The sequence below is a fragment of the Nocardia alni genome (genome assembly GCF_019038435.1).
Classification (GTDB): Bacteria; Actinomycetota; Actinomycetes; order Mycobacteriales; family Mycobacteriaceae; genus Nocardia; species Nocardia alni.
In genome coordinates this window covers 1-42,060 of sequence record NZ_JAGPOX010000081.1, presented here as the reverse complement: position 1 = coordinate 42,060, position 42,060 = coordinate 1, and the positions used below count along the sequence as shown (strand labels likewise).

Here is a 42,060-nt window from a genome sequence, read left to right as displayed (position 1 = left end):
GTGGGTGGGTGGCCGGGTTCGCCGGTACCCGATCAGAGTTACCCGCTTCTTGCGGTGATCGAGGGGTTGCGGTGCGGCTGGGGGGCGGTTGGGTGCCGTTGAGCGTTGCGTTGCCGAGCGGTAATTAGGTGCCATTGGGCGTCACCGAGTAGTTGGTGGGTGCCATTGGGCGTCACCGAGTAGTTGGTGGGTGCCGTTGGGCGTCACCGAGTAGTTGGTGGGTGCCGTTGGGCGTTGCCGAGTGGTTGGTTGTTGGGTGCCGTCGGTCCGTTGGTCCTCTGGGCTGTTCGAAACTTGTGTGCTGGGTCTTCTCGGTGGTGTGACTCGATGCGATTACATGTTTGAATGCGCATAGGTCGATAAAGGTATTCCAAATTGCGACTCTCGGACTGAGAGTCGCTTGCCGATATTCGCCGAATCATGTTTCGGCGCACCGGGGTTGGCTCGGATTGAGGCGGCCGATTTCGAACTCCGGTGTCCAGTCCCGGAACTCACGCCTCGGTAACCCGGCGGGCCCTCCCCCATTGCGGAGCTCGGCTCCCTGCCGCAGCATGCGGACCGAGGTCGCTTGTGCAACATGGGATCTCCGCCTGGCGGGATTCGCCCGGCGTCGGAACGTGCTGTGCGAACGCGATCGGACCCGTAAGCTGCCCGGGTGATCGAAGCAGTTGTTTTCGACGTCGGTGAGACCCTGGTGAACGAGAACCGCAGGTTCGAGCTGTGGGCCGACTGGATCGGTGTGCCGCGCCTGACCTTCGCGGCGACGCTCGGCACGGTGATCGCCGCGAACCGCGACTACACCGAGATCTTCGAGATCTTCCGCCCCGGATTCGACTTCGATCGCGAATGGCCGCTGTTCGAGGCCGAGCACGGGCCGGGCATCCAGGCCGAGGATCTGTACCCCGATGTGCGGCAGTGCTTCACGGGCCTGCGCGCCCTCGGCGTCTGGGTCGGCATCGCCGGCAATCAGCCCGCGCGCACCACCGAATTGCTGCGCGGGTTCGACCTGGACTGCGACTTCATCACCACCTCGGCCGAATGGGGTGTACGCAAGCCCGATCCGGCGTTCTTCGAGAAGGTCGCGGCCACCGCGCCCTGCTCTCCCGACCGGATCCTGTACGTCGGCGACCGTGTCGACAACGACGTCGTCCCGGCCGAGGCCGCCGGTCTGCGCTGCGCCTTCCTCCTGCGCGGCCCGTGGGCCTGGATCCACCGCGACTCCCCCGACGCGGCCCTGGCCGACTGGCGGCTGAACGATCTCATCGAACTCCCCGCCATGGTCGCCGCCGACGCCATCCTCGCATGAGACGGCCGACCCGGCACGACACAACCCCCGCATCAAAATGATCACACCTACGGGTTCCGGAACCGTTTCACACTTACTCTGGATGCATGATGTACCGGCTGCTGGCGGATGCCGCTGCGGGAGTGCATTTCCTGTTCGTCACCTACTTGGTGGTGGGCGGATATCTCGCATGGATGTGGCGATGGACCATCTGGACTCATCTCGCGGCGGTGGGATGGGGGTTCAGCACTGTGCTGTTCACCATCTCCTGCCCGCTCACCCATCTGGAGAACTGGGCGCGATTACGCGGCGGAGAGGCCGAGCTGCCATCGGGCGGATTCATCAACCACTACATCACCGGGGTCCTGTATCCGCGTGGTGACCTGGATCTGGTGCGGGTGCTGGTGGTGATCGTCGTGGCCTTGTCGTGGAGCGCGTACGTGTGGATACCGCGTCACCGCCGCTCGCTGGAGGCGCATCCGACCACGCGGTAGCACCTGACGGGCTCTCGTCGACACCGGGCCGCCCGCGCCAAGGTCGACGCGGATCATGTCGGCCGATCGATGACGTATTCGGCTATCTCGCTAACCTTTTCACCGAGGTGGGAGTGGCCTCGGCGCAGGCGGCCGACTCGAAAACGCCTGTCGGACCGACTCACTTGGTGTACAGCGCTTTTATCGCGAGCTTCACGTCCTCACCCCGCAGCGGGTCGCTGCTCGGGCCCATCAGCGACAGTATCGCGACGCCCTGGAACAGCAGGAAGTAGACTTTCGCCACCGCGTGCGACTCTTCGGTGGACAGGTTCGGGTGCACCGACCGCAGCAGCGCGGACAGTTCCGAGTAGGCCCCTTCGGTCGCGGCGGACAGGTATCCCTGGGACTCGGGCGTATGGGCGATGCGCACCCCGTTCTCCAGGCTGAGCATCAACTCTTCGCGGCGCTCGAAGGCGAGGTTCAGCATCGCGTCCCAGGTCCACTCGACCGACTCCGCCAGCGAGTGCCCCTCCCCGGTATCGCGGATGATCGCATCCATACCGTCGCCGATCTCGCTGCCGATCCCCTCGGTGATCGCCTCGGCGATCAGGCGGTCCTTGGATCCGAAGTGGTAGCCGATGGCCGCCAGGCTCACCCCGGCCGCCCCGGCGATATCTCGCGCGGTCACCTTGGCCAGGCCGCGTTCCAGAACCGCCTTCCTGGCTCCTGCCAGTAGATCTTCCCGATTACCCATATCCCCAGGCTACCGCGTCTTAGACATTTGTACTAGACAGGTGTGCCAATCATGTGAGACATTTGTCTAAGACGTTCGATCCAATCTTTCCAGTCAGACAGGAATTACTCATGAGCGCCACACCCAACTCCCCGCACATTCTGATCTCCGGCGGCGGTATCGCCGGGAATGCTGTTGCGCTGCAACTGCTTTCCGCCGGAATCCGAGTCACCGTCGTCGAGCGCGCGGCGGCCCCCCGGCCGGGCGGGCAGGCCGTCGATCTACGTGGTCCGAGCCGTGAGGTCGCCGAGCGGATGGGGCTCATGCCGGGCATCCGCAAGCACCAGCTGAACGAGCTCGGTATGAGCTATATCGACGCCAAGGGCCGCACGTTCTCGAGCATCTCGATGGAGGCCTTCGAGGGTAAGGGGCCGGTGGCCGATATCGAGATCACCCGCGGCGACCTCAACCAGGTGCTGCTCGACGAGATCGTCGCGGCGGGCGGCACCCCGGACTACCGCTACGGCGAATGGATCACCGCGCTGCGCCAGGACGACACCGGCGTCGAGGTCGACTTCAGCTCCGGATGCACCGAGCGATTCGACCTGGTCGTCGGGGCCGACGGCGTCCATTCGGCGACCCGCCGCCTGGCCTTCGGGCCCGAGGAGAAGTTCGGCACCTACCTCGGCGGCTACATGTCCTTCTTCACGATGCCCACGCCACCGAACGTCCGGCCCGGCTGGTTCGCGATGCAGTTCGTCCCCGGCGCCACCGTGGGCATCCGGCCCGACCACGACCCCGCCACAGCCAAGGCCATCCTCACCGTCCGTCGCGACGATCAAGATCCCACCCTGCGTGGCGATACCGTCGCGCAGCACCGCCTGTTCGACAAGTACCTCACGGAAGCCGGCGACGGGTGGCACGCGCCGGCCATTCGCGAGGCCATGACCACCACGCCCGACTTCTACTTCGACGAACTCGTCCGGATCGACATGCCCACGCTCAACGCCGGGCGTGTGACACTGCTCGGTGACGCCGGATACTGCGGTTCGCCGATGACCGGCATGGGGACCGCTATGGCGATAGTCGGCGCATACGTGCTGGCCGGCGAGATCGCCTCCACTCCCGACGACATCGCGGGCGCGCTGCGGCGCTACGAGGAGAAGGTCACCCCATTCCTGGACGAGGCCAAGCAGATGCCGGGTGGGGGCATCAAGATGATGATCTCGCACTCCCGATTCGGCACCGCCGTGATGCGCACCACCAACCGCATCATGTTCTCTCGCCCGATGCGGCCGCTGATGATGAAGATATTCTTCGGCAAGGGAGAGGACTACACGCTGCCGACGTACTGAGGCCCACGGACTAGGATTCACCCCGTGCCGCAGAAGATCATCATGGATGTCGATACCGGCATCGACGATTCGCTCGGACTGCTGTATCTGCTCGCCAGCCCGCAGGCGCGGATCCTGGGGATCGCCTCGACCGCGGGCAATGTGCCCGCGCCGCAGGTCGCGGCCAATAATCTGGCGCTACTGGACCTGTGCCGGGCGCCCGATATCGAGGTGGCGCTCGGCGCGGCGGAGCCGTTGGCGATCCCGTTGCGGACCACCGAGGATACGCACGGGCCGCAGGGAGTCGGGTACGCGGAGTTCCCGCCCTCGTCACGGCGGCTGTCCGAGCGGTCCGCGGCGCAGATGTGGGTGGATCTGGTGCGGGAGTATCCGGGCGAGATCATCGGGCTGTGCACCGGGCCGCTGACCAATCTCGCGCTCGCGCTGCGGATGGAACCGCAACTGCCGCGGCTGCTTCGGCGGCTGGTGGTGATGGGCGGAGCGTTCAACCATCCGGGTAATACGACGCCCACCAACGAGTGGAATGTGCATGTGGATCCGGAGGCGTGGAAGGAGGTCTTCGACGCCTTCTCCGCGGCACCCGCCGACCGGCGGCCAGTGGTGTGCGCCCTGGACATCACCGAGACCATCGAGATGCGTCCGCATCATCTGATCCGGCTGGCCGAACGCGCGGGCAGCGTTCCGGTGCAAGAGGTTTCGGAGTTCGACACGCCCGGTACCCGGTCCGAGGCCAGCAATCCGATCGTCCGGTTCCTCACCGACGCGGTCCGGTTCTACTTCGAGTTCCACCGACAGTACGACCAGGGCTACCTCGCCCATATGCACGACCCGTTCGCCGCGGCCGTCGCTCTCGATCCGAGTCTCGCGATGACCCGCCCGGCCACGGTGGACGTCGAACTCGCCGGAACCCTCACCCGGGCGACCACCGTCGCGGACTGGGCGGGAATGTGGGGGCGGGAGCCGAATGCGGACATCGTGGTCGGCACCGATCCGAAGATATTCTTCGATCAGCTGATCGACCGTGTCGGCGATTTTGCCCGCACGGTGTACCCGATCGAGTAGGTTGGGAGCGTTCACGGGCGGGCGCATCTGGTCCAGGGGACGCCCTGTCGCTGATTACGCGAGCCCGGGCCGTTGGAAAGTCCAATTCCACTGATTGCTCGACTTCGTTCAGCTCCTGTAGCTCAGTGGGTGAGAGCAGCACTCTTATACTCAGTCGGACTCCGCGCGAAGCCGTCCGCCTGGGCCGCTCTGGTCCAGGTCAGAGGCTCTTTGGTGTCCCGTCGATTCCGTCCTGTCCGGCTCGTACCTGCCCGTCTTGGCACACTCTTGGCACACTCGGAAATTCCCTCTGACCGGCAACAACTTCACCGAATCGTTAGGAGCTTCGATGACAAATCCTGAAGCCGACGCTACGGCAAGCTCAAGCCGGAGTCCTCGTCGGTTCCCTCAGCAGAACCAGGATGTACACCGCGCCTGGTATCGACAACCCACTCCCACACGATGTTCGATGGAGGAGGCTCTTCGACCATCATCAGCCTGTGCAGGCAGCGGTTCAGCTCAGGACCATGCCTCAGCACGCGACACCGCCGAGGTGGGGCATCCTCATGGACAACGCCACAATCGCCTGTCCGACTTGCAGCCGTAACGATTGGGTGCAGAGCATCCCCGCACTCCGCTCCACCGGCATATCGACAGTGTCCGGTTCGGCCGAAAGACAGCAGGCGGTCGCCGAACGCGCTGAGGTCCAGTGGTTTTCGACCGCTGCGTCCCGGGAACAGCAGTGGCGCGCGGTGATCGGCGGCGACGGTGGTAGGGGCGATGACATGCAGCTGCCGAGGTGGAGGGCAGTTGGTACAGTAGGGCGGCCAGCACCGGGGGAAGTATCAGGTCGTGGTCCTCGAGCCGCAGGTAGTTGTCTGTGCCCACTGGTCAGGCGACGGACTGGGGCGGGTGTTGTTCGAAGGCACAGATTTCCTCGCTGATTGCATCGGGATCGCATTCCTGGATGAAATGCCTGGCGCCTACCAGGATTCGGGTGTGGTGTCGGGGAAAGGCGGCTTCGAACCGTGTGCGTTCACTGTCTTTGAATCCGGTGTCGGCGCTGCCCCACAACAGCAGCGCCGGCTTGTCGGCGAGTTTGGTCAATCCTTGCTCGACTGTGGCGAGGTAGTCACGGCTGGCCAGGATTTCGTGCGGGAAGATCGCTGTGGGTTGACGTGACGCTGGGGTGGGGAAGGGGCCGCGGTAGGCGGCTTTCTCGGCGTGAGTCATGGGGTGAGTGACGCCCGCTGGCATCAGCCAGACGACGAACGCGTTGAAGCGCCGGATCAGCCAGCGGCTCAACGGATTGCCGGCGACGCGGGAGAAGATGGCGATGTGCGGGATGTTCTGCGCGGGCCAGGCCCAGGTGTTGCCGATGATCAGGGAGTGGATCAGGTCGGGGCGCCGTCCGGCGACGCCGAGCCCGATCGGGCCGCCCCAGTCGTGCACCATGAGTCGGATGTCGGACAATCCCAGTGCGGTGATGAAGTGCTCCACGACGAGCGAGTGCTGTTCGGGTTTGAAGGTGTATCCCGGTCCGGCGGTGCTCAGACCGAAGCCGGGGTAGTCCAGGGAGATGCAGCGAAACTGCGCCGACAGCGTGGTGATGATGTGCCGGTACAGAAACGACCAGGTGGGGTTGCCGTGCAGCAGCAACAGCACCGGCCCGGAGCCTTCGTCGACGTAGTGCACGGTGTGGCCGTCGAGGTGCAGGTAGTGGTTCTCGAACGGGTAAAGCGTGGTGTCGAGCCAGTCCGGCACCACAGGGGCGGGGTTCACGAGCGTGCCTTCGCGGCGTCGTTGTCGGCGACCTTGTTCATCAGGGTGAAGAGTGTGTTCGGCGCCATCCGCGCCATCGCGTAGAGGAATTTCGCTTGTCCTACGCGTAGTTCGGTCGTCCCGTTGATCAGTGCCGTGACCACGGCTGAGCCGACGGCGTCGGGTTTGATCTTGGAGCCGCCGTAGTCGCCGGTGAGTTCGGTGTCCACGGTGGGGGGCAGCACCTCCAACACGTGCAGGGCCTCGCGCCGGGTCTGGTGGCGCAGCGTTTGACTGAAGGCGTGCACGCCGGCCTTGGCGGTCGCGTAACCGGGTGTGCGGCCGAAGGGTGCGTAGATCAGGCCGGTGCTGACGTTGACCACCGCCGCCTCGGGACGGCTCAGCAGCGTGGGCAGCAACGCCATCGTCAGATGTATCGGAGCCGAGAGGTCCACAGCCAGTTCACCCTCCATCATGAGCATGGCGCGCTGGTCGTGTAGGTCGATGTCGGTCATGGTGCCGGCATTGTTGACCAGAACCTCGAGGGGTCGGCCGCCAGCGAGGTAGCGGGCGAGGCGGTCCCGGTCGCTTTCTTTGGCGAGGTCGGCCACAAAGGTGGTGATGCCGGTGTCGCGGCCCTGCGCTGCGGCCAGCCGCTGCGGGTTTCTTCCCACGATCAAGACGTAGGCGCCGGCGGTGCGTAGCGCCCTGGTGATCGCCAGCCCGATACCGGACCCGCCCCCGGTGACGACGGCGAACTTGCCCTCTAACTTCACTGTATTTTCCCTTCGCCGGCGAACTCCGGTATTCCATTCGTCTGACTGTCGGATAGCTAGATAGTCAAGTTGCTAGATGCTCCGACTATTCAAGTATTGCACAACGTCGGGCAGGCGCAAGTGGCGGTGACGACTGCTTCGGTCGTCGGGCGGCACGGCCGGTCACGTCGACGAAGGATGGTTCGATGCACGCCATCTAGCCTGACCTTCCCTCTGGACGGACGGCGTCATAGATACTTCGTCGTTCGCCTGCGCCGGTCCACCCACTCGACGCGAATCGCTTAATACGCAGGTAGTTGAACTATCCTGCAACGGGAAGATCTAATGACGGTCGCGATAGAATCAGTTGATTCCGCCCGCAAACGACACGGGAGCGCGCATGGCAAGCGAGATCACCAAGTCCGGTTCAACGCCGCCGTCGACTGGAACGGCCCCCGCTGCGCTGCCCGTTCCCCACGTCCTGGGTGAGCACGTGTGCTTTCTCCTCGGGACTGTCAGTGCGCGGGCGATCGAGCTGTTCGGTCAGGAATTGGCAGGGGCGAAGCTGTCGGTCCGCGCAGCAGGAATGTTGCTGCTCCTCGACGCTCAAGGGCCGACCAGTCAACATGTGATCGGACAACAGATGCGGCTCGAACGCAGCACGATGTCGCTGGCCGCCGACGAGCTCGAACGCAACCGGCTCGTCCGACGCAGGCGCGCTCCCGCTGATCGTCGACACAACGAGCTCGAACTCACCGCTCGCGGCCGACGGGCAGTCGAAGAGATCAAGACCGCCACCGACAAGACCACCGACATGCTTCTTCATCGGCTCGCTCCCGACGAGCAACAGCAGCTCATCGCTTTGCTGCACCGGATCCTGTAATCAACTCCTCGCCGTAGATCTACTCGGGAGGCGACTCGCCTGGTGATCTTGCCCTCGATGCTCCAGCAACTTCAGCGGTCCGTCCGCCCTGCTTGGGGGCGTTCGTGCCGCGTAGCCACATTCAGGACATGATCCGAAGTGGTTCACTGGCTGCTCCTGCAACGTCGATTCCGGACCCGCCACCACACCCGCGGCACCGATCTCCGCGATCCAGCTCAGCCCCAGCGCTCGGGCCTTCTTCTTGCTCATCATCACCACCACCGCGGCCGCGCGCGCCCTGAGGACCTACAGGCAGCCGGTGCAGCTCTCTTCGAATAAGCGGGATATACCTCTTCCCGGCCGTTGGCACACTATTGGCACACTGGCCACGCCACTGACGTTCTCAGGACCGTTGAAATCTTCCTTGACCTGGGCGGACCTTGCGGGACGTTATTCGAACCGCGCTGACCTGCAGAATCTTGAAGCCGCACGTGCCTCGATCGAGGCCAGAAGCATTCCAGCGGTCACTGGGCGACGCAAACGGCCCTCACGCGCGAAAAAGAAGATCTATACACCGCAGCGCCTCGAACGCCGCCTCGCCCCGACCGTGATCGATGAGCTGATCCAGGCCTACCTCGACGGCACCCCCACCGCCACACTCGCCCGCCAATACCACGTCTCCAAGACCGCCATCCTCGGCCTGCTCACCCGGCGGCACATCCCGCGCCGATACCAGTCGATGACCGACACCGACATCGACCACGCCGAACGGCTCTACCTGTCCGGCCACTCCCTCACCACCTGCGCCCAACTCACCGGCTTCCCCGCCAGCAGCATCAACCGCGCCCTCAACAAACGCGGCATCCCCATGCGCCCAGCAGGCCGACCCCGCGCCGACACCCAGTAGCCCCTCCCGGCGCATCGACACGCCAGAACTCTAAAAGAATCTTCTACCTATAGCTACCTATCAGCAATCAATGGTCGACGTCGGTCGTCCACACCCCACCACCACCTCATCGAGGACAACCATGCAACCGACCACACCCACGTGCACACCCTCCTTCGCCGATAACCACCGCCCAGGTCCCGGCCGCGCCCGCGCCACCGAATCGGCGTGCGCACATCTTCTACTGGTCCGTACTCGTCGTCGCGGTCACCGTCAGCATCAACTTTTGTGCACGCGTGTTCGACCGTTCAGGGAGGGCATCGAGGGAAAACAGTCAACTTCCGTAAGTCGAGCGGGATACATCTTCCCAGACCCAGGGCATCCGGTCCCAGAGTCCGCTACGAATCTCCTCTCGTGGCTGAGATTCACATCCAGCTGCTTGCGCTTCGTAAGGAGCTGGTTGCAATGACCGCCGTCGTTGACCGAATGATCGACGACGCGAGGAGGGTGCAGACGGTAGGGTCGACAGAGAGGAGACACGAAGAGCCTCATCAGATCAACACGATTGTCGAGACAGCGACACGGTTGCGGGTAAGCCGGACAACTGTTTACGAGTTGATCAGATCCGGCGACCTCAAGAGCATCCGCATAGGCGGGCGGCGTATGATTACTGATTCTCAGATCAACAAGTATATCGAGCAACTCACAACCCCGAGCTGAAGCTGCTTCGAAGGCTGCGGTTGATTGAGACTGCGTTCCGCCTCGTCGATTGTTCTGCCCGGCGCACAATCGCCCGACACACGACACCTGCGGCAAGTGTGCACGCTAATGGTCTCCGCCGCAGGTACAAGCGCTAATAATCGGCTACACATTCTCTGATCGAAGGAGGCTGTGATGCCGAAAACCGGGCAGCAGTCACCGCCGCGGTCCGGGCGCGCATGACCGACCGGGAGATGACTCAGACCGACCTCGTCCACGGTTCACGGTTCACACCGTGCGCCCATGACCATCCGTAACAACCTCATACACAACAGCCCGCGCCACAAGCCAGCCGGACCACTCTGGCAGTCGTCCGTGGCACTGGGCTGGCCTCACGACAGTCTCGACCGCATATCCGACGGCGATTACGTGCCGATCATCGGTCACTGCACTGACCGACCGACCCGCGCACACCCGCAGTGACGGCGGATGTGGTCCGGTGAGGGGCACAATCACTGGTCTCGCTCCGCAGATCGAATCCATCTACGAGTGGCTCGACCGGGTCGAACGGTATCTAGCTAACTTCCACACCGACTGTGAACAGGAGTAGCTGGCAGAACCGCCCGAGCTGAGACGGCCCACAGGCAGCGGCGGAACAACATTCTGGTGAACGACACACCGGATCTGGCAAGATCAATCGAGCATTCGGTATCGCATGGACGATGGCTGAGGGGAAGATCGTGCCGATCACTGTGGCGCAACTGCGGGGCTACATTCTCGAAGAACTACTTGCCCGGCTTCTGCAGGACAACGGGTACCGACTGCTCGTCACCGCGGACCAGGACCGGGAGGCCCTGAAAGAAGACGGCAAAGGTCTGCACGTCCGCGGGCGCGGCACCCTGCATCAGGTCGACGTGCTCGGCGAACTGGATCTACCGCTGCCGTTTTCCCTGCCACTTCGCCTGTTCGTCGAGGCCAAGCACCGCAAGAAATCACTCGGCGTCGAGTACGTGCGAAACGCGTACGGAACCATCCGCGACGTCAACGAGCACTACACCACACTGACGCCCGGGAGATCTCACATCCCGATGCGACGCTACCAATACCAATACGCCCTGTTCTCCGCTTCAGGCTTCACCCCGCCAGCGCAAGAATACGCTCTGGCACAACAGATCTCGCTGATAGACCTGTCGAACCCCGGTTTCGAGCCGCTGCTCGCCACGGCCGACGATATCGCCGTCCGTATCGTCGGCCTGGCCACCCAAACAAACGTGACATCAGTGCCGACGCAACAGGTCCGGCACGCACTGCGCCACGCCCTGGGCACCTGGCCGACCAACGTCGAAGACCAAGATTTCTATGACCTCGCCGAACGAATCAACCAGCTACGCGAATCCACCGTTTCCTCCCCCACCTTCGGGCTCGCCGTCTTCCGGGACAGAGAGGCAGCCGGGCTGCCCGTGACCAAGTCCGCGGACGAACAGGACGACGAGTACGAGCACCTCTACCAGTCTCGCCAAACTCTGGCACCGGCACAGGAGCTGCCGACACACCAGCTGGCAACCATCGTCGCCACGCTCGGAAACGTAATGATGGACAACGTCGCTCTCGGGTTCCCACCGGCACCGTTCATCCTGATCCTGCTCATCGACAACCCCGCCGCGTTCACCGAGTTCATCGCCAATCCACGCAACTCGGACATACGGGTAACTCTCGACTATCCCCGCGACCACAACGACAACCGACCGCTCAGCAGTGACTGGGAAATCCTGCCGCTGGACGAGAACGCCGGTTTCCGGCTCACCTTCACCCTCCCCGACATACTCGGCGCCTGGATGAAGGGCGGACAAGTACCCATCTGGAGCATGCGCGAAGCCAAGACCACGCTGCTGTCCTCGATCGCGCTCGTGCGCGGCAACCGCGTCGTCCGACTGCTGTATACGCCGCATAGCAAGTGAGTCTCCGGCAGCCGCATTACCCCGCCCTCATCACCAGTCGCGGCGTCACGACCGATATGTAGGTGGTATTCGCTCCTTTTCAGCTCGCGGAGATCACCGTGCCCGTCCATGTCTGGCACGATGACGCGGACTAGAACGTTCCCCTCGACAGCGCGCACCGACTGGCGCACCAGCTTCTGAACTCTCACACAACGACCGTTCCCGGCGCCGGGCATCTCCTGGTCGTCGACCACTCCGCCGACATCATGCGCTGGCTGCAATCGACTTCCGGGACAAGGTAATCCACTGACTAACCGCGGTCAGGCCAGGTTCTCGACGTCGATGCTCACTGGACCTCCCCCACGGGGTGGGCGTCTATTTCCCTGCTCTGTCTTGGCATAGTCGGCAGGTACGCACAGCCTTCGGCGGAACCTCGGACAGTGGCGTGACGTCGATGACCGCCTGAGGCTGGTCCCCGTCGGTGATGCGGGTCCAGCGGGCGTGAACACGGATCCAGCCGTCATCGGCGTCGAAGCGCAAGTTGGCCGTGGTTTCGGCCTGGTCGGGGGTGAATAGCAAGGACGCGAAGCGGCGGCTGCGGATCGCGGTGGGGTGTCGTTCGCGGCATTGCCGACGTAGCCTTTTTCCGGCCTCGATCGCGGTAGGGGAGATTCGGGCCAGTTCAGTCGGCCGCCAGCCGCTGTCGCAGGGCGCGGGCCTGTTGGTGCAGGCCCATTGCTGCCGTCTGCGCGCGGTAGGTTGATAAGAGGGCGTTGACGGCGGCCCGCGCCGCCTCAAGTTCTCGGTGGGCCCGTACGCGCGCCTCGGCGAAGTGCAGCAGCGTCATGGCAACGTCGGATGTGTTGCGCGGGTCGTGAGCCGCGAGACGCTCGGCCACTGCGCGCGCTTCCGCGGTGGCCTCAAGCAGATCGCCGTGCTGTGCCAAGTCTTGGTTTAGGAGCACGACCACTAGGTTGTTGAGCGAGCGCAGTAGCGGGGGGCCGTGGGTTTCGAATTCTGTGTCGGCGAGGCCGCGGCGGATCGAGACCGCCTCGGTGAGGCTGGACCGGGCTGTGTCGAGGTCTCGCATGCGCAGACTCAGGAACCCGAGGTTGTTGAGTGCGGCCGCAAGCCCAGGCAGATGCGTTCGCGCGTCGGCCGTCGCGAGGTCCCTCCGGATCGCGATGGCCTTAGCGACGGTCGCCCGGCCTGCGGCGTGGTCGTCCTCGAAACGTAGGGCACCCAGGTTGTTCAATGTTATTGCCAGGTCCGGCAGTTCGGCGGCGTCGTGCTGGGCCAGCGATTGCAGCACGTCGGCGCGCTCCGCGAGGTAGGACACCGCCTCGGTCCGGTTCCCTTCCTGTACGGCGATCTGACTGACCGCGTGAAGAACGATCGACCGCGCGTGCCCGCAGGTGAAAGCCAACTCAGTGTCGTCTATGGCGAGTGCGGCCGCTTTACGAAGTTGGTGCAGCGCTTCCTGGAAGCGGCTCATCTTGAGTGATATCTGGCTGCGTTGGTAGAGGCAGCCAGCGATCATGTTGTTTCTGTCCGGCCCGGTGAGCTGGTGACTGTGGTGGAGCGCCTCGTCGAGGTGGGACACCGCTATGTCGAAGTCGTTGTCCTGTTCCAGGCGGAGGGCTAGTTCCATGAGTGATAGGACGAGCGCCGGGCGGAACTGCTGCGGACGCACATCCGTGAGCATCCGAAACAGATCAGTTTGCTCGTGCGGCTCGTCTACCAGGTTGGTGATCAGCGAAGGGAGATTCTCCATCTCGAACTCGACGGCGAAGGGCGGCCCGTCACCGTTCCCAGCGGCCAGTAGTGGTGGCTGATCTTGTGCGGCCACCGGCGCGGCTTCGGCGGGTAACAGGTCCCGCTCGTGGCGCACCAGGTAATCCCGGGCCTCCACGTTGTCGGCGGCGATGCTGCGCCAGATCTCGTCGAGATTCATGTGTCCTCGAAGAGGATTCCTGGAGTCCGGTGCTGGACAGTAGCGCCGATCCGGCTGGTCGCGGCGTAACGCAGGACCTCGATGTCCTGGCCTAGCCTGTTAGCCAAGGCGTCTCGTGTGGTGGAGGGGGTGTCGAGAATGCCGAGCAGTAGGAGTGGGCCGTTGACTGCGGGCGCGTTGTGTGCCCACGCATGAATCTGTGCCTGCCGCATTTCTGCCCGTTCCACCCATTCGAACGGGCAGAATGCGGCGACGGGGGTGTCCTGAAAGCGGCGCAACGAATGGGCGATACTGAGCGCCAGCCCTGACTGCACCGCTTCGAAGCAGTCCGTCACCGAGTTGTCGTGCAGGTGCAGTATCGCGAGCAGCACGTCGGGGGTGAACAGTGCGCGGTTGCGGTCTTGGCATGCCCGGTACGCGGCCTGCAACGCCGCCCCTACCTGGCCGTCCGGTCCGATCGTGCGGGCCATTGTGCGCATGCTACGGCGTAGATCCACAAGGTGTTCGGCGGCGACCGCGGGAAACAGCCTATTGCCGTCGCCGTCCACGGCCGTATGCAGCGCCTCGTCGGCGATGCATCGCAGCAGCTGGTCAACAAGCTTCTCGAACGGAAGTGGGAAGGTCTCGGTGTCGAGTCCCTGCTCCTCGGCGATCTCCCGCCACCGACGCATCATCGTCTCGTCGTCGGTTTTCTCGGACTCCAGTAGTGGCAGGTCCTCCTCGGCGGCGGCACTCACCATCGTTTCCAACAGCCCCACTGCGTGCACCAAGTCCAGGTCCGTGATCTCCTCGTCGGCCGAGACCTTCTCCACGGTGCGCTCGATGGCGCGCCGGTAGACGCCATCGAGCGCACGCCGTCGGGGGGATCCCATGGCCGCGCGTACGGCGTACCTCGACAGAGCGGAGCCGGCGGCGCTAACCGCTGCACGCATCACGACGTCCATTGCGCGTTACCTCCACCGAGTCCGAAGGCTTGGGTTGCTGCCGAGGCGGCCGCGCCGGCGTCGCCGAGGTCAGCATGGCACTGGGCGAGCAGCGCGAACGCGTGGGGTTGGACCGGGTCGACGGACAAGGACCGCTGGATCGCATCGATGCCACCGGCAGGATCGCCCGTGGCCCGCCGTACCTCAGCCCATACCAGCCACGACTCGGCGTCCTCGGGCCATCGCTCGATGCACACCCGGGCAGCCTCGTGGGCGTCGTCCATCAGTCCGTGGCGCAGGCAGTGCCAGGCCAATAACTTCCGCAGAGTCTGATCGTGAGGATCCGATGCCACCCGAGCGCGTAGGTCGGCGAGAAGATCGTCATGGCGGCCCGCGAACTCCATCTCAAGAAAGCTCTCGCCGCGCGGATCGTAGCAGGTGGACACGGACCAGGTCGGGCCGATCGTCGCGCGCACCAGGAACTCCAATTCCTCAAGGTCCGGAGTCTGGCCGTGATCGTATGTCAGGACGCCGGGACCAGCCAACTTGCGGAACGCCACGACGGTCCGCTCTCCGAGGTTCGGCATCTGCATCGACCGGGCCATCATCAGCAGTTCCCGCGGCGCCGAGGCGCTCAGCTCTACCGGTTCGAACCCGAGCCAGCTGGCTAGGACCGCCATCGGCTTCGCGGCGGGACTAGTCGGTACCTCGGCCAGCATCAACTGCTCTGCCCCGGATACGTCGATGATCTCGTGGCCGAGCCGGTTGGCGGCTCTCCGGGCGAGGTCATCGAACTCGGGTGCGTGCAGCGGGTTCGTCGGTGCGCTTTCGGCACAGCTGCGGCAGCGCAGCATCACCCCCGGGGTGCGGTCCGTCAGGACAAGCACGCGGCAGGCCGGGCACCGGTGGTAGTAGGGCGGGATTTCACGCCGTCGGCAGGTCGGCATCATGGTCTCGATCAGGCTGCGCGCCGTGGCCAACGACTCGACGAGGCGGTCGAGGTAGCCGGATTGTTCCGGCGAGCCGAAGAAGTCGAAACAGTGGAACCCACCCATCATATAGACACGCACACCAAGAAACATCTCGCCGTCGCGGGCGACGGAATAGGCTGCAGCACCCTCAGGGTTGCTCAACGGATTGGGCTTCCATCCGGGCTCCCCACGCTCCCGGAGGTGGGTCATCTCCCAACCGGGTGGAAGGCTGGCCTGGATGTCGGCGAAGCTGTTCCTGGGATCCCGGGAGACGACCGGTGCCATCGACGGCGCGGTCAGTGGCACCTTCGGTGCCGCTATGCCCGCCGCGAGCCGGTGGGCCTCGCCGGCGATGGCCGAGGCGCCTTCCGGCCATCGCTCGCATACCCGAACCGCAAACTTGTCCACTTCTTCCGCGGAGTGGCCACCGACCAGCAGGCAGGCCCAGACACGAGCCGCCCAGGCAGGCGTCGTGTGTCCCTGTCGGCTCAACTGCTCCAAAACGGCCCAGGCGACCTCCGTCCGGTCGAGATGATCCATGCAGACTGCGGCCAGACGCAGAGCCGGAAGCGCCTCATGTGGCGCCAGCTGGACCGCCCGCTGGTAGGCGGTCTCCGCCTTGTGATAGTCGCTGATTCCCTCGTACGCGTGGCCGAGATTGCCCCAGACCTGCCAGGTGTCCGGCGCAAGTTTGCATGCCCACAGGAGCAGCGGTAGCGCTTTGCCGTGATCGCCGCGCTCCAGGTACACAGTGGCCAGGTTGATCAGCGCTGGCCCCCTTTGATCGTCTGGCATGTCGGCCACCGTGCGCCGCAGCAACTCGATCGCGTCGTCATAGCGACCCAGACGCTTCAGCGACAGGCCCTTCGCGATCTGGCAAGACAGGGTGATTCCGCGGTCGGGATTGCAGCCGAGTGCACGGTCGAAGTCCCCGATTGCTTCTTTGTCCCGCCCGGCAAGCGACAGCGCCTGCCCTCGGAGTGTGAGCACCTCGGGTGTCACCAGAAACTCCGGCAGCGCGTCAGCCTCCTCGATCGCCAGGTCGTACTCCTCGAGATTGAGCAAGCTTTCCAGACGCGACTTGGCCAAAAGCGGTGCCAACGCCTCCAGTACGAGCCGAGGCCGTGCGGTGGCGTCCATGATCTGTGTGGTGAGGCCGGGCATATGACGTCCGGCCGTGCGCAAAATGGCGCAGTAGATTTCCGCGAACGAGGGGCGCTGCGAGGGGTTGGCGGCCAGACAGGTACAGGCGAGGGCGGCGAGGGCGGAATCCGGCTCCGCCCGCAGATCCCCGTCCTGCGGGCGGTCGCCGGTCAACAGCTCCCAAAACAGAACACCGAACGCGTAGACGTCCGATGACACGTTGGCTGTAGACGGATCGGCCTGCAGTTCCGGCGACTGATAGGCCGCAGTACCCGCCAGCGTGTGGGACTCGCCCGCAGCGCGGGCCAGCCCGAAGTCGGAGATGTGGACGATATTGCCGACAAGCAGCACGTTCTCGGGCTTGAGATCGCCGTGGACCAGCCCGGCAACCCGTTCACCCGCCAAGTGCATGCCAAGCGCTATCTGTGCGGCCAGCAAGGTGGCGAACCATGGATCCAGCGTCGGCCCGCTTGTTACGTCGCGCAGCGAGCGCACGTTACCGAGTATGGCCGGCATGATGACGAAGGGGCGACCCTCCACGTTTTCGAAGCCCAGCACCGGCATGATATGTGGAACACCTGTAAGCCGGGACCACAGGCGCACCTCGCGCAGGAAGGCGGCCCGGATATGCGGCCTGAAGAAGAGCCGACGCTGGAAGGTCTTGTACGCGACAGCCCCACCAGCCGACCCAAGCGCCTCACCCGAATTGCGGGGTCGGCAGATCAGGACCTCGCCCATTCCGCCACGCCTGATCTCTAGGATATCGAGGTCATCGCCAAGTTGCCCGAGCGGACCAGAAGCGCTGAGCACCGAGCTAGAACTGACAAACAGGTCCGCGAGCGCGTCGCCCGGAGTCTGCATACATCTACCGTACGCGGGCCCATGCAGGCGAGGACACGGCCGACGGCGAGACCTTGTAACGATTTCAGCCGGGTCAGCCAGGCACTTCATCGATATCGAGCTAGGACAGGTCACGCGCTCACATCCCTACTCGCCCAATCGATTACCGAGCAAACCGTACTGACAGCGACACAGCGATAAGCAAGATTCACTGACGAAGAGGAAGGTCGACTGTCGCAGGACAATAGAGGTCGAGAACCAGACGCAGCTGTTGACAAGTTGGCTTCGGGGGCTGCAGCGGCGTAGAACTCGCCTGGTGGGGTGACCGGAGGCACTCTGGTCACCCCGCATAGGCGCTCAAGCGGCGAAAATCGACTCGTCGAATTCGCCCTTGTTCACGCCAACGATGAAGGCATGCCACTCATTTGGCGTGAACTCCAGGACCGTGCCGTCGAGCGCGACCAGCTGTGCGCTGCCGTCTGCACGTGCGTTGATGATTGGTACCCCGGCGAGGGTGGCATGCGGGCGGCGAGCAGCGATGCGGAGGAAGGTCTCCCATTCCGTGGCGGGGATTCAGACCGCCGCGGTACCCGCGTCGGCGAATCTCGCGAGCACCGTCTGTTGGTGGAGAACGACCGACGTGATCCCCCCGGCCTCCGCCTGTTGAGCCGAGCTGTAATCGCGCTGGCAAGACAATCGACGAACCCGGATCCCCATGAAAGCTCCCCTCATCCTGGAACTCGCAGTCGCCTATCTACGCGTTTCGGACAAGAAGCAGCTGAACACTGTCATCGACCTCGATCCGGACGGCCACTCGATCGACACGCAGCGCAAGGTAGTCGACGGACGCGCCGATTCCTTGCCCGCCCGCATCGTCAAGTAGTTCGTCGAGCCCGGTATCTCCGCCAAGACCATCGAGAAACGCCCAGCCTTCCACGCGATGATGGCCTATCTGCGGGACAACCCGCAGATCAAGTACGTCATCGTCTATGCCCGATCGCCCGCCTTCCGAAATTACGTCGATGCCGCGATCACGACCCGCTAGCTCGAGCTGATGGGCGTGAAGCTGATCTCGGCCCGAGAAGACTTCGGCGAAAGGCATCTACGCCGACATGATGGCCGCGATCACCGGACGCGCCAAACTCGGATACATCAACGCCCGCATCAACATCGAGGGCGTACAGGTGAACACCGTCCAGGTAGATGAGGACCGCGCTCCCCTGGTCGTCCTCGCGTGGGAGCTGTACGCAACCGGCAAATACAGCATGGAAAACTCGAAACGACCATGGCAGACCTCGGCCTCACCTGCACCCCTACCCCACGATGGCGCGGTGGGCGTCCGGTCTCTGCTACAACTCTGCACTGAATGCTCAAGAACCCGTACTACATCGATTAGTACAGCCCGATGAAGGAGTTCCTTCCGCAGCTACTGATCGCGCTGGACAGTCTCGATAGCAGTGCCGCTCGGGGGCAGTTGCTGTCCGAGGATCTGCTCGGCCCAACGGCGATGAGCCTGAACCTGTTCAGGCGACAACGGCACCCTTACCGGGTGCAACACATCGTCAGTCAGCGCACTCACTACTGGCCCTCCCTCACGATCGCACGAATATGCCACATCGTACGCGCCGCGTCGAAGGTCACGCCGACTACGAAATAGCTCCGCGCGTCGACGACGAGCACCTCACGCTCCAACCGGAACTCGGCCAGTTCACCCAGACGAAGCGCAGGCGTGCCCTTGGGAACCACCAGTTCGAGAATCACCGGATTCGTATGCCGAGTCGAATGCGGCGGGCTGGCCGAACCGCTGGTCGAAAGAAATCCAGCTTCCTGGAACTCCGCGTCGATCAGCGCTCTCGCCGATGCCTCATCGACGATGCCGTAGATCGCCGCGTCGGTCTCGCGAGTGACTCGTACCATCGCAGGCAGCGGGTACTTACGCAGGCCCGACCGTATCCGAGCGATCCGGCGCTCGAGCTCCGCTGTCATCGCAATCTGCCCACGCATGGCCTGATTAACTCGTTCATACCCACCGAGCGCATATGCCTCGACCGCGTCACGCTCGGCCACGGTCAACAGATCATACGATTGACCTACAAGAACCACTTCTGCCAGTGGAACTGCGCCGAAACTGTCATTCGTCACAACACTCCCCCAGTACCCACCCCATAGCAGACAGCCTCGACAGGGCTGACAAGAGTGGGCGCACGCGGGATCGAACCGCGGACCGCTGGTCTTATACAGTGACGGTCGCAGGTTCAAGCCCTGCCGGGAGTACCGGTGCGCGCCTGTCCACGGCGGCGGACATCCACCGGGATGTACCGGGTACCGTCTGGACAATGTGCGGTACAACCGGTGACGGCGGAGATCACCCCAGTGGCAGCGTGAGCGTCGACAGTGTCGACGATCTCACCTACATCCGTCAGTTCAGGGAACGTCTCGGGCTCGAGGGCATCATCGACGTGCACACACATTTCATGCCCGAGCGGGTGATGCGCAAGGTATGGGCGTATTTCGACTCGGCCGGTCCGCTGACCGGGCGGCCCTGGCCGATCGCCTACCGCGAGGACGAACAGGTTCGTCTGAAGACGTTGCGCGACTTCGGTGTTCGCGCTTTCACCTCCCTGGTCTATCCGCACAAGCCGGAGATGGCGGCCTGGCTCAACGACTGGGCGGCCGACTTCGCCGCGCGCACCCCCGACTGCCTGCACACCGCGACCTTCTACCCCGAGCCCAGCGCCGGGAACTACGTGCGGAAAGCCATCGACGCCGGGGCGCGAATCTTCAAGGTGCACATTCAGGTCGGCGCCTTCCACCCCGCCGACCCACTCCTCGACCCGGTGTGGGCCGCCATCTCCGACGCCGAGATTCCGGTCCTCATCCACTGCGGATCCGGCCCCGCCCCAGGACAATTCACCGGTCCCGGCCCGACAGCCGAACTGCTCCACCGCTTCCCCCGCCTGCGCCTGATCGTCGCTCATATGGGCGGCCCCGACTACACCGAGTTCCTCGACCTCGCCGAGCGGTACCCCCGCACCTACCTCGACACCACCATGAGCTTCACCGACTTCTCCGAGGCCGAAGTCCCTTTCCCCATCGCCGACCTCCCTCGCCTGCGCACCCTGGGCAACCGCATCCTGTTCGGCAGCGATTTCCCCAACATTCCGTACTCCTACGCCCACGCCCTCTACGCCTTGGACCGCCTGGACCTGGGCGACGACTGGCTCCGCGCCGCCTGTCACGACAACGCCGCCGACCTATTCGGGATGTAGGGCACGTGGCTCATGAATAGCGGTTTGCGCACTGTTTCGACTTCTGGCTAAGCTGTGCGAACGTCAGGCATCTAGGCGGGCAACAGATTACCGATCGTCTGTTGTCAGCGAGACGGGGGATCGGTCTAATTTTTGATGTGCTCGAGTAGCGAGCTGTCATGTGTGACAACGTCATCCATGGCAAGAAGGTGCCGGATGTCAGCACAAATCACGCGACATCGGGAGAGTTACAGTGGTCATGAACATTGGTAAGGGATGGAAACTCCCAGGGGCCAACGACGGTCTTCTGGATGCTCTCGCGGGCTTGGCCGGCGATTACGGTGACGAATTCGCCGAGATCCTCGAAGAGATCGTGGAGCAGCGTAAACACAGCTTCTCGCGCGAAAACGTTTTATTCGGGGAAGACGAACGAAGTACCTCATGGACACCAAAAGGACTTTCGCGATTGCGGCGTGACATTGATCAATCCATTCGAACCCGCCCGATAAGGCGCTGAGCATTCAGGGTGTCACCTCGGCCGATTCTGTCGGTCGAGGCGCACGGAGGGTTCAGGACACGACCGCATCAGCCGTTGTACACATGCGAAAACCTTGGTTGACAGTCGTATCAGGCGTCGAAGGCGCGCAGGATTTCCTGGGCGGCGAGGGCCGGGGTGAGGGAGCCGTCGCGAACTTGGGATTCCACCTCGGCGCGGATGGATTTGACGCTCGGGCTTTCGGTCAGGCGGCGCAGGAGTTGGTCGTGGACCATGGTCCAGGTCCAGTCGACCTGTTGGCGGCGGCGCTTTTCGGCGAATTCGCCTGCGTCGGTGAGGACTTGGCGGTGTTTCAGGACTACGTCCCAGAAGGTGTCCAGGCCGGTGCCGTTCAGGCCGCTCATGGTGAGGACCGGTGGGCGCCAGAGGGAGTCGCGGGGGTGGATCAGGCGCATGGCGCCCTGGAGTTCGCGGGCGGCGGCCTTGGCTTCTATTTCGTGGCGGCCGTCGGCCTTGTTGACCGCGACCAGGTCGGCCAGTTCGAGTACGCCCTTCTTGATACCCTGCAACTGGTCTCCGGTGCGGGCCAGGGTCAGGAAGCAGAACACGTCGACCATATTGGCGACGGTGACCTCGGATTGGCCTACGCCGACGGTCTCGACCAGCACCACGTCGTATCCGGCGGCCTCGAGCAGCACGATCGTCTCGCGGGTGGCCCGGGCCACGCCGCCGAGCGTGCCCGCGGTCGGCGAGGGACGGATGAACGCGTCGCGCTCCACCGACAGCCGTGCCATGCGGGTCTTGTCGCCCAGGATCGACCCGCCCGTGCGCGTGGACGACGGATCCACCGCCAGCACCGCGACCCGATGCCCCTGACCGATCAGATACATCCCCAGCGCATCGATGAACGTCGACTTCCCCACACCCGGAACCCCGGTGATACCAACACGATTCGACCCCTCGGCCCCCTCGCCCCCGACCTCCAGCAACAACCGCTGCGCCAGCTCCCGATGATCGGCCCGCGTCGATTCCACCAGCGTGATCGCGCGCGCCAGCCCGGCCCGCTGCCCCTTACGCACCGCCTCGGCAAGCTCGTCCACGTCGATCGTCCGGCGTTGCCCCGGCACCGCGTTCCGCGGCCGGTTGCCGGCTGCGGACGCGACTCCCGCCACCGAGCTCAACCGTGAATGCTCGGCAGCGGAGGGGGGCGAATGGTGGTGACCCGCAGTCGATGCGACGGACTTCGGGTCACCACCATTCGGTTCGGGGGTGGTCATTCGGCCGTGCCAGGGCCGATCTCGTGGCCAAGGTCGGCGGCCAGTTTCTGCAACAGGTCGACGGCGGCGTCGGCGATGACCGTGCCTGGGGCGAAGATGGCGGCCGCGCCCGCTTCGTACAGCTCGTCGAAGTCGCCGGGCGGGATGACGCCGCCGACCACGACCATGATGTCGGGGCGGCCGGCATCGGCCAGCGCCTGGCGCAGGGCGGGCACCAGCGTGAGGTGGCCGGCGGCCAGCGAGGACACACCGACGATGTGCACGTCGTTGTCGGCCGCCTGCTGCGCGACCTCCTCGGGGGTCTGGAACAGCGGGCCCACGTCGACGTCCATGCCGAGGTCGGCGAAGGCCGTGGCGATCACCTTCTGGCCGCGGTCGTGGCCGTCCTGACCCATCTTGCAAATCAGGATGCGGGGGCGACGACCCTCGGCGGCGGCGAATTCCTCGACCAACTCCATGGCCCGGCTGATATTCGTCACCTTCCCGGCCTCCTCGCGGTAGACGCCCGAGAGCGTGCGGATCTCGGCCTGATGCCGGCCGTACACCTTCTCCAGCGCGTCGGAGATCTCACCGACGGTGGCCTTGGCGCGCGCGGCGTCGATGGCCAGCGCGAGCAGGTTGTTGTCCATGCCGCCCCCGGACGAAGCTGCGGCCCTGGTCAATTCGGCGAGCGCGCGCTCCACCTCACCGGCATCCCGGTCGGCGCGCAGGCGACGGAGTTTCTCGTTCTGCTCCGAACGCACCCGCGAGTTCTCGACCTTGAGCACCTCGACCGGGGTGTCCTCGGTGACCTGATACTTGTTGACCCCGATCACCGGCTGCTGCCCGGTGTCGATGCGCGCCTGGGTGCGGGCGGCGGCCTCCTCGATGCGCAGCTTCGGGATGCCCTCCGAAATCGCCTGTGCCATACCGCCGTGCGCCTGCACCTCGGCGATGTGGGCGCGGGCGCGCTGAGCCAGCTGATGGGTCAGCCATTCCACATAGTAGGAGCCGCCCCACGGGTCGGCGGGTCGCGTGGTGTTCGACTCCTGCTGAAGCAGCAGCTGGGTGTTGCGGGCGATACGCGCGGAGAAGTCCGTCGGCAGCGCCAGGGCCTCGTCGAGAGCGTTGGTGTGCAGCGACTGGGTGTGCCCCTGCGTGGCGGCCATCGCCTCGACACAGGTGCGGGCCACGTTGTTGTACACGTCCTGCGCGGTCAGCGACCAGCCGGAGGTCTGCGAATGGGTGCGCAGGGCAAGGGATTTGGCGTTCTTGGGCGCGAACTCGGCGACCAGCTCGCTCCAGAGCAGCCGGCCCGCCCGCATCTTGGCGACCTCCATGAAGAAGTTCATGCCGATGGCCCAGAAGAACGACAGGCGCGGGGCGAACTTGTCGACCTCCATGCCCGCGGCCAGGCCCGCCTTGATGTACTCGACACCGTCGGCCAGGGTGTACGCCAACTCCAGATCCGCTGTGGCACCGGCCTCTTGGATGTGGTAGCCGGAGATCGAGATCGAGTTGAACTTGGGCATGCGCGCCGAGGTGTAGGCGAAAATATCCGAGATGATCCGCATCGAGGGCTCGGGCGGATAGATGTAGGTGTTGCGGACCATGAACTCCTTCAGAATGTCGTTCTGAATCGTTCCGGCCAGCTGTTCGGGCTTGACGCCCTGTTCCTCCGCGGCCACCACGTACAGCGCCAGGATCGGCAGCACCGCGCCGTTCATGGTCATCGACACCGAGACCTGGTCCAGCGGAATCTGATCGAACAACTCCCGCATGTCCAGGATCGAGTCGATCGCCACCCCCGCCATGCCGACGTCACCGGTCACGCGCGGGTGATCGGAGTCGTAGCCGCGGTGGGTGGCCAAATCGAACGCCACCGACAGACCCTTCTGGCCGCCGGCCAGGTTGCGGCGGTAGAAGGCGTTGGAGTCCGCGGCGGTGGAGAAGCCCGCGTACTGGCGGATCGTCCACGGCTGGTTGACGTACATGGTCGGATACGGCCCGCGCACGAACGGCGCGATGCCCGGCACGCTGTCCAGCGGATATCCCTCGGCGACAACGCCGTCCCTGTCGGCCTTGGTGAAAACCGGTGGCACGTCGATGCCTTCGGGGGTGGCCCAGATCAGCTGTTCCGGTGCGTAGTCGTTCGCCTCGGCGGCCGTCCGCACGAACCGCGTCACCTGCTCGGCGTCGACCGGTGCGGTCGGGTGATCACCCAGCGGAACATCGGCGAAACTACCGATCAGGTGGTTGATATCACTGGTCATCTCTATGCTCCCAGCTCTTCCAGCAGATCCGACAGGGCTGCGACCGCGTCCATCTTGGCAGTGAGGAATCCGTCCGGTCGCTGCGTGCCGGACAGTTCGGCCACCGCCTTCTCCGGTCCGGCCAGCAGCACCGTGGCCACCCCGGCGCTGCGCAACTGCTCCACGGCTGCGGCCGCCTCGGCGGTGTAGCGCGCGTCGGTACCGCACAGCACGGCGATCTGAACACCTGATTCGCTTGCCGCGCCACCGATTCCGGCGATGTCCAGGGCGCCCGGGTTGATCGTCTCGATGCCGCCGGAGGCCAGCACGTTGGCGGTGAAGGTGACCCGCACGTTGTTCTCGGCGACCGGTCCCAGCGGCACCAGCAGCGCCTTGGGCCGCATCCCGCGAGCGGCCAGGTACGCGTCGGACCGGTTCCGCAACTGCTCGAAGGCGGCGCCGTAGCGGGCGATCCCACCAGGCTCGCGAGCGGCCTCGGACAGCGGCTTCTCGGCCAGGTTCGGGAATTCGTTGACTCCGGTGACGGCCGTCTTGCGGTGTGCCACATCGCGATCGCGCTGCACACGGGTCGCCTCGACCCGTTCGGCGAGCAGGCCCGAGTCCAGCGCGGCACGGAAGCCGCCCGTGGACTCCAACTCCTGCATGAACTCCCACGCCTTCTCGGCGAGGGCGTCGGTCGCGCTCTCCACGTACCAGGAGCCCGCTCCGGGGTCGCGCACGTGACCCAGATGCGACTCCTCGAGCAGCAGCAACTGGGTGTTGCGCGCCATCCGCTGCGAAAACGCCTGCGACACCTCGAGTTCGCCCGGCGGCAGGGCCGAGTCGAAGGGCAGCACGGTGACGAAGTCCGCGCCGCCGACGCCCGCGCCGAACGCGGCCAGGGTGGTGCGCAGCATGTTCACCCACGGATCGCGCTGGCTCATCATCGCCGCCGAGGTGACCGCCCACTGCGGGGCGTCGCCGAACTCCGGCGCGCCCAACTGGTGCGCGACCCGAGCCCAGAGGCGGCGTCCGGCACGGAATTTCGCGATCGTGGCGAACTGATCGTCCGTCGCGGCGAAGCGGAAAACCACCTGCCCCAAGGCATCGGCGACATCCACGCCCGCCTCGGTGAGCAGGCGCAGGTATTCGAGCCCGGCGGCCACGGCCGCGCCGAGTTCCTGGGCGTCGGACGCGCCCGCGTTGTGCAGGGCGACACCGCAGACCGTCAGGGCGCGTACGGTTTCCGGGCGAGCGACCGCCTCCTGCGCGACGCGCACCGCGGTATCCAGGTCGGCGTGCGAGGCGCCGTTGAAGCGGCTGGTCAGCGGAGTCAGTCCGAGCGAGACTCGGATGTCGGCGCGATCGGCGGTCTCGTATCCGTCGAGGACCGAGAACAGCTGCGCCGCGGCCACACTCGCATCCGCGCCGGCGTCCAGCGCGAGCGGCGCGAGCTCGAGGAGCAGCCCCTGGAGCGCGCGCGGCAGTTCCTCGGCCGGGACGCCCCGCTCACCGACGCACAGCCACACCGAGCCGACGCCGTTCTCCAGCCCGGCGAGGATCTCCTCGTTCACCGCGGCGGCGTCGGAACCCTCGAACCGTGCGGTCACGTACCAGCCGCGGTGCACATCGCGGACGGGATCCGTGCCGCGGACGAACGGGTACTCACCCGGCAGCGAAGGTTCGGGCAGTTCGTCACGGCGGGTATATAGTGGCGCGATCGTCAGGCCGTCATATGTGGACGTATCGAGCAGCCGCTCGGGCTCGTCGCCCAACTCGGCCGGCTCGACGCGACGGGCCTTGGCCAATACCCCGGCCACGCCGTTACGCCACGCGGCAAACTCCGGCACCGCGGTGGGATCCGAACCCATCGGCATGGCTGCTGTACCTCTTCCACTCGAGTCCGATACATCTAGCACTACCTGACATAAGGACCGGTAACCAAGTCTTCACACCACCTTCGCACATCGCTGTGCGAGTGCTTCGCACGCAGGGGCCGGATGATCTCGTATCCGGCCGCGAACACCGGGCCCGATGTTCGCCGGCGTTCCACCAGCCGTTCCGCATCCTGTCGGACGGGCCGGGTAGCCTGGCTCGGTGCTGAGGAGAATCCGCAACCCACGTGTCCTGGCGCTGCTGGTGCTGGTCGGCGTGCTGGTGGCGGTCGCCCTGCTGGCTCCGCATCCGTCGCCGCAGCAGATCCGGGAGTGGGCGCATTCGGTGGGGCCGCTGTTCCCTCTCGTGTTCTTCGTCGTGCACGCCATCGTCTGCATCGCGCCGTTCCCGCGCACCGTATTCACCCTCAGCGCCGGACTGTTGTTCGGGCCCGTGCTCGGCATCGGCATCGCGGTCGGCGCGACCACGCTCAGCGCCCTCCTGGCCCTGCTGCTGGTGCGCGTCCTGGACCGCGAACAGGTTGCCGCGCGGTTGACCCACCCCGCCGTGCGCGCGGTCGACCGCCGCCTGGCCAAACGCGGCTGGCTGGCCGTCGGCTCCCTGCGCCTCATCGCGCCGGTGCCGTTCTCGGTGATCAACTACTGCGCGGGCCTGTCCTCGATCGGTCTGGTCTCCTACCTGCTGGCCACCCTGATCGGCATCGTCCCCGGCACCGTCGGCGTCGTCGTACTCGGCGACGCCCTCACCGGCAAGACCCACCCGGCGCTGCTGGTGCTGTCCGGCGTGTGCATCACGATCGGCATCGTCGGCCTGGTCGTCGACGCCCGCTGGGGCGCGAGCCAGTTCACCGAGCCCACCGAAACCCCCGTCACCGAGCCCGCCGACGCCTGAGTTCGACCGCCGGATACACCTCGGCTGCCGGGCAACGAACGGAACGCACAGTACTGATCGTCCGCACAACCGACGGTGCGGGGCCGGGCAGCCGTCAGTCGGCCGGATCTCCGTCCACTGCGTACTGTGATCCGATGCAATGGATTTCGCTCGTCGGCACCGCTCTCGGCGCGCTGATCGCCATGGTGGCGACAACTGTCAACGAACGGTCCAAATGGCGCCGGGAACAGGCATCGACGCGGCGAAAGTTGTGCCAGGACACCTATTCTCGTTTCCTGGCGGCATTGACCGACGCCCACGAGCGAATGCGAATGGCATCGCGCACCGGCTTCGCGAACGACGAGGCAGACGAGGCAAGGGCCACGGCCATCCTGGATGTCTTCCGCGATGGACGCTGTTACGAGGCACGGTACGAGATCGCGCTCGTTGCCGGACAGGCCGTCCTGGATCATTCGGAGCGGTGTTTTCAGATCCTCCGCGATATCCGGGACACCTTCGCGGCGGGCTCGGACATCCACTCCACCGAGTACGACGCGCTCAGGCAGAGCTACCGCACGCACCTGCGCGAGCTGCAAGTCGCGATGCGAGTCGACCTCGGGGCCGAATCCGTCGATCTGTCCGGCGGTTCCTGACCCGTCGCCTGGTCAGTTCGCCGGCAGGCCCAGGCCGCGGGCCAGGATGGGCCAGGATTTCTTGAACTCGTCCTGCCAGTAGCCCCAGGAGTGGGTGCCGGTGGGTTGGAAATCGTAGGTGGCGGGGATGCCGAGCTGGTTCAGCTTGGTCTGCATGTTGTGCGAGCAGTAGTCGACCGCGGCCTCCAGGGCGCCGCCGAGGATGTCCTCGTTGGCCAGGCCGCCGACACCGGGGGCCTGCAGGAATTTCGAGTTCAGTGTGTCGTAGCGGCCGGGCAGGCCGGAACCGCTGGAGATGAACAGGTTCAGGCCGCGCAGCTGGGCCGCGTGCACGTAGGGGTCGTTGGCCGCCCACATCGGAGCACCCTGGGGGCCGTACATATTCGACGGGTCACCGCCGCCCGCGGTGACCACGGTGTTCATGAAGTTGTAGCCGACCGGATCGCTGATCTGCGCGCAACCACTCAGCGCCGAGACTGCCGAGTACAACCCCGGCGCGGCGATCGGCAGCTCGAGCGCCGAGGTGCCCGACATGGACATGCCCGTGAGCGCGTTGCGGCCGTTGGTATTCAGCGCCCGGTCGATCAGCGGCGGCAGTTCCCGGGTCAGGAACGTCATCCACATGTTCACCCCGAGCGCCGGATCCGTTTTGATCCAATCGGCGTAATAACTGAACTTGCCGCCGACCGGCTGGACCAGGTTCACATTCTTGCCCGCCAGGAACTGCCGCACATCGGTCTGCTTGTCCCAGGTGGCCTGGTCCTGACCGCCTCCCGCACCGTTGAGCAGGTACAGGGTGGGGGCGCCATCCGCCGCGCGCTGTACATCGACCTCGATATTCTTGTGCATCGCCGCCGAGAAGACCTGCAATACCAGTTGACGTCCGCTGCCGGTCACCGAGGCGATATGCGACCCGTCGGCGGAGGTGCCCGCATCCCGCACGGGTCCGGCCGCGGCGGGAACGGCCGCCGCCACCGGCGCCAAGGCGACGGCCATCGCGGCGACGACCGCCGCGATCGCTCTCTTCTTCGACAGATACACGCCGTCTCCTTCGGGCTGTGGGCATACAATGCGATACGCCGGTTAACGCGCCCACCTTGCCGACGCCTTCTAAGAGCCCCCTGGCGCAATCCTTAGTATTATCTGAGAGCGACGGTGGGAAATCCCACGTTAACGCCGTACGATCGTCCGCCGATACAGCGCGTCGAGCGACATATGCCCCAATGGGGGCAAATTTCCGGCACCCGCGAGCTCGACGTGGTTGTCCACGTGCTCGACCATCCGGATCGCGCTCGGCGTAGCCCCTAGCGATCCTGCCGTGACATGTCGGTGTGATACAAGGCGCAACCCCGGAGCCACCGATCTCGCGAAATCGGGGCGCGAACGGCTCTAAGCTGGGCGCGTGTTGTTTCGGCCAGGAGATCTGTACGCAGGGTTCACCATTGGATCACTCCTGGGAATCGGCGGCAGTAGTGAGGTGTATCTGGCCGACGACGGGAAGGGCCCGCTCGCGCTGAAGATCATGAACACCGAATCCAGCCGATCCGAGCTCGCCCGGCTGCGATTCATCCACGAATTCGAAATCGCCGTGAAACTGAGTCACCCCAATATCGTCCAGATGTTCGCGCACGGTGAATGCGACGGACGCCTGTGGTCCTCGCACGAATATATCGACGGGGCCGAGGCGAAAGGACCACTGCGCAATACCGAGCCGGATCCCACGCTCGCGGTGGCCATACTCACCGGTATCGCGCACGCCCTGGACTACGCGCATATCCAGCGCGTGGTGCATTTGGACGTCAAACCCGCGAATATGCTGATCAGCCGCAGCGCACCGGAGACGGACGAGGTGCCCGAGGCCGGACCGCACGATCCGGATCCGAAACTCGTTGCGCGGGTGAAATTATCGGATTTCGGTACGGCCCGCCCGCTGGACGGCGTCGGCCCAAAACTCGTCCGCGACGGTTTTGTCGTCGGCTCACTCCCCTATGCCGCACCGGAATTGCTGCGCGGTCAACCGGTGCGCCCGGCAACCGACCAGTACGCGCTGGCCTGTGCGGCGGCCGAACTACTCACCGGCGAGGTGCCGTTCCCGATCACCAATCGATTGAAGCTCGCCGAAGCACAAGTACACGCCGCGCCACCGGATATCTCCCGGCGACGCGCCTGGATTCCGTCGGCCGTCGGTTCGATTCTGCGCAAATGCCTCGCAAAGGATCCGCACGCACGATACTCCAGCTGCGCGGAACCGATCAGGATGATCGCCCGCGCCCTGCGCGATATCAATCCGTACGATTGAACCGTCCTGCCGTCATCCGGACATGTTTTGGCCGGGATCCACTGTGCACAAATGGATCCCGGCCAAAAACGTGCCGGTATGACAGCGGGTCGGCCGGAGTGAGGAGAATTGGGCCGACGATGACGGTGGTTCGCGGGCGCAACTACCGGACTACACCGAGGGCGGCGATCACGCTGGCCAGGTGGCGACGGGTCGCCTGTTCGGCCCCTGCCGGGTCGCGCGCGCAGATCCGCTCGATCATCGCCAGATGCTCGCGCAGCGACACATCGGGCCGGCCGGGCACGAGGGCCAGCCGGAAGCGATGGCGAACGTTCTTGGCGCGCAACCGTTCGACGACGTCGGCGGCGGTGGCCTGGCCGCTGATCTCGATGATCCGGCGGTGCAGCGCCTGGTTCAACTCGGAGTATTCCAGCACGTCACCCACGGCCACCGCGGTGCGCATCCGGTCTCCCAGCACGAGCAACTCGCCGATCTGTTCCTCGGCGATCCGCTCGGCCGCCTTCGCCGCGCACAGCCCCTCGACCACCATCCGCACCTCGGTGATCTCGATCGCCTCGGGCAGCGTCACCGCCCGGACCCTGGCGCCGCGATTCTGGATGCGTTCGACCAGACCCTCGTGGGCCAACTCCACCAGGGCGATGCGCACCAGACCGCGGCCAGTTCCGAACTGCTCCGACAGATCCGCCTCGATCAGGCGTTGATTCGGCGCGAACTCACCCCGCATGATCGCCGCGCGGATCGCGGCGGTCACCGGATGATGGGCGCCGACCCGGGAACCGGTCGGGGGCTGCTCCTGCGCTGGCATGATGTCTCGCACCGTCTCTTCGCACGGCTCACACCGCCGCCCGCCGCCCCTTCTTGGCCTCTTGGATGCGCGCGTAGATCCGGGCGCGCAGTTCGGTGAAGCGGGCCTGCGATCGGGTGGTGAGCTGGTCGCGGTCGCCGGGCAGATCGATCGGCACCTCCTCCAGCACCACCGTCGGCGAGTTCGACAGCACGATCACCCGCTGCCCGAGATAGACGGACTCATCGATGTCGTGGGTGACGAAAAGGATCGTGACACCGAGTCGTTTCCACAGGGTCAGGACCAGATCCTCCAGGTCCGCGCGGGTCTGCGCGTCGACGGCGGCGAACGGCTCGTCCATCAGCAGGATGTTCGGCTCGTAAGCGACCGCGCGGGCGATGGCCACCCGTTGCTGCATGCCGCCGGACAGCTGCCACGGATGCGAGTCGTGGACCTCGGCCAGGCCGACGGCCGCGAGCGCGTCGTCGACCAGCCGCCGCCGCTGCGCCTTCGCGACTCGCTTCTCCTTCAGCGGCAGTTCGACGTTCTGCCGCACGGTCATCCACGGGAACAGGCTCCGGCCGTACTCCTGGAACACCACGGCCATACCGGCGGGCGGACCGGTCACCGGATTACCTTGCAGCACAACCTCTCCGGATGTGGCGCCCAGCAGACCCGCGATGCACTTGAGCAATGTCGTCTTGCCCGCGCCGGAAGGCCCGACGATGCAGACGAATTCGCCCGCCCCGACGGTGAAGGTCAACTCGCGCACGGCCTCGACGCTGCGATCCTTGCTCTGATAGATCTTCTGCAGCCGGCGCACGTCCAGCATCGCCGTGGTGGTGTGCTCGCCGATCGCGTCGGCCGGTGTTGCGGTCATCCTCAACTCTCTCGTTGCGACCGGCGCAGGCCGGTGTACCAGCGCAGGGCCCGGGACTCGACGATGCGGAAGATCAGCGACAGGATGTTGCCGATCAGCCCGAGCAGGATGATTCCGGTCCACATCTGCGGGATCGAGAAGCTGCGCTGGAATTGGACGATGGCGTAGCCCAATCCGTTGTTGGCGGCGAACATCTCGCTGATGACCATCAGGATGATGCCGAGCGACAACGCCTGCCGGGCGCCCGCGGCGATCTGCGGGCTAGCACCGCGCAGCACCAGGTGAATCAGCCTCGTATGCGGGCGGATCCGGTAGCACCGGGCGGTGTCCACGAGCACCTCGTCCAGCCCGCGCACACCCTCGACGGTGTTCAGCAGAATCGGCCACACACAGCCGGAGACGATCACCAGAACCTTCATGCCCGTCCCGATGCCCGCGAACAGCATCAGGATCGGCACCAGCACCGGCGACGGTATCGCCCGGAAGAATTCCAGGACCGGCTCCAGCAGCGCCCGCAGCCACCGGATCGAGCCGATCGCCACCCCCAGGCCGACGCCTACCACCAGGGCCAGCAGAAAGCCCGCCAGCAGCCGCCCGACGCTGGGCAGGATGTCGCCTGTGATCCGGCCGTGGAACCAGGTATCGCCGAAGCTGTCCACGATCTGACGCAGCGGCGGCCAGAAGAAGTTCGTGCTGTGCGCCGACGCCACCCACCAGGCCGCGATCAATACGACCGGAACAGCCAGCAGGAGAAGGGTTCTCCGGATTACCGTCAAGACACTCACGACGGCACCCCGCCGACACCCGGCTCCGCCCCACCCGCAACACACCACGCAGACTCGATCCACTGGCAGCTGCCGCAACCCGGCTGCCAGCTCTCACGAAAGTTGGGACTCGTGTGGCAAATGGGGGTGATGGGACCAACTTTCCGTCTCCACGACGGGTAGCGAAGCCACCCTGGACAGCTCCTTCGCGGCAAAGGCGTGCCACGCCGACGGCTCGTTCCGCTCAGCACTTCACCCCGCCGACACTCGACGCTGTCGTGCGCGAAACGCGCTGCGCCCATGGTTCGCTGCGATGCGCACACCGGGGCCACGTCTCCGCGGACGCATGGCTCGATCGCGCCCGAGGCACGCAATGCCGAAGGTTCCGTCCACCGCGCCGCATTCACGAGATCACCTCCCGGCGCACCGACGGATGCCAGCGCAACACGCGGCGCTCCAGCGCTCGCACGACGACGTTGACGATCACGCCGAGCACCCCGACCACGATCACGAGGGCGTACATCGTCGGCACGGCGTCGGAGGTCTGCGCCACCGCGATCCGGGCGCCGAGTCCCGGTGAGCCGATGACGAGTTCGCCGGTGATCTCCAGGATCAGCGCGACCGCCGCACCGAGCCGGAACCCGGTCACCACGTACGGCAGCGCGGTCGGCCAGGTGACCGTGCGCACCTGGGTCAGTGCCCGAAATCGGTAGGAGCGAGCGGTTTCCCGGGCCACCGGGTCCACGTCCTGCACGCCGTAGAGGACCTGGAGCAGCATCTGCCAGAACGAGGCGTACACCACCAGCAGCAGCGTGGAGCGCATCGTGGGTCCGTACAGCAGTACCGCCAGCGGGATCAGCGCGACCGACGGTATCGGGCGCAGGAATTCGATCGTGGAGGTCAGCGCGGATCGCACGATCGGCAGGCTGCCGATCGCGAGACCCAGTACGACACCGGCGATCATCGCGATCGCCAGGCCGATCGCCCAGCCGCGCAACGTTTCTCCCAGCGCCTGCCAGAAGGCGCCGGTCCTCGCCTCGTCGGCCAGTGCCCGCATCATGTCACTGAACGGGGGCAGGAACCGGCGCGGTACGAGGCCCGCTCGCGGTATCAGCTCCGCCAGCGCCATCAGCCCGGCCAGGCCGATCAGCCCGAGGATCCAGGCGGGCACCGGGCGACGGCGATCCCCCCGGCTCCGGGCGGTGGTGTCCGCGGCCGGGTCGGCCGTCACCGCACCGGTCACTGTTCGAGCGCCTGCGGGGCGGGGATCTTGGTGATCAGTCCGTCGCGCAGCGCGAGCTGCGACAGGACCTGTACCGAGTTGTTGTCGACATGGGTCGGGAACAGTGGCAGGACCAGGGACTTCTCGACCGCCGGATCGATCTTGGTGTAGCTGTCGAGCACCTGGCGCACCGCATCCGGATGCGCGGCGGCGTACTGCTGCGACTGCTGCATCGCGGCCTCGAACCGCTTCACCAGGTCGGGCTTGGACTTCAGGGTCTGCTGCGAGGTGAAGTACACGCCGACGGCCAACTGCGGTGCGGTGTCCACGTAGTTCGACGCGACGATCCGGTCACCCTGTTGCGTTCCGATCGTCTGGAACGGCTCGACCACCTGGGCCGCGTCGACGTTGCCCTTGGCCAGTGCGGCCAGCATGTCGGGGAATCCGAGTTCGACGAACTTGACGTTGCCGGGATCTCCCCCGGCGGCGCGAATCGAGGCGCGCACGGTGGTGTCGTTGATGTTGTTCAGGGTGTTGACCGCGATGCGCTTACCCGCCAGGTCCTTCGCCGACCTGATCGGACTGTTTCCCGGCACGATCACGCCGCCGAAGTCCTTGCCCTGCACGCCGGTCGAGGCGTCACCGGCCGAGACAACCTGTAACGGAAGGCCTTTCGACGTGCCGATGATCAGCGAGGTGAGATTGCTGAACCCGAAGTCGATCTGGCCGCTGATCACGGCAGGAACGATCGCCGCGCCGCCCTGGGCGGTGTTGAGCTGCAGGTTTATTCCCTGCCCCTTGAAGAAGCCCATCTGGTTGCCCAGATAGATCGGGGCCACGTCGACGATCGGGATGACCGTGACCTTCACCGTGGTCAGACCCCCGGCGGAGGTGCTGGAGGATCCGCCGCCACAGGCGGTGGTGAGGAAGGCGAGGAGGAGTACTGATGCGGTCGCCAAGGCTGCGCGGACTCTGATCACGAGGTTCTCCCGGACATGGGGGTTCACAGAATTGCCCTCGAACGTCGACGTGACGGTCACTCCGACCCGACGACACCCGTTGGCGTGGAGGTAATGTTAGGAATTTCACACAATATTGTCAACGATCTGGTCAACGAATTTGGCGATACCGCACCCGGGGTTACCGGCTCCCGACCGAAACGTTCTGCCGCACCCGGCTCATCGCGGCATCGCGGCATCGCGGCATCGCGGCATCGCGGCATCGCGGCATCGCGGCATCGACAAACAGGCGCACATCGATCCGGCCCGCTGCAAGTTCAGGGTGTGAGTTACCGGTCGAGCGCCGCTTCGACGATTGCGGCACGCTCCGAATTCTGCTGCGGCGAATCCTGACCTGCCGGATCTCGTTGTACTGGAACAGGATCGGCGAGAGTATCGATCGCCCGCGTGAGTTCGGACAGTGCGGGCATCGCCGCCGCGAGCAGGTGCTGCCAGCCCGGGTGCAGATCGTCCAGGGCCGTGCGCAGGATGTCGGTGTTGGTGGACTGCCAATCCCGCACTGCCGCCGCGCCCGCGTCGGTGAGGGTCAGGGTCACCGCGCGGCGGTCCTCTCCCGGCGCGCGGGTGATCATGCCTTGTGTCACAAGTCCGTTGGCCAGCGTGGTGACCGAGTTGGGCGCCAAACGCAACAGCCTGGCCACCTGCCCCGGGCGGATGCCGGGATGTTCGGACACACACGACAGCAGCTCGAGCTGGGCGACCGACAGGGTGTTGCCCGGATCGGCGGCCCGCGCGGCCCGGCGCATGGCCCGGCGCAGGCTCGCGACGACCTCGGCGATGACCCGCTCGTCCGGCCGGACGGTGGAGGGCGATTCGTCCATCGGCGACTCCTCACGCTGAGTTGATGTCTGTGATTGTGCCCGGCGTCCACCGACGGTGGTCAGCGCGGCCAGGCCCCCGAACACGAGCAGCCCGATCAGTGCGGTCCGCGGCGCCGAAACGCCGTCGGTGTGGACGTCCAGATGCAGTGCCAGGGTGACCACGGCGACGCCCCCGGCCGTGCCCAGTCCGCGGCCCATGTTGACCAGCCCCCCGCTGGTGCCCGAGCGTCCGGCCGGGACCGCGCTCATGATCCCGGTGTTGTTGCTCGGGATGAAGACACCCAGGCCCAGTCCGAGCACCCCGAGCCAGGCGAAGATCCACCCCGCCGAGGTCGGCGCCGCCGCGAGCGCGGCCAGGGCGAGCACCGAGGCGGCCGCGCCCAGGCGTTCGCGTCGTCGCCCGTCCCACTGCGCGGGCAACACCCGGCCGCCGGCGACAGCCGACAGCGCGAACCCCGCGGGCAGTGCGGTCAGGATCAGACCGGTCCCGGACGCACTCGTGCCGTGCAACTGCGGAAACAGCGCCAGCGGCCCGAACAGCACCAGATAGGCCGCGAAAGCCCCGACCAGCCCCACGCACACCGCGCGCGGCCGCAGCATCACCGGGTCGATCAGCGGATCGCTCGCGTGATGCGACCACCGCCACAGTCCCACGCCGCTGACCAGCGACAGCAGTCCGAGAGCCGCGGCGACCCACCACGGAACCGGCAGGCCCGACACCGAGGACACCGCCAGCAGCAGCGAACTGGTGCAGCTGATCAGCAGGACCAGCCCGCGCCAATCGAATCGGGTGATTACCGCGCGCTGACGGGTGCGTGGCAACAGGAACCGGCCCGCGAGCAGCGCGAGGATCCCGACCGGGACGTTCACCCCGTAGACCCAGCGCCAGCCGATCGAGTCGACCATGAGCCCGCCCAGGGCCGGACCGAGCGCCAGCCCCAGCGCCTGCCCACCGGCCTGCACGCCCAATGCGGCGCGCATGCGGTTCGCGGGCATGCTCGTCACCACCAGCGCCACGCTGTTGGCCTGGAGCATCGCCGCGCCGACGGCCTGCAGTACCCGGAATCCGATCAGCCAGCCCAGTCCCGGCGCCAGCGCGCAGGCCGCCGAGGCGACGGTGAAGACCACGAATCCTTGCAGATATACCGCCTTGCGGCCGATCGAGTCGGCGATCCGTCCGGCGGCGACGACCAGCCCGACGACGGTCAGCAGATAGGCCAGCGACACCCACTCCACCCCGGCCAGCGGGGCATGGAATTCGCGCTGCACGGCGGGGAAGGTCAGCGTGACGATGCTGGCGTCGAGCTGGCCCATGAACGCGCCGAGGCAGACGGCCCCGACCGCCAGCCATCCGGCCATCGGATGATCCCGGACGAACCCAGGACGAGCCGACTCGACGAACACCATCACGAACCTCCCGCACACACGCAACACAATTATTCTATGACAGAACATTATATTGGCGAGAAGCGGTCGACTCAGAAGGCGGTAGGCGTCTCTCATACGCCGAGCAGACGAGGCCATTCACTACATAGAATTGCCGATCTATCGGCCAACAAGGGCTGTCCTCCGATCTACGCTCGACAACTCCCTGCGGATGTAATCCCGGATTCACCGGTCGGACACGTGCTTGTCAATAATTCTTATACAGAACTGTCCCGACTCTCCGATGCCTCGTGACCACAGCAGGCGGCGCTCCCCCACAGTCCCGGATCCGAGCAGACTTCCCCCAAGCCCCCACACACGACACAGCCCCGCCGCCGGAAGTTCCGGACGACGGGGCCGCGACAAGACTCTTCAGATGTGACGCACCACTTACATGTTGGAGCCGCACACCGGCCACGCGCCGGGGCCCTGGCCCGCGAGCACGTTGTTCGCGACACGGATCTGCTCTGCGCGGCTCGCGTTGGCCGGGCTGCCGGACCCGCCGTAGGAGTTCCAGGTGCTCTGGGTAAACTGCAGGCCGCCGTAGAAGCCGTTACCGGTGTCGGCGCCCCAGTTGCCGCTGGACTCGCACTGCGCGACGGCATCCCAGTTGGGCGAGGCGGCGGACGCGTTGGCGGTCCCGCTCAGGCTGAACGGGATGGCGACGAGGGCCATGGCGGCCAGGCCGAACGTGGTGATCTTACGGTTGCGAAGCATATGGATTCCCTGCCTGCGCCCAACCGGCCCGGTGCGTCGTGCGCTACCGAGCCCCCGTCCCCAGGAATGTCGGGTACCAACTCGAATCGCGGGACGGGGTCTGCCGGAGTTCGGCGATTCGAGGTCCAGCCCGTGTCACGGGCCGATCTCGAAGGTAACGGATTGATAGCTTCAGATCACGTACCGATAACGCATGGCGAACTTCGAAAATAAATCGCCGAATCCGAATTTCTCCAGATCGAACGGCGGATTCATTAAATGACAAGGGTGTAGTTATACGTTCGTTATGTGAGCGAGATCACGGTTTGATAGTGATGTTCGTCGCGTCGAAATGCACTCGTTACGCTTTCGCACCTATTCGGGACCGTCCTCGGGCGCGGCTAACGGCCATTCGTCGAGCTCCTCCAGCGGAGACGGCCGTTCGACGGCCGGATCGAACAGACCCGGTTCGGACTCCAGCCGACTCCGCAGCTTTTTCTGCTCGCTCTCGGCCAGCGTGACGACCGGACCGCCGTTGTTCGCCGCGTCCTGCGGGGCCGGGCGAATACGGCCGGCGTGCGCCAGCCAGCCTCCGGCCTGCCGCAACACCTCGCCTCGCCGGCGCTGCCCGCTCAGCAGCAGGCCGCCGTGTTCGGGGGCCAGCGCCGCCGCCGACCCGAGATGCTGCAGGCAGCGCGCGATACCCAGGGCGTGGTCCAGCTCCCGGTACCGGGTCAGCGCCCGCTGCCAGTCGTGCAGCGCCCGGCGCGGCTCCCCGCGCATCCAGCGCAGCACGCCGAGCGTCTCGTAGACGTGGGCCAGGCCTTCCGGATCGCGGTCCGCGCTCGCCAGGGTCTGCGCCACGGCCAGGCAGTTGCGCGCGGCGTCCAGCCGTCCCTGCTGCAACCGCACGATCGACAGATCCACCAGGACGCACACCTCACCAGCGGCGTCCACGGCCGGCACCCGCCGCCAGGCCCGCTCCAGCAGATCGGCCGCCGCTTCGAGGACCGCGGACCGATCGGTGTCGGTCCAACCACTCTCCAGCAGCGCCAATGCCCGCCGCTGATCCCGCCGCGCGGCCAGCGAGCTGGCGTACCGATGCAGCCGGGACACCGGCGATCCGCTGTCGATCCGGCCCGCACGCAACCGGGCCACGTCGTGCTCGACCGGGTGATCCTCGGCCGTCGTGAAATCGCAAATAAATTGGGCGAGGCCATCTTTCGCCGATGACCAGCCGTTCGTCGCATACCATCGGTCCAGGGCGTCGGCGATGCGGATCAGCTCCGGCACGGCCGCCGCGCGAGTATCCGAGTCGATCGAGCCGCAGTCCCGGATCAGCGCGTACAGATGCGAATCCTCCTGCGCGAACCACCGTCTCGCGCCCGCGCCCAGGCGTCTGGTGTCCAGCGCCGCGGCCCAGCGGGTCGCGCGGTCGGCGTGATGATGCACCAGCGCGGGCAGCGCGGCATCCCATTCCGGTCCGTCGGCGGCGTCCGACTCCGGCAGTATCGACCGCACCTCGATCCAATCGGCCTCGTCCCGGACCAGCATCTTCTCCGCGGTCAGGCGTTCGATCTGCGTTGCGGCCGAAAGACTCCGGTCGAGCTTCTCCAGCGGCAGGCGCCGACCCGCGGCGAGCACCGCCGAGACCATGTCGTACAGTGCGGCCGCGTCGTAGCGCTCGAACGGAAGGGTGCTGAGCACCTTCGCCACGACATGCCCACCCGGATCCAGGCGTGCCGCGAGATTCACATCCACTCGGCGCGTCGAATGTTTTGCCGGAGCTGTATCGGGCCCCCACGGTCGAACCTCGGGTCCCGGTGGAATCAGGTCGTCGGTCAGTCGCATATCGCGCTGCACCCGGACACGATCACGTAACTGGACCATCTTGCGCACCAGGACATATATCGCGGCGGCACAGACGACCAAGATCGCTATTCGGCTCAGCCAGGACGACGCCGATGCCAAATATGAACTTTCTCCAACACGGTTTTCCAGTAGTTTGCCGATAATCTCCAACAGCGTCGAAGTAGCCAGGACGGTCGCGGTGCGCAGAAGACCCTGCCACATCGAGGATTTCGCGACGACCTGCACAGACGACTCCACCGGCCGGTCCTCGCCGCCGGTCTCGGACGAACTCATCGCAGCACGCCTCCGGTCAGTCCGGGGATCAGGAAACGTCGCCAGGTCACCAGCAGTACGAGCACCGGCGGCACCGCCGACAGCAGCGCCCCCGCCGCCAAATGCGCTGCGCTCTCGTGAAATTGGCGTGCCTCACTCCACAGCAGCAGCGACCACGGGCTCGCGTCGGCGCCGCGGACCTGAAGGCCGATGAAGAAGTCGTTCCACACCTGCACAAGCTGTAACACCGCCACGGCGCCCACAGCCGGTCCGGCCGTGCGCACCACGCCGCGCATCACATACCCGGCGCTGGCCGGTTCACGGCGAGTGTCCGACGGCGGGCTCTCCGGCGGGGCCAGCAGTGCGCCGCGCAGGATCAGGATCGCGATCGGCAAACCGATCGCCGCGTGCATCAGGATCAGCGGCATCGAGGTGCCCGCCAGATCGTGGTCGGTGATATAAGAGCGTATTGGGCCGAGATACACCTGCGCGGGCAGCACCGCGAGCACCACCAGGAACACCACGACGAGGTGCCCGATGCTCGCGCGCCAATCCCGCACCAACCGAACGGCATTGCGCGCGAGCGGTGTTCGTCCGAGGCGGGTGCCCTCGACCATGGTGCGCCAGACCCACGTGTCCTCGATCCACGTGCGTCCATCCCGCGCGGGGGCCGAGACCAGATCGGCCGCGTAGTAGGCCGGTGGCAGCGCGGCGGTCACGGTCAACAGCGTGGCCACGACGGCCACCAGCGCGGTGTTGCGCAGGGCGCGCCACAGCTCGCTGTCCCGCCAGACCGCGTCCGCCCCGACCAGTGCGGGGCCGTCGAATCCCTGCCAGCTCATCACGATCAGCACGACCAGCGGCCCCAGCGTCGCCAGCGATACCGCGCCGATCCGCAGGAACAGCCATCCGGCCCGCCAGGTGATCGGTGTGCGCAGGTGCACCGGAATCGCGCGCGGAGCCGGTGCGGGCCACCGGGTATGGTGACGCCGCGTCCCGGTCTGCAACCACCACGCCAGCAGTCCGAGCAGCACCGCGAACGGCAGTGAGAAGACCGCCTGGCCACTCCGATCCGAGGCGGTATCCGAGGGCAGATGCCACCAGTGCAGGGTCACGCTGTCCAGGGTGTACTGCTGCGGGCCCGGCACACCGACCAGAATGATGTCGAAGACTCGCGCCGCAGCCACGGTGACGACGAGCCCCACGATCATCAGCACCGGGTTGAGCATCGCGACCAGCCGTCGCCACCGATCCCAGCCGTGCCGAGCGGCCAGGTCCGCGCTGCGCACCGGATCGGCCTCGATACTGCCGATAGCCGCGCGCAGCAGCACGAACATCGCCCCGAACCAGCCCCACAGGAACGCCGCGCCCAACATCACCGCGTAGCAGAACGCCTGCCACCGCACGCTGGTCACCGGATCCACCACCGGCTCGAAAATCAGCCGCCAGGCCAGTCCGGCGACGAACGCGGACACCCCGAACGGCACGATCAGCGGCCACCACGGCCACCAGCCACGCCGCAGCACCCAGGCCAGCCCGACGGTCAGACCGAGCAACCCGATCGTCAGCACCACCCACACCACGGTCATGAGGTAGGCCTCCCGCCCTGCGATACAGCAGCACACTCCCGCCACGGCCGCGACGCCCACCGCGCCCGGAAGCAGTTGCCCCGCATAGGGCCCGGCGGGTTCCCGCCGCACCACCCACCACCGCACCAGCGCCGCGACACCCAACACC

34 protein-coding genes and 1 pseudogene are annotated in these 42,060 nt (G+C 65.8%); 14 read left to right on the top strand and 21 right to left on the bottom strand.

The window, feature by feature from the left end; genetic code table 11:
* The first annotated feature begins 655 nt into the window (after positions 1-655).
* Positions 656-1,306 carry an HAD family hydrolase gene (locus JZ791_RS27100; protein ID WP_216898057.1) on the top strand — a complete coding sequence of 217 codons (651 nt, stop codon included), beginning with the start codon at positions 656-658 and terminating at the stop codon, positions 1,304-1,306.
* Positions 1,307-1,392: 86 nt separating this feature from the next.
* On the top strand, positions 1,393-1,779 hold the full coding sequence (locus JZ791_RS27095) for a DUF2784 domain-containing protein (protein WP_216898056.1): 387 nt from the start codon (positions 1,393-1,395) through the stop codon (positions 1,777-1,779).
* 160 nt (positions 1,780-1,939) lie between these two features.
* Here the strand turns inward: JZ791_RS27095 and JZ791_RS27090 are convergent, their stop codons facing one another.
* Positions 1,940-2,512 carry a TetR/AcrR family transcriptional regulator gene (locus JZ791_RS27090; RefSeq protein ID WP_216898055.1) on the bottom strand — a complete coding sequence of 191 codons (573 nt, stop codon included), beginning with the start codon at positions 2,510-2,512 and terminating at the stop codon, positions 1,940-1,942.
* A gap of 110 nt (positions 2,513-2,622) precedes the next feature.
* Here JZ791_RS27090 and JZ791_RS27085 point away from each other — a divergent pair, with 110 nt between their 5' ends.
* Together JZ791_RS27085 and JZ791_RS27080 are read left to right on the top strand one after the other, a co-directional pair.
* A complete protein-coding gene (locus JZ791_RS27085; protein WP_216898054.1) occupies positions 2,623-3,846 on the top strand; it encodes an FAD-dependent monooxygenase in 1,224 nt (407 codons plus the stop codon).
* A 42-nt stretch (positions 3,847-3,888) separates the two neighbouring features.
* Positions 3,889-4,908, top strand: a complete 1,020-nt coding sequence (locus JZ791_RS27080; protein WP_216898065.1) for a nucleoside hydrolase — start codon at positions 3,889-3,891, stop codon at positions 4,906-4,908.
* Positions 4,909-5,778: 870 nt separating this feature from the next.
* Here the strand turns inward: JZ791_RS27080 and JZ791_RS27075 are convergent.
* Both JZ791_RS27075 and JZ791_RS27070 read right to left on the bottom strand, forming a co-directional pair.
* On the bottom strand, positions 5,779-6,669 hold the full coding sequence (locus JZ791_RS27075) for an alpha/beta fold hydrolase (RefSeq protein ID WP_308163117.1): 891 nt from the start codon (positions 6,667-6,669) through the stop codon (positions 5,779-5,781).
* On the bottom strand, positions 6,666-7,424 hold the full coding sequence (locus JZ791_RS27070) for an SDR family oxidoreductase (RefSeq protein WP_216898053.1): 759 nt from the start codon (positions 7,422-7,424) through the stop codon (positions 6,666-6,668). The genes JZ791_RS27075 and JZ791_RS27070 overlap by 4 nt, the downstream gene beginning before the upstream one ends.
* 379 nt (positions 7,425-7,803) lie before the next feature.
* Here JZ791_RS27070 and JZ791_RS27065 point away from each other — a divergent pair, with 379 nt between their 5' ends.
* The gene (locus JZ791_RS27065; RefSeq protein ID WP_216898052.1) at positions 7,804-8,286 is read left to right on the top strand and encodes a MarR family winged helix-turn-helix transcriptional regulator; all 483 of its coding nucleotides are present in this window, start codon (positions 7,804-7,806) and stop codon (positions 8,284-8,286) included.
* A 141-nt stretch (positions 8,287-8,427) separates the two neighbouring features.
* On the opposite strand, the pseudogene JZ791_RS27060 reads toward JZ791_RS27065, so the two are convergent.
* Positions 8,428-8,553, bottom strand: a pseudogene (locus tag JZ791_RS27060) (acetyl-CoA C-acyltransferase); the annotation flags it as partial.
* 319 nt (positions 8,554-8,872) lie between these two features.
* Here JZ791_RS27060 and JZ791_RS27055 point away from each other — a divergent pair.
* The 3 genes from JZ791_RS27055 (at position 8,873) to JZ791_RS27045 (ending at position 11,808) form a co-directional block, all read left to right on the top strand.
* Positions 8,873-9,172, top strand: a complete 300-nt coding sequence (locus JZ791_RS27055; protein WP_216898051.1) for a hypothetical protein — start codon at positions 8,873-8,875, stop codon at positions 9,170-9,172.
* Positions 9,173-9,565: 393 nt separating this feature from the next.
* Entirely contained in the window at positions 9,566-9,871 is a 306-nt protein-coding gene (locus tag JZ791_RS27050; RefSeq protein ID WP_308163116.1) for a helix-turn-helix domain-containing protein, read from the top strand.
* Between the two features lie 701 nt (positions 9,872-10,572).
* The gene (locus JZ791_RS27045; protein WP_216898050.1) at positions 10,573-11,808 is read left to right on the top strand and encodes a restriction endonuclease; all 1,236 of its coding nucleotides are present in this window, start codon (positions 10,573-10,575) and stop codon (positions 11,806-11,808) included.
* Positions 11,809-12,469: 661 nt separating this feature from the next.
* Here JZ791_RS27045 and JZ791_RS27040 read toward each other — a convergent pair.
* The 3 genes from JZ791_RS27040 to JZ791_RS27030 are packed head-to-tail and all read right to left on the bottom strand — an operon-like array spanning position 12,470 to position 17,639.
* Positions 12,470-13,741, bottom strand: coding sequence for a hypothetical protein (locus JZ791_RS27040; RefSeq protein WP_216898049.1), 1,272 nt, complete (start codon positions 13,739-13,741; stop codon positions 12,470-12,472).
* A complete protein-coding gene (locus tag JZ791_RS27035) occupies positions 13,738-14,673 on the bottom strand; it encodes a hypothetical protein (protein WP_216898048.1) in 936 nt (311 codons plus the stop codon). Before JZ791_RS27035 ends, JZ791_RS27040 begins: the two co-directional genes overlap by 4 nt.
* Positions 14,673-17,639 carry a serine/threonine-protein kinase gene (locus tag JZ791_RS27030; protein WP_216898047.1) on the bottom strand — a complete coding sequence of 989 codons (2,967 nt, stop codon included), beginning with the start codon at positions 17,637-17,639 and terminating at the stop codon, positions 14,673-14,675. Before JZ791_RS27030 ends, JZ791_RS27035 begins: the two co-directional genes overlap by 1 nt.
* A gap of 694 nt (positions 17,640-18,333) precedes the next feature.
* Between JZ791_RS27030 and JZ791_RS27025 the strand changes: the two genes are divergently transcribed.
* Positions 18,334-18,501 (top strand): hypothetical protein, encoded by a 168-nt coding sequence (locus JZ791_RS27025; protein ID WP_216898046.1) that lies wholly within the window; start codon positions 18,334-18,336, stop codon positions 18,499-18,501.
* 695 nt (positions 18,502-19,196) lie between these two features.
* On the opposite strand, the gene JZ791_RS27015 is transcribed toward JZ791_RS27025, so the two are convergent.
* Positions 19,197-19,760, bottom strand: a complete 564-nt coding sequence (locus JZ791_RS27015) for an ADP-ribosyltransferase (RefSeq protein ID WP_216898045.1) — start codon at positions 19,758-19,760, stop codon at positions 19,197-19,199.
* A 194-nt stretch (positions 19,761-19,954) separates the two neighbouring features.
* On the opposite strand from JZ791_RS27015, the gene JZ791_RS27010 reads away from it, so the two are divergent.
* Positions 19,955-20,887 (top strand): amidohydrolase family protein, encoded by a 933-nt coding sequence (locus JZ791_RS27010; RefSeq protein WP_216898044.1) that lies wholly within the window; start codon positions 19,955-19,957, stop codon positions 20,885-20,887.
* Between the two features lie 238 nt (positions 20,888-21,125).
* Positions 21,126-21,383: a hypothetical protein gene (locus JZ791_RS27005; protein WP_216898043.1), complete on the top strand. Its 258-nt coding sequence runs from the start codon at positions 21,126-21,128 to the stop codon at positions 21,381-21,383.
* Positions 21,384-21,493: 110 nt separating this feature from the next.
* On the opposite strand, the gene meaB is transcribed toward JZ791_RS27005, so the two are convergent.
* The 3 genes from meaB to mutA all read right to left on the bottom strand — a co-directional run bounded on the left by meaB (position 21,494) and on the right by mutA (position 26,747).
* Entirely contained in the window at positions 21,494-22,489 is a 996-nt protein-coding gene (gene meaB, locus JZ791_RS27000) for a methylmalonyl Co-A mutase-associated GTPase MeaB (RefSeq protein ID WP_308163118.1), read from the bottom strand.
* Positions 22,490-22,635: 146 nt separating this feature from the next.
* Entirely contained in the window at positions 22,636-24,891 is a 2,256-nt protein-coding gene (scpA, locus tag JZ791_RS26995; protein ID WP_216898041.1) for a methylmalonyl-CoA mutase, read from the bottom strand.
* A gap of 2 nt (positions 24,892-24,893) precedes the next feature.
* Positions 24,894-26,747, bottom strand: a complete 1,854-nt coding sequence (mutA, locus tag JZ791_RS26990; RefSeq protein WP_216898040.1) for a methylmalonyl-CoA mutase small subunit — start codon at positions 26,745-26,747, stop codon at positions 24,894-24,896.
* Positions 26,748-26,967: 220 nt separating this feature from the next.
* Here mutA and JZ791_RS26985 point away from each other — a divergent pair, with 220 nt between their 5' ends.
* The gene (locus JZ791_RS26985) at positions 26,968-27,657 is read left to right on the top strand and encodes a TVP38/TMEM64 family protein (protein ID WP_216898039.1); all 690 of its coding nucleotides are present in this window, start codon (positions 26,968-26,970) and stop codon (positions 27,655-27,657) included.
* Positions 27,658-27,791: 134 nt separating this feature from the next.
* Positions 27,792-28,289, top strand: coding sequence for a hypothetical protein (locus tag JZ791_RS26980; protein WP_216898038.1), 498 nt, complete (start codon positions 27,792-27,794; stop codon positions 28,287-28,289).
* 12 nt (positions 28,290-28,301) lie between these two features.
* On the opposite strand, the gene JZ791_RS26975 is transcribed toward JZ791_RS26980, so the two are convergent.
* Positions 28,302-29,285: an alpha/beta hydrolase gene (locus JZ791_RS26975; protein ID WP_216898061.1), complete on the bottom strand. Its 984-nt coding sequence runs from the start codon at positions 29,283-29,285 to the stop codon at positions 28,302-28,304.
* A 406-nt stretch (positions 29,286-29,691) separates the two neighbouring features.
* Between JZ791_RS26975 and JZ791_RS26970 the strand changes: the two genes are divergently transcribed.
* Positions 29,692-30,588: a serine/threonine-protein kinase gene (locus tag JZ791_RS26970; protein ID WP_216898037.1), complete on the top strand. Its 897-nt coding sequence runs from the start codon at positions 29,692-29,694 to the stop codon at positions 30,586-30,588.
* Between the two features lie 142 nt (positions 30,589-30,730).
* Here the strand turns inward: JZ791_RS26970 and JZ791_RS26965 are convergent, their stop codons facing one another.
* The 9 genes from JZ791_RS26965 to JZ791_RS26925 form a co-directional block, all read right to left on the bottom strand.
* The gene (locus tag JZ791_RS26965; RefSeq protein WP_254206365.1) at positions 30,731-31,393 is read right to left on the bottom strand and encodes a GntR family transcriptional regulator; all 663 of its coding nucleotides are present in this window, start codon (positions 31,391-31,393) and stop codon (positions 30,731-30,733) included.
* A gap of 28 nt (positions 31,394-31,421) precedes the next feature.
* A complete protein-coding gene (locus JZ791_RS26960) occupies positions 31,422-32,252 on the bottom strand; it encodes an ABC transporter ATP-binding protein (RefSeq protein ID WP_254206364.1) in 831 nt (276 codons plus the stop codon).
* A 2-nt stretch (positions 32,253-32,254) separates the two neighbouring features.
* Positions 32,255-33,037 carry an ABC transporter permease gene (locus JZ791_RS26955; protein WP_216898036.1) on the bottom strand — a complete coding sequence of 261 codons (783 nt, stop codon included), beginning with the start codon at positions 33,035-33,037 and terminating at the stop codon, positions 32,255-32,257.
* Between the two features lie 382 nt (positions 33,038-33,419).
* Entirely contained in the window at positions 33,420-34,259 is an 840-nt protein-coding gene (locus JZ791_RS26950; RefSeq protein ID WP_308163114.1) for an ABC transporter permease, read from the bottom strand.
* On the bottom strand, positions 34,256-35,218 hold the full coding sequence (locus tag JZ791_RS26945; protein ID WP_216898035.1) for an ABC transporter substrate-binding protein: 963 nt from the start codon (positions 35,216-35,218) through the stop codon (positions 34,256-34,258). The genes JZ791_RS26950 and JZ791_RS26945 overlap by 4 nt, the downstream gene beginning before the upstream one ends.
* A gap of 308 nt (positions 35,219-35,526) precedes the next feature.
* On the bottom strand, positions 35,527-37,485 hold the full coding sequence (locus tag JZ791_RS26940; RefSeq protein WP_216898034.1) for an MFS transporter: 1,959 nt from the start codon (positions 37,483-37,485) through the stop codon (positions 35,527-35,529).
* A gap of 408 nt (positions 37,486-37,893) precedes the next feature.
* On the bottom strand, positions 37,894-38,220 hold the full coding sequence (locus JZ791_RS26935; RefSeq protein WP_216898033.1) for a transglycosylase family protein: 327 nt from the start codon (positions 38,218-38,220) through the stop codon (positions 37,894-37,896).
* Positions 38,221-38,574: 354 nt separating this feature from the next.
* Positions 38,575-40,344 (bottom strand): tetratricopeptide repeat protein, encoded by a 1,770-nt coding sequence (locus JZ791_RS26930; RefSeq protein ID WP_216898032.1) that lies wholly within the window; start codon positions 40,342-40,344, stop codon positions 38,575-38,577.
* The coding region (locus JZ791_RS26925) for a hypothetical protein (protein ID WP_216898031.1) at positions 40,341-42,060 on the bottom strand (1,720 nt) is incomplete at its 5' end. The genes JZ791_RS26930 and JZ791_RS26925, both read right to left, overlap by 4 nt.

What these genes read in the sequence shown, in the direction of transcription:
- JZ791_RS27095 (WP_216898056.1), top strand. Translation starts at nt 1,393, where the DNA reads ATGATGTACCGGCTGCTGGCGGATGCCGCTGCGGGAGTGCATTTCCTG.
- JZ791_RS27090 (WP_216898055.1), bottom strand. Translation starts at nt 2,512, where the DNA reads ATGGGTAATCGGGAAGATCTACTGGCAGGAGCCAGGAAGGCGGTTCTG.
- JZ791_RS27085 (WP_216898054.1), top strand. Translation starts at nt 2,623, where the DNA reads ATGAGCGCCACACCCAACTCCCCGCACATTCTGATCTCCGGCGGCGGT.
- JZ791_RS27080 (WP_216898065.1), top strand. Translation starts at nt 3,889, where the DNA reads ATGGATGTCGATACCGGCATCGACGATTCGCTCGGACTGCTGTATCTG.
- JZ791_RS27065 (WP_216898052.1), top strand. Translation starts at nt 7,804, where the DNA reads ATGGCAAGCGAGATCACCAAGTCCGGTTCAACGCCGCCGTCGACTGGA.
- JZ791_RS27045 (WP_216898050.1), top strand. Translation starts at nt 10,573, where the DNA reads ATGGCTGAGGGGAAGATCGTGCCGATCACTGTGGCGCAACTGCGGGGC.
- JZ791_RS27040 (WP_216898049.1), bottom strand. Translation starts at nt 13,741, where the DNA reads ATGAATCTCGACGAGATCTGGCGCAGCATCGCCGCCGACAACGTGGAG.
- JZ791_RS27035 (WP_216898048.1), bottom strand. Translation starts at nt 14,673, where the DNA reads ATGCGTGCAGCGGTTAGCGCCGCCGGCTCCGCTCTGTCGAGGTACGCC.
- JZ791_RS27030 (WP_216898047.1), bottom strand. Translation starts at nt 17,639, where the DNA reads ATGCAGACTCCGGGCGACGCGCTCGCGGACCTGTTTGTCAGTTCTAGC.
- JZ791_RS27025 (WP_216898046.1), top strand. Translation starts at nt 18,334, where the DNA reads ATGAAAGCTCCCCTCATCCTGGAACTCGCAGTCGCCTATCTACGCGTT.
- JZ791_RS27010 (WP_216898044.1), top strand. Translation starts at nt 19,955, where the DNA reads ATGTGCGGTACAACCGGTGACGGCGGAGATCACCCCAGTGGCAGCGTG.
- JZ791_RS27005 (WP_216898043.1), top strand. Translation starts at nt 21,126, where the DNA reads ATGAACATTGGTAAGGGATGGAAACTCCCAGGGGCCAACGACGGTCTT.
- scpA (WP_216898041.1), bottom strand. Translation starts at nt 24,891, where the DNA reads ATGACCAGTGATATCAACCACCTGATCGGTAGTTTCGCCGATGTTCCG.
- mutA (WP_216898040.1), bottom strand. Translation starts at nt 26,747, where the DNA reads ATGCCGATGGGTTCGGATCCCACCGCGGTGCCGGAGTTTGCCGCGTGG.
- JZ791_RS26980 (WP_216898038.1), top strand. Translation starts at nt 27,792, where the DNA reads ATGCAATGGATTTCGCTCGTCGGCACCGCTCTCGGCGCGCTGATCGCC.
- JZ791_RS26975 (WP_216898061.1), bottom strand. Translation starts at nt 29,285, where the DNA reads ATGGCCGTCGCCTTGGCGCCGGTGGCGGCGGCCGTTCCCGCCGCGGCC.
- JZ791_RS26965 (WP_254206365.1), bottom strand. Translation starts at nt 31,393, where the DNA reads ATGCCAGCGCAGGAGCAGCCCCCGACCGGTTCCCGGGTCGGCGCCCAT.
- JZ791_RS26960 (WP_254206364.1), bottom strand. Translation starts at nt 32,252, where the DNA reads ATGACCGCAACACCGGCCGACGCGATCGGCGAGCACACCACCACGGCG.
- JZ791_RS26940 (WP_216898034.1), bottom strand. Translation starts at nt 37,485, where the DNA reads ATGGTGTTCGTCGAGTCGGCTCGTCCTGGGTTCGTCCGGGATCATCCG.
- JZ791_RS26935 (WP_216898033.1), bottom strand. Translation starts at nt 38,220, where the DNA reads ATGCTTCGCAACCGTAAGATCACCACGTTCGGCCTGGCCGCCATGGCC.
- JZ791_RS26930 (WP_216898032.1), bottom strand. Translation starts at nt 40,344, where the DNA reads ATGAGTTCGTCCGAGACCGGCGGCGAGGACCGGCCGGTGGAGTCGTCT.